This window comes from Streptomyces sp. NPDC000345, from assembly GCF_042898825.1.
Classification (GTDB): domain Bacteria; phylum Actinomycetota; class Actinomycetes; order Streptomycetales; family Streptomycetaceae; genus Streptomyces.
On the sequence record NZ_JBIAZE010000010.1, the window covers coordinates 1 to 55,320 of the forward strand.

General features: G+C 72.0%; 52 protein-coding genes and 6 tRNA genes (1 of these 58 only partly in view). 21 read left to right on the forward strand and 37 right to left on the reverse strand.

The annotated features are described in order from the left end of the window. Positions 1-139 precede the first annotated feature (139 nt). From ACFY30_RS23880 to ACFY30_RS23910, 7 genes are all read right to left on the reverse strand, one after another. Positions 140-2,878: a Tat pathway signal sequence domain protein gene (locus ACFY30_RS23880; RefSeq protein ID WP_390847181.1), complete on the reverse strand. Its 2,739-nt coding sequence runs from the start codon at positions 2,876-2,878 to the stop codon at positions 140-142. A gap of 121 nt (positions 2,879-2,999) precedes the next feature. Next, positions 3,000-3,599 carry a hypothetical protein gene (locus ACFY30_RS23885; RefSeq protein WP_390847182.1) on the reverse strand — a complete coding sequence of 200 codons (600 nt, stop codon included), beginning with the start codon at positions 3,597-3,599 and terminating at the stop codon, positions 3,000-3,002. 11 nt (positions 3,600-3,610) lie between these two features. Further along, positions 3,611-4,486 carry a carbohydrate ABC transporter permease gene (locus tag ACFY30_RS23890; RefSeq protein WP_390847183.1) on the reverse strand — a complete coding sequence of 292 codons (876 nt, stop codon included), beginning with the start codon at positions 4,484-4,486 and terminating at the stop codon, positions 3,611-3,613. Next, positions 4,483-5,439: a carbohydrate ABC transporter permease gene (locus tag ACFY30_RS23895; RefSeq protein ID WP_390847184.1), complete on the reverse strand. Its 957-nt coding sequence runs from the start codon at positions 5,437-5,439 to the stop codon at positions 4,483-4,485. Before ACFY30_RS23895 ends, ACFY30_RS23890 begins: the two co-directional genes overlap by 4 nt. Positions 5,440-5,453: 14 nt before the next feature. After that, a complete protein-coding gene (locus ACFY30_RS23900) occupies positions 5,454-6,740 on the reverse strand; it encodes an ABC transporter substrate-binding protein (protein ID WP_390847185.1) in 1,287 nt (428 codons plus the stop codon). Positions 6,741-7,283: 543 nt separating this feature from the next. Continuing rightward, positions 7,284-7,355 (reverse strand) — tRNA-Val (locus ACFY30_RS23905). A gap of 100 nt (positions 7,356-7,455) precedes the next feature. Next, positions 7,456-7,917 (reverse strand): TIGR02611 family protein, encoded by a 462-nt coding sequence (locus ACFY30_RS23910; RefSeq protein ID WP_390847186.1) that lies wholly within the window; start codon positions 7,915-7,917, stop codon positions 7,456-7,458. Positions 7,918-8,108: 191 nt separating this feature from the next. Between ACFY30_RS23910 and ACFY30_RS23915 the strand changes: the two genes are divergently transcribed. Together ACFY30_RS23915 and ACFY30_RS23920 are read left to right on the forward strand one after the other, a co-directional pair. Then, entirely contained in the window at positions 8,109-8,522 is a 414-nt protein-coding gene (locus ACFY30_RS23915) for an SsgA family sporulation/cell division regulator (RefSeq protein WP_004002642.1), read from the forward strand. A 241-nt stretch (positions 8,523-8,763) separates the two neighbouring features. Next, positions 8,764-9,324, forward strand: coding sequence for a CGNR zinc finger domain-containing protein (locus ACFY30_RS23920; protein ID WP_390847187.1), 561 nt, complete (start codon positions 8,764-8,766; stop codon positions 9,322-9,324). An 85-nt stretch (positions 9,325-9,409) separates the two neighbouring features. Here the strand turns inward: ACFY30_RS23920 and ACFY30_RS23925 are convergent, their stop codons facing one another. Then, positions 9,410-9,562: a hypothetical protein gene (locus ACFY30_RS23925; RefSeq protein ID WP_390660876.1), complete on the reverse strand. Its 153-nt coding sequence runs from the start codon at positions 9,560-9,562 to the stop codon at positions 9,410-9,412. A 231-nt stretch (positions 9,563-9,793) separates the two neighbouring features. Further along, a complete protein-coding gene (locus ACFY30_RS23930) occupies positions 9,794-10,252 on the reverse strand; it encodes a hypothetical protein (RefSeq protein ID WP_390847188.1) in 459 nt (152 codons plus the stop codon). Between the two features lie 312 nt (positions 10,253-10,564). Between ACFY30_RS23930 and ACFY30_RS23935 the strand changes: the two genes are divergently transcribed. Continuing rightward, entirely contained in the window at positions 10,565-11,113 is a 549-nt protein-coding gene (locus ACFY30_RS23935) for a DsbA family protein (RefSeq protein ID WP_390847189.1), read from the forward strand. 10 nt (positions 11,114-11,123) lie between these two features. On the opposite strand, the gene ACFY30_RS23940 is transcribed toward ACFY30_RS23935, so the two are convergent. The 3 genes from ACFY30_RS23940 to ACFY30_RS23950 form a co-directional block, all read right to left on the reverse strand. Next, the gene (locus tag ACFY30_RS23940) at positions 11,124-11,951 is read right to left on the reverse strand and encodes a GNAT family N-acetyltransferase (RefSeq protein ID WP_390847422.1); all 828 of its coding nucleotides are present in this window, start codon (positions 11,949-11,951) and stop codon (positions 11,124-11,126) included. Positions 11,952-12,020: 69 nt separating this feature from the next. Beyond that, positions 12,021-12,842: an aminotransferase class IV gene (locus ACFY30_RS23945; protein ID WP_390824035.1), complete on the reverse strand. Its 822-nt coding sequence runs from the start codon at positions 12,840-12,842 to the stop codon at positions 12,021-12,023. Continuing rightward, complete coding sequence (locus ACFY30_RS23950; RefSeq protein WP_390847190.1) at positions 12,839-13,891, reverse strand: chorismate-binding protein; 1,053 nt, start codon at positions 13,889-13,891, stop codon at positions 12,839-12,841. The genes ACFY30_RS23945 and ACFY30_RS23950 overlap by 4 nt, the downstream gene beginning before the upstream one ends. 221 nt (positions 13,892-14,112) lie before the next feature. Here ACFY30_RS23950 and ACFY30_RS23955 point away from each other — a divergent pair. The 5 genes from ACFY30_RS23955 (at position 14,113) to ACFY30_RS23975 (ending at position 14,584) form a co-directional block, all read left to right on the forward strand. Beyond that, positions 14,113-14,185 (forward strand) — tRNA-Gly (locus ACFY30_RS23955). Between the two features lie 38 nt (positions 14,186-14,223). Continuing rightward, a tRNA-Cys gene (locus tag ACFY30_RS23960) sits at positions 14,224-14,297 on the forward strand. Between the two features lies 1 nt (position 14,298). After that, positions 14,299-14,370: transfer RNA gene (locus tag ACFY30_RS23965), tRNA-Val, on the forward strand. A 36-nt stretch (positions 14,371-14,406) separates the two neighbouring features. Further along, positions 14,407-14,478: transfer RNA gene (locus ACFY30_RS23970), tRNA-Val, on the forward strand. 34 nt (positions 14,479-14,512) lie between these two features. Beyond that, positions 14,513-14,584 (forward strand) — tRNA-Val (locus tag ACFY30_RS23975). Between the two features lie 49 nt (positions 14,585-14,633). Here ACFY30_RS23975 and ACFY30_RS23980 read toward each other — a convergent pair. The 4 genes from ACFY30_RS23980 to ACFY30_RS23995 all read right to left on the reverse strand — a co-directional run bounded on the left by ACFY30_RS23980 (position 14,634) and on the right by ACFY30_RS23995 (position 16,926). After that, positions 14,634-14,933 carry a zf-TFIIB domain-containing protein gene (locus ACFY30_RS23980; RefSeq protein ID WP_390660871.1) on the reverse strand — a complete coding sequence of 100 codons (300 nt, stop codon included), beginning with the start codon at positions 14,931-14,933 and terminating at the stop codon, positions 14,634-14,636. A gap of 81 nt (positions 14,934-15,014) precedes the next feature. After that, the gene (locus tag ACFY30_RS23985; protein WP_390847191.1) at positions 15,015-16,073 is read right to left on the reverse strand and encodes an aminoglycoside phosphotransferase family protein; all 1,059 of its coding nucleotides are present in this window, start codon (positions 16,071-16,073) and stop codon (positions 15,015-15,017) included. Positions 16,074-16,273: 200 nt separating this feature from the next. Continuing rightward, on the reverse strand, positions 16,274-16,453 hold the full coding sequence (locus ACFY30_RS23990) for a hypothetical protein (RefSeq protein WP_358994867.1): 180 nt from the start codon (positions 16,451-16,453) through the stop codon (positions 16,274-16,276). A 197-nt stretch (positions 16,454-16,650) separates the two neighbouring features. After that, positions 16,651-16,926 (reverse strand): hypothetical protein, encoded by a 276-nt coding sequence (locus tag ACFY30_RS23995; protein ID WP_390660944.1) that lies wholly within the window; start codon positions 16,924-16,926, stop codon positions 16,651-16,653. Positions 16,927-17,122: 196 nt separating this feature from the next. Here ACFY30_RS23995 and ACFY30_RS24000 point away from each other — a divergent pair, with 196 nt between their 5' ends. Continuing rightward, a complete protein-coding gene (locus tag ACFY30_RS24000; protein ID WP_390847423.1) occupies positions 17,123-18,529 on the forward strand; it encodes a serine/threonine-protein kinase in 1,407 nt (468 codons plus the stop codon). A 9-nt stretch (positions 18,530-18,538) separates the two neighbouring features. Here ACFY30_RS24000 and ACFY30_RS24005 read toward each other — a convergent pair whose 3' ends face one another. From ACFY30_RS24005 to ACFY30_RS24040, 8 genes are all read right to left on the reverse strand, one after another. Beyond that, on the reverse strand, positions 18,539-19,357 hold the full coding sequence (locus ACFY30_RS24005; protein ID WP_390847192.1) for a TrmH family RNA methyltransferase: 819 nt from the start codon (positions 19,355-19,357) through the stop codon (positions 18,539-18,541). A 64-nt stretch (positions 19,358-19,421) separates the two neighbouring features. Next, positions 19,422-20,654: a uroporphyrinogen-III C-methyltransferase gene (gene cobA / locus ACFY30_RS24010; protein WP_390847193.1), complete on the reverse strand. Its 1,233-nt coding sequence runs from the start codon at positions 20,652-20,654 to the stop codon at positions 19,422-19,424. 282 nt (positions 20,655-20,936) lie between these two features. Beyond that, complete coding sequence (cobT, locus tag ACFY30_RS24015; protein WP_390847194.1) at positions 20,937-25,706, reverse strand: nicotinate-nucleotide--dimethylbenzimidazole phosphoribosyltransferase; 4,770 nt, start codon at positions 25,704-25,706, stop codon at positions 20,937-20,939. 367 nt (positions 25,707-26,073) lie between these two features. Next, on the reverse strand, positions 26,074-27,285 hold the full coding sequence (cbiE, locus tag ACFY30_RS24020) for a precorrin-6y C5,15-methyltransferase (decarboxylating) subunit CbiE (protein ID WP_390847195.1): 1,212 nt from the start codon (positions 27,283-27,285) through the stop codon (positions 26,074-26,076). Positions 27,286-27,370: 85 nt separating this feature from the next. Further along, a complete protein-coding gene (locus tag ACFY30_RS24025) occupies positions 27,371-28,009 on the reverse strand; it encodes a GNAT family N-acetyltransferase (protein ID WP_390847197.1) in 639 nt (212 codons plus the stop codon). Positions 28,010-28,173: 164 nt separating this feature from the next. Beyond that, positions 28,174-29,010, reverse strand: coding sequence for a MetQ/NlpA family ABC transporter substrate-binding protein (locus ACFY30_RS24030; RefSeq protein WP_390847198.1), 837 nt, complete (start codon positions 29,008-29,010; stop codon positions 28,174-28,176). Between the two features lie 63 nt (positions 29,011-29,073). Continuing rightward, the gene (locus ACFY30_RS24035; RefSeq protein ID WP_390847199.1) at positions 29,074-29,820 is read right to left on the reverse strand and encodes a methionine ABC transporter permease; all 747 of its coding nucleotides are present in this window, start codon (positions 29,818-29,820) and stop codon (positions 29,074-29,076) included. Next, positions 29,817-30,848, reverse strand: a complete 1,032-nt coding sequence (locus tag ACFY30_RS24040; protein WP_390847200.1) for a methionine ABC transporter ATP-binding protein — start codon at positions 30,846-30,848, stop codon at positions 29,817-29,819. The genes ACFY30_RS24035 and ACFY30_RS24040 overlap by 4 nt, the downstream gene beginning before the upstream one ends. Positions 30,849-31,270: 422 nt before the next feature. Between ACFY30_RS24040 and ACFY30_RS24045 the strand changes: the two genes are divergently transcribed. Continuing rightward, on the forward strand, positions 31,271-31,630 hold the full coding sequence (locus ACFY30_RS24045; protein ID WP_390660860.1) for a hypothetical protein: 360 nt from the start codon (positions 31,271-31,273) through the stop codon (positions 31,628-31,630). A gap of 1 nt (position 31,631) precedes the next feature. Continuing rightward, complete coding sequence (locus tag ACFY30_RS24050; protein ID WP_390660859.1) at positions 31,632-32,048, forward strand: hypothetical protein; 417 nt, start codon at positions 31,632-31,634, stop codon at positions 32,046-32,048. Here ACFY30_RS24050 and ACFY30_RS24055 read toward each other — a convergent pair. From ACFY30_RS24055 to ACFY30_RS24065, 3 genes are all read right to left on the reverse strand, one after another. Next, complete coding sequence (locus ACFY30_RS24055; protein WP_390847201.1) at positions 32,038-32,535, reverse strand: GNAT family N-acetyltransferase; 498 nt, start codon at positions 32,533-32,535, stop codon at positions 32,038-32,040. The genes ACFY30_RS24050 and ACFY30_RS24055 overlap by 11 nt on opposite strands. 45 nt (positions 32,536-32,580) lie before the next feature. Next, positions 32,581-33,087, reverse strand: coding sequence for a sigma-70 family RNA polymerase sigma factor (locus tag ACFY30_RS24060; RefSeq protein WP_390847202.1), 507 nt, complete (start codon positions 33,085-33,087; stop codon positions 32,581-32,583). 67 nt (positions 33,088-33,154) lie between these two features. Beyond that, entirely contained in the window at positions 33,155-34,336 is a 1,182-nt protein-coding gene (locus ACFY30_RS24065) for a glycerophosphodiester phosphodiesterase (protein WP_390847203.1), read from the reverse strand. A gap of 426 nt (positions 34,337-34,762) precedes the next feature. Here ACFY30_RS24065 and ACFY30_RS24070 point away from each other — a divergent pair, with 426 nt between their 5' ends. Continuing rightward, complete coding sequence (locus tag ACFY30_RS24070) at positions 34,763-35,434, forward strand: lysophospholipid acyltransferase family protein (RefSeq protein WP_390660942.1); 672 nt, start codon at positions 34,763-34,765, stop codon at positions 35,432-35,434. Positions 35,435-35,515: 81 nt separating this feature from the next. Here the strand turns inward: ACFY30_RS24070 and ACFY30_RS24075 are convergent, their stop codons facing one another. The 3 genes from ACFY30_RS24075 to ACFY30_RS24085 all read right to left on the reverse strand — a co-directional run bounded on the left by ACFY30_RS24075 (position 35,516) and on the right by ACFY30_RS24085 (position 38,665). Further along, the gene (locus tag ACFY30_RS24075; RefSeq protein ID WP_390847204.1) at positions 35,516-37,039 is read right to left on the reverse strand and encodes an MFS transporter; all 1,524 of its coding nucleotides are present in this window, start codon (positions 37,037-37,039) and stop codon (positions 35,516-35,518) included. Continuing rightward, positions 37,036-37,602 carry a TetR/AcrR family transcriptional regulator gene (locus ACFY30_RS24080; RefSeq protein WP_390847205.1) on the reverse strand — a complete coding sequence of 189 codons (567 nt, stop codon included), beginning with the start codon at positions 37,600-37,602 and terminating at the stop codon, positions 37,036-37,038. Before ACFY30_RS24080 ends, ACFY30_RS24075 begins: the two co-directional genes overlap by 4 nt. A 91-nt stretch (positions 37,603-37,693) precedes the next feature. Continuing rightward, complete coding sequence (locus tag ACFY30_RS24085) at positions 37,694-38,665, reverse strand: aldo/keto reductase (protein ID WP_390847206.1); 972 nt, start codon at positions 38,663-38,665, stop codon at positions 37,694-37,696. A gap of 579 nt (positions 38,666-39,244) precedes the next feature. Here ACFY30_RS24085 and ACFY30_RS24090 point away from each other — a divergent pair. Then, on the forward strand, positions 39,245-39,589 hold the full coding sequence (locus ACFY30_RS24090) for a MerR family transcriptional regulator (protein WP_390847207.1): 345 nt from the start codon (positions 39,245-39,247) through the stop codon (positions 39,587-39,589). A 175-nt stretch (positions 39,590-39,764) separates the two neighbouring features. After that, positions 39,765-41,000: a PP2C family protein-serine/threonine phosphatase gene (locus ACFY30_RS24095; RefSeq protein ID WP_390847208.1), complete on the forward strand. Its 1,236-nt coding sequence runs from the start codon at positions 39,765-39,767 to the stop codon at positions 40,998-41,000. A 211-nt stretch (positions 41,001-41,211) separates the two neighbouring features. Here ACFY30_RS24095 and argH read toward each other — a convergent pair whose 3' ends face one another. Continuing rightward, the gene (gene argH / locus ACFY30_RS24100; RefSeq protein WP_390847209.1) at positions 41,212-42,642 is read right to left on the reverse strand and encodes an argininosuccinate lyase; all 1,431 of its coding nucleotides are present in this window, start codon (positions 42,640-42,642) and stop codon (positions 41,212-41,214) included. 199 nt (positions 42,643-42,841) lie between these two features. On the opposite strand from argH, the gene ACFY30_RS24105 reads away from it, so the two are divergent. Together ACFY30_RS24105 and ACFY30_RS24110 are read left to right on the forward strand one after the other, a co-directional pair. Further along, on the forward strand, positions 42,842-43,717 hold the full coding sequence (locus ACFY30_RS24105; RefSeq protein WP_390847210.1) for a hypothetical protein: 876 nt from the start codon (positions 42,842-42,844) through the stop codon (positions 43,715-43,717). A gap of 139 nt (positions 43,718-43,856) precedes the next feature. Next, on the forward strand, positions 43,857-44,441 hold the full coding sequence (locus ACFY30_RS24110) for a pyridoxamine 5'-phosphate oxidase family protein (RefSeq protein WP_390847211.1): 585 nt from the start codon (positions 43,857-43,859) through the stop codon (positions 44,439-44,441). Positions 44,442-44,453: 12 nt separating this feature from the next. On the opposite strand, the gene ACFY30_RS24115 is transcribed toward ACFY30_RS24110, so the two are convergent. Beyond that, positions 44,454-45,947, reverse strand: coding sequence for a sensor histidine kinase (locus ACFY30_RS24115; RefSeq protein WP_390847212.1), 1,494 nt, complete (start codon positions 45,945-45,947; stop codon positions 44,454-44,456). Continuing rightward, on the reverse strand, positions 45,944-46,684 hold the full coding sequence (locus ACFY30_RS24120) for a response regulator transcription factor (RefSeq protein ID WP_390847213.1): 741 nt from the start codon (positions 46,682-46,684) through the stop codon (positions 45,944-45,946). The genes ACFY30_RS24115 and ACFY30_RS24120 overlap by 4 nt, the downstream gene beginning before the upstream one ends. A gap of 157 nt (positions 46,685-46,841) precedes the next feature. Between ACFY30_RS24120 and ACFY30_RS24125 the strand changes: the two genes are divergently transcribed. From ACFY30_RS24125 to ACFY30_RS24145, 5 genes are all read left to right on the forward strand, one after another. Beyond that, positions 46,842-48,194, forward strand: coding sequence for a ferric reductase-like transmembrane domain-containing protein (locus tag ACFY30_RS24125; protein WP_390847214.1), 1,353 nt, complete (start codon positions 46,842-46,844; stop codon positions 48,192-48,194). Positions 48,195-48,204: 10 nt separating this feature from the next. Then, a complete protein-coding gene (locus ACFY30_RS24130) occupies positions 48,205-48,660 on the forward strand; it encodes an FMN-binding protein (RefSeq protein ID WP_390847215.1) in 456 nt (151 codons plus the stop codon). Between the two features lie 61 nt (positions 48,661-48,721). Further along, positions 48,722-50,104, forward strand: a complete 1,383-nt coding sequence (locus ACFY30_RS24135; protein ID WP_390847216.1) for a ferric reductase-like transmembrane domain-containing protein — start codon at positions 48,722-48,724, stop codon at positions 50,102-50,104. Positions 50,105-50,162: 58 nt separating this feature from the next. Then, positions 50,163-51,278 (forward strand): FMN-binding protein, encoded by a 1,116-nt coding sequence (locus ACFY30_RS24140; protein WP_390847217.1) that lies wholly within the window; start codon positions 50,163-50,165, stop codon positions 51,276-51,278. Between the two features lie 55 nt (positions 51,279-51,333). Then, positions 51,334-52,074: an FAD:protein FMN transferase gene (locus tag ACFY30_RS24145; protein ID WP_390847424.1), complete on the forward strand. Its 741-nt coding sequence runs from the start codon at positions 51,334-51,336 to the stop codon at positions 52,072-52,074. A gap of 222 nt (positions 52,075-52,296) precedes the next feature. Here ACFY30_RS24145 and ACFY30_RS24150 read toward each other — a convergent pair whose 3' ends face one another. The 4 genes in view from ACFY30_RS24150 to argJ are tightly spaced (at most 7 nt apart) and all read right to left on the reverse strand, a layout consistent with a single transcriptional unit that may run on beyond the window. After that, positions 52,297-52,842 carry an arginine repressor gene (locus ACFY30_RS24150; RefSeq protein WP_390660841.1) on the reverse strand — a complete coding sequence of 182 codons (546 nt, stop codon included), beginning with the start codon at positions 52,840-52,842 and terminating at the stop codon, positions 52,297-52,299. Positions 52,843-52,849: 7 nt separating this feature from the next. Next, positions 52,850-54,055 carry an acetylornithine transaminase gene (locus tag ACFY30_RS24155; RefSeq protein WP_390847218.1) on the reverse strand — a complete coding sequence of 402 codons (1,206 nt, stop codon included), beginning with the start codon at positions 54,053-54,055 and terminating at the stop codon, positions 52,850-52,852. Then, entirely contained in the window at positions 54,052-54,966 is a 915-nt protein-coding gene (gene argB, locus ACFY30_RS24160; RefSeq protein ID WP_390847219.1) for an acetylglutamate kinase, read from the reverse strand. Before argB ends, ACFY30_RS24155 begins: the two co-directional genes overlap by 4 nt. Beyond that, a protein-coding gene (gene argJ / locus ACFY30_RS24165) for a bifunctional glutamate N-acetyltransferase/amino-acid acetyltransferase ArgJ (protein WP_390847220.1) crosses the window boundary here: on the reverse strand, positions 54,963-55,320 show its 3' portion. It continues 821 nt past the right edge of the window; 358 of the gene's 1,179 nt are visible here — the last part of the coding sequence; the start codon falls outside the window, past its right edge — the gene reads right to left on this strand; its stop codon occupies positions 54,963-54,965. Before argJ ends, argB begins: the two co-directional genes overlap by 4 nt.

The window sequence follows — 55,320 nt, forward strand, 5'->3', positions numbered from 1 at the left end:
AACAGGCTCGGCCCTTCAAGTGGACCAAAACCGCAGACCAGATCATCGACCGCATCTGCCGCTACTGCGACCGCATCTCCGGACCGGGACACTAGGGCCGGTCCGGCGGGTCACGCCGGACCGGCTCCGGCCCCTTCGGCTACGACGGCATCCTGTCGCCGAGCAGTGCCAGGTTCTCGATGGCGGCGAGGCCGTAAAGGGCGGTGTCGTTGGTGGACACCCAGGCGGCCTCGCTGCCCGCGACGAGGGTGGCGGGGCCGCTCAGCGGCTCCGTCTTCCACGGCGAGGACTCGGTGTAGCCGTCGGAGCTGTAGAACTTCGTCCACGCGCGCTTGGCGAGCGCCGCGTCACCGGTCTGTACGGCGGCGTAGGCGTCGAGGCGGGAGTGGCCCTGGAAGAGCAGCAGGGTGCCGAAGTTGGTGCCGTAGCGGGCCGCCTGCTCGGCCTTGGTGGCGTTGAAGTAGCGGCAGTAGTCGTAGTACGCCTCGTTGAAGGCCGGCATGTCGACGAGGTGGATGAGCTCGGCGCACAGCTCGTTGAGGCCGAAGACGGCCGACAGGTGGGAGACGCCGACGACCGGGGTCGTGGCGACCGCGAACCTGCCGGTGTCGAGGTCGTACAGGCCGCTGCCCTGCACGAAGCCGTTGGGCTGGGCGGCGATGGTCTCCATCGTCGACAGGACACGCGCCTTGGCCTTCTCCCACTTGGGGCCCTTGCGCTCCCACTCGGTCAGCCACGCCGACACCAGACCGCTCCAGTCGGTGCCGAAGCCGATCGACAGGGCGTGCCGGTCGGGCGTGTAGGGCTCGGTGCGGATCTTGCGCAGGGGGTCCAGGGCGAGGAACGTCTCGTCCGAGTCGACGTTGGCGTGCATGAGGTCGCCGACGCGTTCGTCCGCCGTGAGGAAGTAGTAGTAGCGGCGGTAGGTCGTGTTGGCGATGCGCTGCTGTTTGGCGCTGTCGGCGTAGTGCTGGACGCCGTGCCGGGTGCCGAGGCCCGCCCACTGGCCGATGTGGTAGACGTCGACCTCGCCGGTGTGCCGGGTCATCGCCTCGGCGAAGCGGAAGATGTCCGCCCGGCCGGAGCGGAGGTAGGCGAACCAGAGCCAGAGGTCCGGCGACAGCTCGGAGTTGTCCCAGGCGTAGCCGCCGATGTCGTACCGCCACTGGTGCCGGACGGTGTCGTAGGTGTGCATGATGTCGCCGTAGTCCCAGAAGCCGTACCAGCGGCGCTGCTCCACCTGGTCCTTGTAGTACGTGAAGAGGAAGTCGAGGTGGTCCTCGATCTTCGCCTTGGCGGGGGTGGAGCGGTCCGGCTCGGAGTACAGGCCCGGGCCGAAGACCTTCGCCCGCATGAGCTGCCTGGGCGGGGCGGCCAGCTGCGGCAGCACCCGTACGGCCTCGACCTGTTCGGCGAGCCTGGCGGGGGCGGGGGTCGATTCGTTGGCCCAGAAGAGGAGTTCGGAGGTACGGGCGATCCCGTAGGGGGTGCCGAACCCGGGCTCGTGGTCCTCGTAGGTGATGTTGAGGCCTTCGAGCTGCTCGGGGTAGGTGTCCTGGCCCATGCCGTCGTGGTAGAAGCGCAGGTCCATGGGCTGCGCCTCGGGCGACCAGAGCCAGAGGGTGACCTCGGCCTCTTCGGTGTGGGCGTCGCGGATGTCGAGCTGGGCGGGGTGCTTCTCCCAGAAGTCCCTGAGACCGAAGGAGAATCCGCCGCTGACGCCGCCGACGTACCCGAAGCCGGAGGCCCGCTTGCCGCCGCCGGCGCCGATCCAGCCGTAGCCCTTCTTGGTGCGCTTGCGGAGCGTGAAGCCGTCGGCGGAGAGCTGGGAGAGGGTGTAGTCGCCCCATTCGGGGATGTACTGGAGGCGGGTGGTGACCCGCTGGTCCCAGGTGGACGGGTCGGGCAGCTTCTCGCCCGCGTACTGGGCGGCCTGGACCGCCGCGCCCGGGTCCCGGCGCAGTCCGGTGATGCCCTTGACGGCCTCGCGCAGCAGACCGGTGCCCTCGCCGCCGATGCGGATGTGCCGGTCGTAGGACGCGTCGCGCATCGGGACCGAGAAGCGCACGCCGAGACCGCGGATGAAGTCGCCACTGGCCTTGCCCGGCTCCTGGGTCCCGTCGTACGTGATCGTGTGGACCATCCGGAAGGAGTCGGCGCCCGCGTAGAAGTAGAGCCGGATGGAGAACGGCATCCAGCTGCGGCTGCCCTTGCGGTGCTTGCCGTCGATGCGGACGACCGCGCGGACCGGGCCCTCCTGCTCGACGGTGACCCCGCCGACGGCGCCCTCGAAGCGCTCGGTCCTGACCGTGCCCTGGTCCTCGTCCTCGATCTCGGGCTGGCGGATCAGGACGAGGCGGCCGTTCCTGGCGATCTCGGTGGAGCCGCGCCGGACGGACTTGATGAGCGTGGTGCCGTCCTTGCCGATCCTGACGGTGATGACACCGGTGGAGACGTCGACGGTGCCGCCGCTCTTGTCGACGGTGACCTTCTTGTCGGGAGCGACCGGGTCGCCGGCGGTGAGGGTCAGCTTGCCGGTGCCCGAACTGACCGCGTGGGCGGTCCACTTGAGGGACCCGTCCGGCCAGTACGCGATCGGCCAGGACTGCACGGGCACGGCCTTGCCGTCGGCGTCCGTCAGCGCGAAGGTCTGGTCCTCCTGGTGGACGCCCATCGGCCAGGGCACACCGAGCGTGGAGCCGGGGGCGGCGCCGAGACCGCCGTCCTCCAGCCAGTCCAGGGTCACCGGTTCCGCGTCCGCCGCCTCGGCTCCGGGCGCGGCCTCGGCGTCCTTCGCGCCCAGGGCCCAGGAGAACTGGGCCGCGGCTCCTGCGACGGCCGCCGCCTTGAGGAGGGACCTGCGGGGGATGGGAGACATGAGATGCAGCCTTTCCTTGTCCGTGCGGGATGCGTGTCCGTACACACAGTGGGCTGGTCAGGGGCATGACAGAGTGAGGTGCGGCGCCGGTGGCGCCGGCCTCGGGGCAGGGCGGGGAGGCTCAGCGGTTGCGGTACCGCTCCTCGACGGCCACCGCCGCCGCCGCGACGGCCCCCAGCACGGGGACCGCCAGCGGCGGGACGAACCAGGCGGACAGGGCCACGACCGCCGGCCCGCAGACGACCAGGAAGGACCCGGCGGGATCGCGTACGGTCCGCCGCGCGGAGTCCGCCAGCAGCCTCCGCCAGGCGTCACCCGGGGTCCACACGGCGGCCGCCCGCAGCACGGTCACGACGAGCCCGATCAGCGCGAAGAGGCCGACGGCCCCGGCGAACGGACCTCCGGGAATCCCGGCCCGCGCGGCCAGCACGTCCACCCAGACCGCGCCGGCCGCCGCCCAGCCGGCGAGACCCACGGCCCACCCGCCGCGCAGGGCCGTGCGGAAGTCCGCGACGAACTCCCGCCACCCACCGCTCTCATGGACCGTACGCCGGCGCAGATGGCGGGCGCCGGCGGCGAACGCGGCGGGCCAGGTGACGACCCCGAGACAGGCCACGGCGATCCACACGCCGGTGAGGAGACATTCGGCGAAGACGGCGAACCGCTCGCCGAACACGGACTCCTTGCGCGCGGGACGCGCCTTCCCGTGTGCTTGCGCCATGGGTGACCGCCTCAGCCCTTCAGTCCGGACGTCGCCATACCGTCGATGAGGTAGCGCTGGAAGGCCATGAAGAAGGCGATGACCGGCACCAGCGCCACCAGCGACATCGCGATCATGCTGCCGTAGTTGGAGATGCCCTCCTGGTCGCGGAACATCATCAGGCCGAGCGAGACGGTGTACTTGTCCGGCGTGTTGAGGTAGATCAACGGCCCCATGAAGTCGTTCCACGCGTTGATGAAGGTGAAGATGGCGCTGGTGATCAGGGCGGGACGGCTCAGCGGCAGCACGATGGACCAGTAGGTCCTCAGGTGTCCGCAGCCGTCGAGCTTCGCGGCCTCGTCCAGCTCGCGCGGCAGCCCGCGCATGAACTGCACCATCAGGAAGACGAAGAACGCCTCCGTGGCCAGGAACTTGCCCGCGACCAGCGGCACCAGCGTGTCGACGAGCTCGAGCTTGCGGAACATCACGTACTGCGGGATGAGCAGGACGTGATACGGCAGCAGCAGCGTGCCGATCATCAGCGTGAACAGCAGGTTCCGCCCGGCGAACCCGATCTTGGCGAAGGCGTAGGCGGTCAGCGAGCTGGACAGCACGACACCGGCCACGGCGAGCACCGCGTACATCAGCGAGTTCACGAAGAAGCTGCTGATGGAGATGCCGGAGATGCCGTCCGCGAGCCCGGAGAAGTTCGCCCAGACCGGCTTGGCGGGCAGCAGATCGAGGCTGGCGATGATGTCCTTGCTCGGCTTGAACGCGGCACCCACGACCCAGATCACCGGGTACAGCACGACCGCGAGGACGACGAGGGCACCCACGTGCCAGGCGATCGATCCGGTGCGCCGCCGCTCGTGCGGGGCGCGCACGACGGGGGTGGTGGCACTGGTCACTTGGCGGCCTCCTCGTAGTGCACCCACTTCTTCTGCGACCAGAACAGGACCGCCGTCACGAGCGCCACCGCGACCACCAGCGTCCAGGCCATCGCGGAGGCGAAGCCCATCTGGGCCTCCTTGAAGCCCTTCTGGTAGAGGTAGCAGGTGTAGACGAGCGTGGCGTCGGCCGGCCCGCACCGGGTGTCGGAGACCACGTACGCGGAGCCGAACACCTGGAACGCGTGGATGGACTCCAGCAGCACGTTGAAGAACAGCACCGGGGAGATCATCGGCAGCGTGATGTTCCAGAACCGGCGGAAGGGGCCGGCCCCGTCGACCTCGGCTGCCTCGTACAGCTCCCGCGGAACCTGCTTCAGGCCGGCCAGGAAGATGACCATCGGAGCGCCGAACTGCCAGATGCTCAGGGCCACCAGGGCGTAGATGACGTAGTCCGGGTTGCCGATCCAGCCGCCCACGTCGAGGCCGAAGATCTTCTGCGTACGGTCCACGACGGCGTCGTCGGAGAACAGCGCCCGCCACACGAAGCCCACGGAGACGCTGGCGCCGATGAGCGAGGGCATGTAGAAAGCGGCCCGGTACAGACCCTGTCCCCGCCGCTTCTGCGCGAGCAGCAGGGCGACGCCGAGGGCGAGCAGCAGCTTCAGCGGTGTGGCCACGACGACGTACTTCAGCGTGACCTCGACCGACTTCTGCCAGCGCGGGTCCTGGAACATCGTCGTGAAGTTGTCGAGCCCCACCCACTGGGGCGGCGTGAACAGGTTGTAGCTGGTGAACGCGTAGTACAGCGACGCGATCATCGGCCCCGCCGTGAGCAGCAGGAACCCCGCGATCCACGGCGACATGAAGAGATAGCCGGCGAGATTCTCGCGGCGCCGCCCGCGCCGCCCGGCGGCGGGAGCGGAGGACCGCTTCCCGGCCGGGCGCGCGGGCGCTTCCTTGACGAGCGTCATGGTGGTACGTCCCCTCAGCCCGCGAACGCGGCCTTGGCCTCGCTGAACAGCGCCTTGGCGGCGTCGGCCGGCTTGCTCTTGCCCTGGGCGACCTCACCGCCGATGCGCAGGAACGCCGCCTCGACGACATCGGCGCCGGACGGGTGCGGGGTGATCTTCCCGAGGACGCCGGCCTTGGCGACCTCCTCCTCGTAGGCGGCGACGCCCTTGTTGTTGGGGTCGGTCGGTGTGAAGGCGTCGTACTGCTCGGTGGTGGCGAGGAGGCCGCGGTCGTAGCCCATGATCTTGCCCACCTCGGGGTCGTGGACCATGAAGTCGATGAACTGGGCGGCCTCCTTGGGGTGCTTGGTCCCGGAGAAGGCGCTGAGCATCAGCGAACCGAGGTACTGGCCGGTGTCCTTGCCGTCCGTGGTGGGGATCGGCGCGAGCCCGTAGTCCGACTCGCCCTCGCCCTCGTAGCGGATGGAGAAGTTGTCCCAGGTGAACTCGGACGCGGCGAGCCCGGCCGACAGGCCCGACTTGGGCTTGGCCTGCTCGATCTTCTTCGGGTCGGCGACGAGCCCGGACTTCACGCGCTTGTAGCCGTCCTCCCACCACTGCGTCAGATCGTCCTCGGTGAAGCCGAGATCGGAGTCGGTGAAGAAGGCCTTGCCGTTCTGCCGCAGATACAGGTCGTAGAGATACATGATGCTGAAGTAGCCGGTGTCACCGGCGATCTTCAGCTTGTCCTGGATCGTCTGCAGCGCGTCGAAGTACTCGTCCCAGGTCCAGCCGAACTTCGCCTCCACGCCCGCCTTCTTGAAGGCCTTGAGGTCGATGACGAGGGCCATGGTGTTGGCGCCGACGGGTATGCCGATCTGCTTGCCGTCGACCTGACCGTTCGCCAGAACGCCGTTGCGGAAGTTCTCCAGGCTCAGATTCCCCGCGTCCGCCTGGGACTTGAGATCCATCAGAACACCGCGCTTGTCGTACTTGCGCAGGAAACCGACCGCATTCTGGAAAACGTCCGGCGGATTTCCGCCGGAGGCCTGCGTCTGGAACTTCTCCCAGAACGCCTCGTAGTCGGTGAATTCGGGCTTGATCTTGATCTTCGGGTACTTCTTCTCGAAGAGTGCGATCGTCTTCTTGATGGCGATGGTGCGCGGCTCACCACCCCACCAGGCATAACGGAGCGTCACCGTCCCGTCTCCGGAACCGCTGTCACCCCCGCACCCCGCAGTCGCGGCCAGCCCGAGCGTGGCCGCCGTCGCTCCGGCCGCCTTCAGGATCGTTCGCCTCTCAACATTCCTGCTGGTTCCCACAGTCGGGCCCTCCCCGCAGCGTCATTGCCGCTTGCATGAATCGTTTCAAGAAAGCGCTTGCTGGCACAAGGTACGAGGGGGCTGAGGGAGCGTCAATGATTCGGACAGGAATTTCTTGCGCGGCGACTCGGGGGCGCAGGCAGCACACGGCGGCGGCCCGGGGCGACACGGGCGGCCAAGTCCCAGGTGGGAGGCCTGCGTTCGCCCCGTCGAACCAGCGGGCGGCGCATGGACGGCGGGAGGGAGCGACGGAAATCCGCCGGTGAGGGCGGGGACGGGAAGCGGGCGGGTGGACCCGACGTGGGCAAGGAGGAGGGAGGGATGCGGCGCGCCTGCACGGCGGGGGTGGCGACCGACCGGCGGCGGGCCGGGGTGGCTGAGCCGCGCGGCGAGAGGGCAGGGCGAGACGGTGCGACGACTGCGTACCGTCACGCCTCGTCGGCGGCCGGGTGATCGCGCCGGAGGCGCTGCCGCTCGCCCGTGACCGCGCCACACATGACGGTGGCCCGTCCGCATTCTCGCGGACGGGCCACCGCTTTGAGGTGGGCGATACTGGGTTCGAACCAGTGACCTCTTCGGTGTGAACGAAGCGCTCTCCCACTGAGCTAATCGCCCGGGCGCAGGAAGAACATTACCCCATGTCAGGGGGTGCCTGTGACCAGGTCCGCCCGGACCCCGCGCCTCCGTCGAAGATCAACGGGAGCTCCACCGGAGATCACTGGTCCTTGATGTTCCAGGGCATCTCGAAGCCGAACTTCCACACGTAGACGCCCAGCAGAACGCCGATGATCACCAGGCCGACCGAGGTCAGGATGATGTTGCGGCGGCGCACCTTGGGATCGAGGGCGCGCGCGGCGGCCTCGGTGACCTTGCGTTTGGTCCAGCGCAGCACCAGCTGGGCCCAGACGAACTCGGTCGCCCAGATCGCCATACCGCCGAAGATCACCACCCAGCCGGGTCCGGGCAGCGGCAGCATGACGATGCCGGCGCCCACCACGGCCAGACCGATGACGAAGACGCCGACCTGCCAGCTCAGGTGCAGCGCCCGGCGCGCCTTGACGAACTCGGGGGCCCTGGAGCCGAGCCCTTGGTCCTGCGGCTCGTCCGCCGCTCCACCCGCCTTCGTCCCGTCCGCCGCCATGGCTACCTCGCCAGGCTCGTTACTCCCCGTATTCATACACCCAGACCCTACCTGAGAGATTCCAGTCACCGGAATGGTGGTACTACGCGAACAGTCTCTCGGCCGGAAGAGTTACGTAAAGGCACGCAAAACACTCAGAGGGGTTTACAACGGCACCGTAGGTGGCATGTCGATTTCGCCGACGTGCGAATCCCCGAGCGCACACTGAGCGAAAGGCCCTGGCGCTTATGAACACCACGGTCAGCTGCGAGCTGCACCTGCGCCTCGTTGTGTCGAGCGAGTCCTCCCTGCCTGTCCCCGCAGGCCTGCGGTACGACACGGCCGACCCCTACGCCGTGCACGCCACCTTCCACACCGGAGCCGAGGAGACCGTCGAGTGGGTGTTCGCCCGCGACCTCCTCGCCGAAGGCCTGCACCGACCCACGGGAACCGGCGACGTCCGTGTCTGGCCGTCGCGCAGCCACGGTCAGGGCGTCGTCTGCATCGCCCTGAGCTCCCCTGAGGGCGAGGCTCTGCTCGAGGCCCCGGCGCGGGCCCTGGAGTCCTTCCTGAAGCGGACGGACGCGGCCGTGCCTCCCGGCACGGAACACCGGCACTTCGACCTCGACCAAGAGCTCTCGCACATCCTGGCGGAAAGCTAGGGCGAGGCTCACACCGAGCCGCCCGGCGCCGTCCACTCGGGGAGACGGCTCGGGCCACGACCGACGCACAGGGAACGCGCCGACGCCGCACCACGGCCTGCCGTGGTGCGGCGTCGGCGCGCGCACGCGACCGCGTCGCGGGAAGCCGGGGCCGGGAGCCCCGTGGCTTCCGCGCGCGGGGCGGCTACCATCGGCCAGCATCGGCGGGCGTCCGCCCGACCCTCAGGCCAGGGAGCGAAACGTGCTGATCACCCACGACACCCGGTGTGCGCTTGATGCCGTGGTGGATCTGGTGAACACCGCGCCGGAGGACGAGACCTCCCCGGACGCGCTGGCGGACGTCGCCGCTCTCACGGAGTTCGTACGACGGCACGACATGAGTGACGTCGGCGTGCTCTCCGAGTTCGACCTCTCCGCCGTACGCAAGATCCGCGGGCGGTTCGCCGGGATCTTCGCGGCCCGGGACGCCCGGACCGCCGCCGGTCTGATCAACGAGCTGGTCGCCGCCGCGGGCACCACGCCCCGGCTCACGGACCACGACGGTTACGACTGGCATGTGCACTACTTCGCGCCCGGCGCCTCGGTCGCGGACCATCTGGCGGCCGACTGCGGCATGGCGCTGGCCTTCTTCGTGGTGGCCGGGGAGCAGGAGCGGCTGCGGCGCTGCGAGGCCCCCGACTGCCGGCGCGCCTTCGTCGACCTCTCCCGCAACCGCTCCCGCCGCTACTGCGACAGCCGCACCTGCGGCAACCGTCTCCATGTGGCCGCCTACCGGGCACGGCGCAAGGAAGCTACGGGCTGAGGCGCTCGGCCCCGGTGCGTGCCGAGGGTGGTTCCTCGATGCCGACGCGGCCCCGGCGGGTGGCGCCGGGGACCGCGGGTACGGCTCAGAGCAGCAGCAGATCATGCAGCGAAGCAATGAGCAGCAGACACCCGATCACCGCAAGGAAGATCATCAGCGGTGGCTGGGAAAGGGCGAAGAGGCAGCCGCGCGGCTCTTCCTGAGGCGGCGCGGTGTCGCCTTGTTTCATGTCCAGCATCTCGGGGCGATGATGACGCAGGTCAGGCGTCCGGCGCGATCAACGCGCCCGGGATGAGCGGGTGTTCGCCGTATTCCGCAACGTCGCTTTCAAGCCGTGATCATTTCCGCGCGCCGACGGGCCGACTGTGTCGTTTCAACCGTCGGGCCACCGTCGCAGAGGTGCCGGGGGCGCGGCGGCCGCAGGCCGCACCCTGGCAGGGGCGCGGCGTGGCTCGGACGCTCCCCGGCTTCATATCCCGTGCTTCTTCAGGATCGCCTCGATGTCGCTGAAGTCGTCCGCGTCGCCCTTCGCGCGCGGGGTGGATGCGGGGCGGGACGCCGGGCGGGGCGCTGCCTGGCCCAGGGAGGGCGCCGGGGCGGCCGGGGCCACGGCGTCGGTCCGGGCGGAGCGGGCTGCCGCCCTGCGTTCCTTGCGAGTGCCGCGGGTGCCGCCCCGGCGGCGCTCCACGGCACGGGTGGTCGCGAAGAGGGCCCAGGCGACGCCGAGCACGGCGAAACCGGCCCAGGCGGTGGGACTGAAGGCGGTGTCGGCCAGCCACTCGACGACGCCCGTCATCACGAGCCCGAGGGGCACGAGCGCGTAGGCGGCAATGCGGACGGCGGACAGGAAGCGCTTGCGGTAGGCCGTGACCGCCGCGATGCCCAGGCCGGCCGCGGCGACGGCGGAACAGACGGTCTCGGCGATCATGCGGTCCTCCAGGCGAGGCGCTCTCGGGCAGGGACGGCGACTCAGCGCCTCGACGGACGGGCGCTTCGTCCCTTCCATCCTGCACCTCCTGACCGCTCCCGGGCCATGCTCCGGCCGGACATCAGGGACATCTCCGGGTCGGCTCCTCCGCAGGTCCCGGTCGGGGCCCGCGGGCGGTCCTGCGGGAGGCGCAGGCGGGCCGGGCGAGGGACAGCCCGCACGGAAGAGGGCGGCGGTCAGCGGGGGTGCGGGGGCCGGCCACGACGGTGGTCCGGATTGGGGTGGGTGGGGGCGGGCTGGGAGACTGGTGGCATGAGTGACTCCTCCTCTGCCTCCGCCGCCCCGTCCGCCCCGGCATCCGCCCCTCCCGCCGTCGTCCTGGACGTCTGGTGCGAGCTGCAGTGCCCGGACTGCCGCGGGGCCCTCGACGACCTGCGTGCCCTGCGCGAGCGCTACGGCGACCGCCTGGAGCTGCGGCTGCGGCACTTCCCGCTGGAGAAGCACAAGCACGCCTTCGCCGCCGCGCAGGCCGCCGAGGAGGCCCTGGAGCAGGGCAAGGGCTGGCCGTACGTCGAGGCCGTGCTGGCCCGGGTCGAGGAGCTGGACCGTGCGGGAGAATCCCTCCTGGTCGAGGTCGCCGGTGAACTCGGGCTGGACGCCGAGGAGTTCGACACCGCGCTGATCGACGGACGGCACATCCTGATCGTGGACGCCGACCAGGCCGAGGGCAAGGCGATCGGCGTCACCGGCACCCCGACGTACGTCATCGGCGGCGAGCGCCTCGACGGCGGCAAGAGCCAGGAGGGGCTGCGCGAGCGCATCGAGGAGATCGCGGACCGGCTGCTGGCCGGGGCGGGGTGAACCGGGAGCCTCAGAGCAGGTTCTTGTACATCGAGTAGCCCACGGTCACGTACCCGAGCGACTCGTACAGCCGCTCGGCAGGGGTGTTGCCCGCGAAGACGTTGAGGCCGAGCACCTGCCTGCCGGCGGCCACCGTCCGGTCCTCGGCCAGGAGCATCAGGGAGCGGCCGTGTCCCCGGCCGCGATGCTCCTCGTAGGTCTCGACGTTGAAGACGAACGCCTTGTCGCCGGTGAAGGCCAGCCACAGGTCGCCGACCGGGGTGCCCTCGTGCTCCAGGACGCTGATCAGTGTGTTCTCCGTGGCCAGGCCCCGCGGCAGCGACCGCGCGTAGTCCTGCAGTGCCTTCGTCCGTGCGAGCGCCTCGGGCACGTCGCGGTCGATCCATTCCTGTGCGTACTCCGCGACGCCGCGCTCGTGCCACGGGCCGTACTCGGCCTCGGTCATGGGCCGGCTCCGGCTGCCCTCGGGCAGGAGGGGCGCGGCGGCGCCGAGCTGCTTCTCCATGCCGCGGTTGCGGTGGACGTAGCCGAGCGCCGTGGCGAGGCGCAGCGCGGCCGCGGCGTCGCCCGGCACCCTGATCTCGATCTGCCGGCAGCCCCAGCCCCGCGCCACCTCCTCGGCGGCGAGCGCCGCCACGGCGCCACGGCCCCGGCCCCGGTCCGGCTCCTCGATGCGCAGGTCGTCGATCTGGGCGACGGTGGGCCCGAAACGCGGATCGGTCGAGAGGCGCAAGGCTCCGACGGGGCGGCTGTTCACGCACACCTGGTAGTGGCGGGACAGGGACCCGTCGGTGGCGCGCTGTAGCGGCTCGGTCGGCCGCAGTGTGGTGGTCATCAGGGGGTTTCTACCCGCCGTACGCCCAGGAGTCAGCTCGTTTTTCCGCTGCTTCCGCGTCCCTGCGGCGTCCTAGGGGTCGAGGTCGTCCCCCGCGCGCTCGTCGAAGATCCGCATCGCCTTGGCGGTCACCGGGCCCGGGGCTCCGGGCAGTTCGCGGGTGTCGACACGGTGGACGGCCTGGACGTCGCGCAGGGTGGAGGTGAGGAAGACCTCGTCGGCGCGCTCCAGCACGTCGAGCGGGAGGTCGGTCTCCTTCGCGCCGGTCCACTCGACGGTGAGCCGGCGCGTGATGCCCGCGAGGCAGCCGGAGGCGAGCGGCGGGGTGTGGATCTCGCCGTCCAGGACGACGAAGACGTTCGACCCGGTGCCCTCGCAGAGCTGTCCGACGGTGTTCGCGAACAGGGCCTCCGAGGCGCCGTGCTCGTGGGCGCGGGCCAGCGCGACGACGTTCTCGGCGTACGAGGTCGTCTTGAGGCCGGTCAGCGCGCCGCGCTCGTTGCGGGTCCACGGGACCGTGATCACGGCGGTGGAGTCGGGGCGGCGGGTGGTCTCACCGAGGGCGACGACGAGGGTGGGGCCGCGATCGCCGCGGTCGGAGCCGAGCGGGCCGTGACCGCCGGTGTAGGTGATGCGCAGCCGCCCGAGCGGCATCGGGTTGGCCTCGAGGACGGCGGCGCAGGCGCGGCGGACCTCGTCGTGGTCGGGGTCCGGCAGGCCGAGGCCGCGCGCGGAACGGGTCAGCCGGTCGAGGTGACGGGTGAGCGCGAACGTCCTCCCCTCCGTCGCCTTCACCGTCTCGAAGATGCCGTCGCCCACGGTCAGGCCGTGGTCGAAGACGGAGACACGGGCGGAATCGATGTCCTGCAGCCCGCCGTCGAGCCAGATCTTCACGTCAGGGTCCCTTCACTCACCTCGTACGTTCCCGACGCTACCGCGAGCAGTCGCGCGGCCTTCAGCTCGGTCTCCCGCCATTCCGCCTCGGGGTCGGAGCCCCAGGTGATGCCGGCGCCGGTGCCGAAGCGCAGCACGGCCGTGCCGTCGGGGCTCCGGTCGATCCAGAAGGTGCGGATGCCGACGGCCAGCTCGCCCGTGCCCCGGTCGGCGTCCACCCAGCCGATGCCTCCGCAGTACGGGCCGCGGGGTGCCGTCTCCAGCGCGTCGATGATCCGCAGGGCGCTGGACTTGGGGGCGCCGGTGACGGAGCCGGGCGGGAAGGCGGCGTCGAACAGCTCGGGCCAGCCGGCGTCCTGGCGCAGCTCGCCGCGGACCGTGGACACGAGGTGGACCAGCCCCGGGTGCTTCTCGACCGCGCACAGGTCGGGCACGGTCACGCTGCCGGTGGCGCAGACCCGGCCGATGTCGTTGCGGACCAGGTCCACGATCATCACGTTCTCGGCGTAGTCCTTGTCGAGGAGGTCCGCCTCGGTGCGGCCGGTGCCCTTGATCGGGCCGGACTCGACCGTCCGTCCGTCGCGGCGGAGGAAGAGCTCCGGGGACGCCGTGGCGATCTCGACGCCGTGCGCGGGCAGGCGGATCGTTCCTGCATACGGTGCCGGGTTGCCGCGGGCCAGCAGGGCGGTCAGGGCGTCCACGTCGGCGCCGGGCCCGACCGGCGCGGTCAGGACGCGGCAGAGGTTCGCCTGGTAGACCTCGCCGGCCGCGATGTGCTCCCGGATCCGGCGCACGCCGCCGGTGTACGCGGCGCGGTCGAGCGAGGACGTCCAGTCACCGGCCGCGGGGCCCCGCCACTCCCCCGGCACGGGCGCGGGCACCGGTTCGTCCCGTACGTCGGCGAAGCGGGCGCAGACCAGACGGCCTTCGAAGCCGGCGCAGACGGCCCAGAAACCGGCGGAGTCGAGGGCGGCGGGGTCGCTGGTGACGTCGAGGAGACCGGTGGCGACACGGCCGCCGAAGCGGGCGAGAGGAGCGAGGTCGAGCACGGTGTCGAGTCTAGGGCGGGTGTCAGGGGGCGGTCCGGGGACGTCCCCGGCGGGGCCCTGAGCAGGTCCGCTGCACGACGCCGGGCCGGCCGCCACGTGTCCGCCGCAGGTCCGGGCGGGGCGGCAGCGGCGCACGCTGCACAAACGCGTTTTTGTACTGGCCCAGGAATCCGCTAGAGTTCAACTCGTCGCCGGGACGCGAGAGCCGACCGAAACGACAAGCGGACGTAGCTCAGTTGGTAGAGCGCAACCTTGCCAAGGTTGAGGTCGCGAGTTCGAGCCTCGTCGTCCGCTCGAAGGAAGAAGGGGTCATCCCGATCCCCTACACTCCTGGTGGAGTGGCCGAGAGGCGAGGCAACGGCCTGCAAAGCCGTCTACACGGGTTCAAATCCCGTCTCCACCTCCAAGGACGATTAGCTCAGCGGGAGAGCGCTTCCCTGACACGGAAGAGGTCACTGGTTCAATCCCAGTATCGTCCACTGGATCTTCCAGCACGTACGGCAAGATCCGCACCCGCGCGATTAGCTCAGCGGGAGAGCGCTTCCCTGACACGGAAGAGGTCACTGGTTCAATCCCAGTATCGCGCACGCAGTGTTCGTGGTCTGCGGATCACGGTCCCGAGGACGATTAGCTCAGCGGGAGAGCGCTTCCCTGACACGGAAGAGGTCACTGGTTCAATCCCAGTATCGTCCACCCACCGAAGCCCCCGGCCGTCTCGTACGGCCGGGGGTTTTCGCTTGGGTCAGCTGGAGAACAGCATGTGGCCGAAGCTCTTGTGGCGGTGGTGACCGCCGTAGTGCCCGCCCTGGTGGCTGCCGTGGCCACCGTGCGGGGCGCCCCAGGCCGGGGCGGCGGGAGCGGCCGGGTACGCCTGCGGGGCGGGCGGCGGGGGCGCCGGCTGGGACCACTGGGACTCCAGACGGGTCAGCGCCTCCAGCTCGCCGTAGTCCAGGAAGATCCCCCTGCAGTTGTTGCACTGTTCGATCTGGACACCATTGCGGTTGTATGTGTGCATCTGGCCGTGACACTTCGGGCACTGCATGATTCGGCTCAACTCCTCGCCGGTCGGTCCTGTTTCGCGTACCGCCAGGACAGACTCTGTCCGGCTGCGGTCGGTTGCACCCTACTTCGCCGAACTTGACGCCAACTGCGCAGGGACGGAACCCATCCGGGCACAGGCATCGACCAGGGACTGTTCGACCTCGTCGAGCGGGCGGTGCTGTGCGATCGCCTTGGTCACCGCCCGGGCGGCCGTCTGGACGGTGAGGGCGCGGGCGGGGACGTCGAGCGCGGGCCAGGGGTCGCCGTCCGCGGGGACGGCCGGGCCGCCGGCGGCGCGGTAGGCGTTCAGGAAGCGGGCCCACTCGTCGGGCGGGAGCAGGCCGCAGGCGTACCAGGCGGCCGGGCGGGCGAGGTCCCAGGCGGGGACGCCGACGCCGAGATCGTCCACGTCGATCAGGCGCCAGGGGCCGTCGGGGGCGGGGTGGCGGACGAGTTGGCCGAGGTGCAGGTCGCCGTGGCAGAGGGTGGTGTCGGGCATGGGGGCTTCGGCGCGGGCCCAGGCGGGGAGGGTGGTCCAGGCGCGGAGGAGGGGGGCGGTGGCGGGGTGCGGGCGGGCCGCCCGGAGGCGGGCGACGGCCTGGGCGGCTTTGGCGGGGCCTCGCATGAGGGGGAGGGCGGGGGTGGGGGTGGGGGTCGGGTGGGGGGTGGAGGTGGGGGTGCGGGTCAGGTCGGGGGTGGAGGCGGAGAGGGAAATGGGGATGCGGTGGAGACGGGCGAGGAGGGTGGCGGCTTCTTCCCAGGGGGCCGCGTCCGGGTCGTCCGGGTCCACGGGGGTGCCGTACGGCCAGAACGTGATGAGGCGGCCGTGGAGGGCCGTGGGGGTGGGTGTGAGGGGAGGGAGGAGGACGTCGGGGTGGCGGGTGGCTGCGGCGAGGCGGGGGGTGAGGTCGGTGGGGGTGGTGGTCGGGGGGTGGGCCTTGGCGACGGTGTCCGCGTGGCGTACGACGGTGGCGTCGGGGCGGTGGGCGAGGGTGGCGGTGGGGCAGGGGCAGGTGGAGGTGGGGGCGCCGGTGCCGGTGTCGGGGACGGTGTTCGTGTCGGGGGCGAGGGAGGGCGCGGGGGCGTGGGCCTTGGCCTTGGCTCGGGCGGTGAGGGCGGAGAGCAAGGGGGTGGCGGTCACGGGGCTCCCTGGGGTGGTGCGGGGTCTGGTGGTGAGGGTACGAGGTGACCTGTCGTGGCGGGTGGGCGCGGGGAATGGCAATGCCGGCGCAGCTCCCCAGCTGCGCCGGCATTTTTGCCGTCCGCCGTACCCCCGTCCCCACGGGGTTTCATGGGTGGATGTCCCCGCCCGGACCGCTCTTCCGGGCCTGGGGTCGCCGCTCAGCGCCCCAGCATCACGCCCACGGACGACGCCTGAGTGGCCACTGTCTCCCAGCCGTCGAAGACGAGGAGGAGCAGGGCCGCCAGGGGAAGGGCCATGAGTGTCGCCACCAGGGGGTGGCGGCGGCCCGTGCGGCGAGTTCGGGTGCGGAACTGAGTCCGCGGTGCCGTGTGGGCCATGGTCCCTCTCCTGACCGTCTCGTTTGTCGTTGGCAGCGGCGGGTGCCTGACCTCGGGGGACGAGTGCTGCACCCGCCGCTTGACCTCAAATCTAGGCGTGGGGCGGGCGCAGGGCGTCATGCCTTCGTATCGATTGCCGGGCCTCCCGGAGGATGAGCCATGACCTGCGGAGTACTCCCCTGGGTGGAGACGGGGTCCTAGGTCTCGGGGTCTTCCCGGAGGGGGTGTCCGGTGCGGGTCGTTTTTTCCGACCGGTCCTCACGCGGGACGGGCTGTTCGACCAGGGCGAGGACCCTGTTCGCCATGAAGCGGGCGGTGCGCACCACCGTACCGTTCCGAGTGACTTCGCTCACTTCCACCACCCCTCGCCGGACCGCCGTCTCCACCCTGCGGCCCGCTCTGCCGGCGACCACCTCATAGGTCCGCGTCGTGTCACCGGCGTCCACGACTATCTCGACTCGATCACCCTTCACCGATTCAATCCCCCTTCTGCGAGAGGTGGTTGAGGTCACAGGCTCAGCAAAGTCCGCCTGTTCCCAGGCTCTCTGACCACTCTTCAAGTCTCCCACCCGGCACTGACAATCGATCGGGAGCAGAGGGCGCGGCCTCTGCGCGCGAACGGCCGTGGAAACGTAAGCTGTGGCACGTCACACGGACCGGGCAGCGGGGATGAACATGGCGATGATGCGCCTGAGGCGCGAGGACCCGCGCGTCGTCGGCTCGTTCAGGCTTCACCGACGGCTCGGCGCGGGCGGAATGGGCGTCGTCTATCTGGGCTCGGACAAGAAGGGGCAGCGCGTCGCGCTGAAGGTGATCCGGCCCGATCTGGCGGAGGACCAGGAGTTCCGGTCGCGGTTCGCCCGTGAGGTGTCCGCCGCCCGGCGGATCCGGGGCGGGTGCACGGCGCGGCTGGTCGCGGCCGATCTCGACGCCGACCGGCCCTGGTTCGCCACGCAGTACGTGCCCGGGCCCTCCCTCCACGACAAGGTCAACGACGAGGGCCCGCTCGGCGCGGCCGAGCTCGCCTCGATCGGGGCCGCGCTGTCGGAGGGGCTCGTCGCCGTCCACGAGGCCGGGGTCGTCCACCGGGACCTGAAGCCGTCCAACATCCTGTTGTCCCCGAAGGGCCCGCGGATCATCGACTTCGGTATCGCCTGGGCGACCGGAGCCTCGACGCTCACGCACGTCGGCACGGCCGTCGGCTCCCCCGGCTTCCTCGCGCCCGAGCAGGTGCGGGGCGCCGCGGTCACGCCGGCCACGGACGTGTTCTCGCTCGGTGCCACGCTCGCGTACGCCTCCACGGCCGACTCGCCCTTCGGGCACGGCAGTTCCGAGGTGATGCTGTACCGCGTGGTGCACGAGGAGCCCCATCTGAACGGCGTGCCCGACGCACTGGCCCCGCTGATCCGGGCCTGTCTGGCGAAGGACCCCGACGAACGGCCCAGCACTCTCGATCTCTCGCTGCGGCTGAAGGAGATCGCCGCCCGCGAGGCGCAGGGGACCGGCGATGCCCGGCCGCCCGTGCCACGGGCCGCGGAGGCGGACCGGCCCACCGGGCGTCTCGCCGGCTCCAGCTACCCGGAGCGCACGCTGCGCCGGCCGGGCGGACCGAACACGGGCTCGGGTTCTGGCTCGCGCACGGGCTCCGGATCGGGGCCGGGTACTCCCCCGCCCCGGGGTGGCGTCCCGTCCTCCCGGGGGGCGGTCCCCTCTCGGGGCGGGGTTCCGTCGCGGGGAGGCGGTGCCTCACGCGGTGGCGGTGCCTCGTCGTCGCGGTCCGGGAGCCGTCCTGCACCCGCCTCGCGCAACAGCCGTCCCGGCGGCAGTGGCAGCAGGCCGGCGCCCCGCAGCGGGGCCGGGCGGCCCGGGCCGAGGAACACGGGGACCGGCCGACGGCCCGCCAACCCGCGGCTGCTGCGCCAGCGCCTGTTCGTCTTCGTCGTCGTGACGCTGCTCGTGGCGCTGGGCATCGGCATCGTCCAGGGCTGCCAGGGCCCGGACCGTGGACTCGGCGGCGGGGACGGTGTCGTACGGCAGCAGCATTCGCAGCCGGACGTGCTGCCCGGCCGGGCATAGGTCCTCCCCCTAGCTCCGGGGGCGGCCCGTGGCCACGGCGTAGAAGGCGACCGCCGCGGCCGCGCCGACGTTGAGCGAGTCGACGCCGTGGGACATGGGGATGCGGACCCATTCGTCCGCGGCGACCAGGGCCTGGGTGGAGAGTCCGTCGCCCTCGGCGCCGAGCATCAGGGCGACACGGTCCATCCGGTGGGGGGCCGCCTCGTCGAGGGAGCGGGCCTTCTCGTCCGGGGTGAGGGCGAGCAGGGTGAGGCCGGCCTCGCGGACCGAGTCCAGGCCCTTGGGCCAGGTGTCCAGTCGGGCGTACGGCACCGAGAAGACCGCGCCCATCGAGACCTTCACGCTGCGGCGGTAGAGGGGGTCGGCGCAGTCCGGGGAGAGCAGGACCGCGTCCATGCCGAGGGCTGCGGCGGACCGGAAGATCGCGCCGATGTTCGTGTGGTCGTTGACCGATTCCATGATGACGACCCGGCGTGCGGTCTGCAGGAGTTCGGCGGCCGTCGGGAGCGGCTTGCGCTGCATGGAGGCGAGGGCGCCCCGGTGCACGTGGTAGCCGGTGACGCGTTCGGCGAGCTCCGGGCTGACGGCGTAGACCGGGGCCGGGAGCTCGTCGATGACGTCGCGCATGACGTCGACCCACTTGGCGGAGAGCAGCATCGAGCGCATCTCGTACCCGGCGTCCTTGGCCCGTCTGATGACCTTCTCGCCCTCCGCGATGAACAGGCCCTCGGCGGGCTCGCGCTTGCGGCGCAGCTCGACGTCGGTCAGGCCGGTGTAGTCGCGCAGGCGCGGGTCGTCGGGGTCCTCAACGGTGATGAGATCGGCCACAGGGTGATACTGCCTTGTCCTGGGTGCGGTGCCAACGGCTGGGAACGGGTTGTGTTACCCGGGGTTACGCAGACGTCCGGGGGCCGACGGTGACGACCTCGCCGATGACGATCACCGCAGGGGGTTTGACCTCCTGCGTCCGCACGGTCTCGGCGACCGTCTCCAGCGTCGCGTCGACCCGGCGCTGGGCGGCCGTCGTGCCCTCCTGGACGAGTGCGACGGGGGTGCCGGCCGGTTTGCCGTGCGCGACCAGCGTCTCGGCGATCTTTCCGATCTTGTCGACGCCCATGAGGATCACGAGGGTGCCGGTGAGCTTGGCGAGGGACGCCCAGTCGACCAGGGAGCGCTCGTCGTCGGGGGCCACATGGCCGCTGACGACCGTGAACTCGTGGGCGACGCCCCGATGGGTGACCGGGATGCCGGCCGCGCCCGGGACCGAGATGGAGCTGGAGATGCCGGGGACGACGGTGCAGGGGATGCCGGCCTCGGCGAGGGCGTGCAGCTCCTCCATCCCGCGGCCGAACACGTACGGGTCGCCGCCCTTGAGACGTACCACCGACTTGCCCTGCTTGGCGTGCTCGATCAGCGCGTTGTTGATGGCCTCCTGGGCCATGTAACGGCCGTACGGGATCTTCGCCGCGTCGATCACCTCGACGTGCGGGGGGAGTTCGGCGAGGAGGTCGCGGGGCCCGAGGCGGTCGGCGATGACCACGTCGGCTTCGGCGAGGAGTCGGCGCCCGCGGACCGTGATCAGGTCGGGGTCGCCGGGGCCGCCGCCGACGAGGGCGACGCCGGGGGTGCGGGTGCGGTGGTGCGGGGCGACGAGCGTGCCGTCGCGGAGGCCCTCGACCACCGCGTCGCGGATGGCGGCGGTGCGGCGGGGGTCGCGGCCCCGGGCGTCCGTGGTGAGGACGGCGACCGTGACGCCCTCGCTGGTGCCGGTGGCCGGGGTCCAGGCGGTCGCCCGGTCGGCGTCGTCGGAGCGGACGCACCAGACGCGGTGCGCTTCCGCCTCGGCGGAGGCCCGGGTGTTGGCCTCGGCGTCGCTCGTGGCGATGAGGGCGTACCAGGCGTCCGCGAGGTCGCCCTCGGCGTACGGGCGCCGGTGCCAGGTGAGTTCGCCCGCGTCCGCCATGGCCTCGACGGAGGGGGTCGCGTCCGGGGACACCAGGTGTATGTCGGCCCCGGCCGCGATCAGCGCGGGGAGGCGGCGCTGGGCGACCTGGCCGCCGCCGAGGACGACGACCCTGCGGCCGGTGAGGCGGAGGCCTACGGGGTAGGCGGGGTGTTCGGCCATGAGGGGCGGCTCCTCTTTACGGCGTGCGGGGCCCTGACGTGCGGATTTTACGGCGCGGGCGGGGCGGACGGGTTCGGTGTCCGATGGCTGGGCAGCGTTGCCCGGTGCGGGGGTGGCGCGGTGGTGCCCATCCCTTCCGCCCGGGGACATCTCCCAGGCTCTGGGGGCACCGGGGGAGGAACACCGGGCGCCTGCCCCCGACCGCGACCCGTCAGCCGTGGCCGTCGGGCATCTCACCCCGGCAGGGCACCCGGAACCGGTCTCCCGGGTGCCCCTCGCGTCCTACTTCTCGGTGACGCCCGCCGAATCGAAGGTCGCCACCTCGTGCATCGCCCGGGCCGTGCTCTGGACCAGCGGGAGCGCCAGGAGGGCGCCGGTGCCCTCGCCGAGGCGGAGGTCGAGGTCGACCAGGGGGCGCAGGCCCAGCTTGTTGAGGGCCGCCACGTGGCCGGGCTCCGCGCTGCGGTGGCCGGCGATGCAGGCCGCGAGGACCTCGGGGGCGATGGCCCGGGCGACCAGGGCGGCGGCACCGGCGCTGACGCCGTCCAGGATCACCGGCGTCCGCAGGGACGCGCCGCCGAGGAGGAGGCCGACCATCGACGCGTGTTCGAAGCCGCCGATCGCGGCCAGGACGCCGATGGGGTCGGCGGGGTCCGGCTGGTGCAGTTCGAGGGCGCGGCGGACGACCTCGGTCTTGCGGGCGAGGGTCTCGTCGTTGATACCGGTGCCCCGGCCCGTCACCTCCGCCGGGTCCGCGCCGGTGAAGACGGAGATCAGGGCCGCGGACGCCGTCGTGTTCGCGATGCCCATCTCGCCCGTCAGCAGGGCCTTGTTGCCGGCCGCCACCAGGTCACGGGCCGTCTCGATGCCGACCTCGATGGCCTGCTTGGCCTCCTCGCGGGTCATCGCGGGGCCGGTGGTCATGTCGGACGTGCCCGCGCGGATCTTGCGGGGCAGGAGGCCGGGAGTCGCCGGGAGGTCGGCGGCCACACCCACGTCCACCACGCACACCTCCGCGCCCACCTGGGCCGCGAAGGCGTTGCAGACCGCGCCGCCGCCGAGGAAGTTGGCGACCATCTGGGCCGTCACCTCCTGCGGCCAGGGGGTGACCCCCTGGGCGTGCACACCGTGGTCGCCGGCGAAGATCGCGACGGCCGCGGGCTCCGGGATCGGCGGCGGGCACTGCCGGGACAGGCCGGACAGCTGCGCGGAGATGATCTCCAGCATGCCGAGCGCGCCGGCCGGCTTGGTCATGCGCTTCTGGCGCTCCCACGCCTCGCCGAGCGCCTTGGCGTCCAGTGGGCGGATCCCCGCGACCGTCTCGGCGAGCAGGTCGTGCGGGTCCTCGCCGGGCAGCGCGCGACGGCCGTACGTCTCCTCGTGGACGACCCAGGACAGCGGGCGGCGCTTGGCCCAGCCGGCCTGCATCAGCTCGGGCTCGTCCGGGAACTCGTCGACGTAGCCGACGCACAGGTAGGCGACCACTTCGAGGTGTTCGGGCAGGCCCAGCGCGCGGACCATCTCGCGCTCGTCGAAGAAGCTGACCCAGCCGACGCCGAGGCCCTCGGCGCGGGCGGCGAGCCAGAGGTTCTCGACCGCGAGCGCGGAGGAGTACGGCGCCATCTGCGGCTGCGTGTGGCGGCCCAGGGTGTGCCGGCCGCCACGGGTCGGGTCGGCGGTGACGACGATGTTCACCGGGGTGTCGAGGATGGCCTCGATCTTCAGTTCCTTGAACTGCTTCGCCCGGCCCTTGGGCAGGGACTTGGCGTACGCGTCGCGCTGACGCATCGCCAGTTCGTGCATGGCGCGCCGCGTGTCGGCGGAGCGGATGACGACGAAGTCCCACGGCTGCGAGTGGCCGACGGAGGGCGCGGTGTGGGCGGCCTCCAGCACGCGCAGCAGCACCTCGTGCGGGATCGGGTCGCTCCGGAAGCCGTTGCGGATGTCCCGGCGCTCGCGCATGACCTTCAGAACGGCCTCACGCTCGGCGTCGTCGTACGCGGGCGCGGCAGGGCCGGTGGACTCTGTGGCTTCTTCCACGGGGGCCGTGCTCTCTTCCTGGTCGGCGGCCCTGGTGTGCAGGTCCTCCGGGCTCTGGGCGACCTCGGGGTCGGGGTCGGCATGGGCGTCGACCGCAGGCTCCGCGTCCGGGGTCGCCGGGGCGGGAGCGGCGTCGGCCGCGCGGGGGGCGGGGACGGTGGGAGCGGGAGCGGCGGGGGCCTGTGCCGGGATCCCCGGCTGGGCCGACGCGTCCTGCGCGGGCCGCTGGTCCTCCGGCGGAACCGCCGGGGCGGGCTGCGGGGTGGGGGCGAGGTGCGGGGTGGTCGGCACGCTGCCCTCGACCGGCACGAACGCGCCCAGCGGCTGGTCCGGGTGGGGAGCGGGGGGCATCGTGCCGAGGGCCGCGGCCGGGGCCGGGGCCTCTGCGGGTACCCCGCCGGGCACCTCGACCGGGGCGGCTGCGGGGATGTCGACGGGAGCCTCGGCGCAGACCTCGGCCGGCGTCTCCGCCGACGGGGTCGCGGACACGGGGGCGGGGGTGGCGGCCGGGGCGGGCTCGTCCAGGGACTGAGACGCCGGATCCGCCTGGTGGGCGGCGGGGGCGGCGGGCTCGCTCGCGGGCTGCGCCTCCGGCTCCGGCTCCGGCTGGGCGGCCGGGGCCGGCTGGGCCGCCTGCTCCGGTGCCGGGTGCGTCTGGGAGACCGGCTCGGGCTGCGGCTGGGCGACGCCCGGCGCGACGGGCTGGGCCGTGGCGGTCTGCGCGGGCGGCACGGCTGCCGCGGCCTCGGCGGGTCCGGCGGAAGTCGCTTCGGCAGGTACGGCGGAGGCCTCGGCGGGCTGCGGGACCTCGGGAGCCGCGGCGGCTTCCGCGGGCTGCGGGGGCTCGGCGGCGACGGCGGGTTCCCCGGGAGCGGTGGCGCCCTCGGCGAGCTGCGCCGCGTCGTCGGCGACGGGTACGGGAGGCTCGGCGGCGGGGTTCTCCTGGGCGGGAACGGGAGCCGCGGGCGCCTCTTGCACGGACACGGCTGTCTCCGGCGCGGGCTGTCCGGCTGCCTCGGCGGTCACGGTCGTCTCCGGTTCGGGGGCCTGGCCGGCGGTGTCGGGTGCGGGCACGGGCTCGGTGACCTGCGCCGCGTCCTGGGCCGGGGTCGCGTCCGGGACCGGGGACTCGGCCGCGGGCTCGGGGACCGGCGCCTCGGCGGCCTGAACCGGCTCGGAGAGCCGGGCGGCCTCGACAGGGACCGGCCCGCCGTCCTGGGCTGCGTCGGGAGCGGGCGCCTCGGCTGCGGGGACCGGGTCGGGACCGGGTACCTCGGCCGCCTGGGCCGCCGCGGGTGCGGTCGGCTCGGACACCGGAGCCGCCTCGCCCCCGGGCTCGGTGCCCGGGACCGCCTCGGCAGCGGGCACCTCGGCACCCTGGACCGCCACGGCGGGAGCCGCCTCCGCAACCTGCGCCACCTCGGCAGCGGGCACGTCGGCGCGCTGGACGGTCTCCCCGTCGGTCGCCTCGGGAACCGGGACCGCCTCGGCGCCCTGGACCGTCTCACCGGCGCTCTCCCCGGGAACCGGGACCGCCTCGGCAGCGGGCGCCTCGACCACCTGCGGCACGTCGTCGGCGGACGTCTCGGCACCCTGGACCGCGTCGGCCCCGGCCGCCTCCACGGCCTGGGCCGCTTCCGCAACCTGCGCAGCCTCGGCAGCGGCGGCCTCGGACGTCTGCGTCTCCTCGGCCGCGCCCGGCGCGGCCTGCGCCACCGGCACCGGGCCCTCGGCGGCCTCCTGCGCCACCTCGGCCGGACTCACCTGATCCGTCTGGTTCACGTGGGCGGGACTCGCCTCGGCCGCCTGCGCCGCGTCGGCGTGTGTCTCCTGCTCGGCAGTGCCCGCCTGCGCGGCCTGGGCCGCCTCGACGGAACCCGCCTCGGGAACCCCGGCGGCCCCGGCCGCGGCCTCGGTCACGGCCGTCGGCTCCTCCGCCCGCACGCCGTCCGCCGCGGGCGCGGGCTGCTCCCCGTGCCCGGCCTCGGTGACCGCAGGCGCCTCCGGCACCACGACGGCCTGTTCCGACGCATCGGGCCCGTCGGCCTGGTCGCCCCCGGAAGAGGCGCCGGCCCCCGTGTCCGGCGCCGCCTCCGTCACCTCGTCGGCGACGTCCTGCTCGGCCTCGGCGATCAGAGCCGCTCCGAGCAACTGGCCGGGATCGACGAACCCGGTGGCGGTGGCGGCGAACCGCGCGGGCTCGGCCGTCGCCGCCGGCCCGGGAGCCTGGGCGGGCTCTCCGGTGAGGGTGCCGGGAACCTGCGGCGCCGTGGCCGGACCGCCCTCGCTCCCGGCGTACGCCGCCTCGGTGCTCTCCGCCTCCTGCTGGGCGGTCGCGGCGATCGCCTCGGTGGCCACGCGGGCCACGACGGCCTCGGCGGCGCCCACCTGGCCGGGCTCGGGAGCCACGGGACCGGTCGCCGGAACGGGAACCACCGTTTCCGCGGCCGTCGCCCCGGGCGCGGACGGCCCCTGGGCCGGAACGGCGGCGGGAGCGGTGGCCTGGGCAGCGGCCTGGGCCCCCCAGGGTGCCGCGCCCTGCGGGGGCGTGTCGCGCAGCGGCGGGACGTCGAGGTATTCGGGTCCGGAGGCGGGCGGGCCGGCGTGACGCACGGGAGCGCCGGCGGGGCCGCGGTCCGCGAGGGAGCGGACCGGGCTGGAGGAGGTGTCGGGAATCGGCGGGCCCAGGTGGAGAGGGCGGCGCGGGGACGGCTGCGGCGGCGCGGCGGGGCCCGGCAGGCGTACGGCGCTGAGGTCCACCGAGCCGCTGTCGCGGCCGGAGAGCTCGTGCGGGCCGGGCTCGTGCACCGCCTCGACGACCGGCTCGGGCGCGGGCGGAGCCACTTCGTTGCCCCACGCGCTCTGGGCGCCCGGCAGCAGCAACAGGTCTTCGTCCTCGGCGGTGGTCTCGGAGAGGTAGGTGTACGCGCCGTGCGCGGGGGCGCCCGGCTGTTCCACCATGCCTGCGTTCTCCGGCAGCCCCTCGCCCGGGACCTGGCCGGTGTCGGTCATGCGTACCCCTCGCCCATCGGTTAGTGCTCCTACGACCAGCTCATCCGGAACGGCGCACCGACCGCCCCGTAGTGAAGAACGAGCGTCCGTGCCCAGCGGCACGAACGACCCGCCCGAAAAAGCGACAAAGCCATTCAGTGGCATTGTCCCGGCCGTGGCCGCGTCGCGACAGGTTGATCTCCGTCGTGCCGCTGTGGACTGCGCCACGTTGCGCGCCCCCCGGTTCTGCCGTACCACGCCCCACCCCAAAAGGGATGTGTTTTCCGGACATTGACCGACGAAGTGCCGGGTGAACGGAAGCGGTACGACGATCGGCCAGCCTACCGCGAGCGGTACGACAACAGGATCACGGGGAGGGCGGACGGGGTCATGGCCGGCGGTCCGGCAGAACCCCGCTGAGCAGGAACGCGACACTCCGCTCGGTCTCCGTCCAGACCCGCGTGTCGAGTTGGACGGACTGCAGGAGGGCGCACTCGACGAGGTAGCCGTGCTCGGTCAGGTCGCGGCCGACGAGTTCGGCGGCGTCGCGGGTCGCCGCATGGGTGACGATGCGCTGCGGGCGGCGGTCGGCGACGGCGGAGACCACCGCCGCTCCCCCGCCGCCGACCCGGACGACGTCCGGTTCGGGCAGGTTCTCCAGGACGTGCGGGGCGGTGCCGCGGACGATCTGGAGCTGGACGCCGTGGCGGCGGGCGGCGGCGTCCGTGCGGGCGCAGGCGTCCAGGTCGCGGTCGACGGCGAGGACGGCCGCGCCGGCCCGCGCGGCCTCGGTCGCGAACGCGCCGCTGCCGCAGCCGATGTCCCAGACGAGGTCGCCCACGCGCGGTCCGAGCCGGGCGAGTTGGGCCGCGCGCAGCAGGTCCGTCTCCCCTTCGCCGAGGCCGCCGCCGTACGCCTCGGCGGGCAGGGCCCAGCCGCGGGGGCCGGCGCCCGGGTCGCGCCCGGCGATCCAGCCGCCGCCGTCCCCGGCGGTCACCGGGCCGCCGATGACGATGACGACGTTGGGATCGCGCCAGGTGTGGTCGACCGCCTTGTCGGAGCTGAGGACGCTGACCCGTTCACGGTCGGTGCCGAGCTCCTCGCAGACCACGAAGGTGCGGTGCACGCCCTCCAGGAGCAGACCGAGCTCGGCGGGCCCGGCGCCGGGCGAGGTGAGCACGGCGACCTTGGTGTGGGCGCGGCAGACGTTGACCGCGCGGCGCAGCGTGCGCCGGTGGGCGACGACGACCTGGGCGTCGTCCCAGGGCATCCCGGCGCGGGCGAAGGCGGTGGCGACGGAGGAGACGGCCGGGACGACCTCGACCTCGAGACCGAACTCGGGTGCGCGCAGGGTCCGTACGACGCCGAAGAAGCCCGGGTCGCCGTCGGCGAGGACGACCGCCGTGCCGCGGTGGCCGGCGATGCGGCGGGCGGCGAGGGAGACGCTGCCCAGCCGGATGCGTTCGGCGGCGGGCGGTATCTCGGGCAGCGTCAGATGGTGGGCGGCGCCGGCCACCAGGGTGGCGGCACCCAGCGCCGAGCGGGCCGCGGCGGTCAGCGGCGAGCCGTCCCAGCCGATCACCGTGACGCGGTCGGCCATCGTCGTCAGTCTCCCCGGGGTTTACGCAGGTAGCGGGCTCCGTGAGGGTACCTGGTCGACGGGGCCGGACGACGGGGGCTCGCGTTCAGTTCCAGTCGGTGTACGACGTGAATCCGCCGCTCTCCGCGAGCTGCTCCCCGGCGCCCTCCAGGTCCTCGGGCAGCAGGCTCCACACGATGAAGTCGGTGCGCACCTCGGTCCAGGTGCCGTCCTCGGCGCGGGCCCGGGCTATGCAGGCGTTGCGCAGCACGCCTTCGCTGATGCAGCCGATCTTCTGCGCGACCTGCTGGGAGGCGGTGTTGTCGGCGGCCGTGCGCAGCTCGATGCGTTCGATTTTCTGGTCGGTGAAGAGCCATTGGGCGGTGGCGAGGGCGGCCTCGGAGGCATAGCCCTCGCCGCGGGCCCAGGAGGCGACGATGTACGACAGTTCGGTGGAGCGGACGTGCCAGTTGGTCTTGCCGAGCTGGATGACGCCGACGAGCCGCTGGGTGAGGAACTCGGTGACGGCGAGGTCGAGGCCGCGGCCGGCCGTGCGTTCGGCGGGCGCGTACTCGGTGATCCAGGTGCGGGCGTCGCTCTCGGTGAACGGCTGGGGTACGGCCGTCCACGCCGCGATCTGCTCGTCGTTCATCATCTCGGCCAGGGCCGGCACGTCGTCCTCGTCGAGGGGACGCAGCACCAACCGCTCCGTGCTGATGGAGATGGTGGGGAAGGTGCTCGTCATGCGCCGCTCCGTAACCTTCGAAACCTCGGGGCCCCGCCTACCGGACCGTCAGGACCCGCTGAACTGCCCAGCATGCAGCATGAAAGCACCGGACCGCACCACGGGGTCCGCCCCCGGTGAGGGGTGAACCCCGTGGTGTGCGGCGCCTGTCGGCGCAAGCCGGTTCAGAACGCGGCGACGACGGCTCCGTCGTACTTGTCCTCGATGAACTTCTTCACCGCGGCCGAGGTGAGCAGCTTGGCGAGCTTCTCGACCCGGGGGTCGTCCTCGTCGCCCTTCTTGACGGCGAGGAAGTTGGCGTACGGGTTGTCCTTGGCGGACTCGGCGACCAGAGCGTCCTCGGCGGGGCTGAGGCCGGCCTCCAGCGCGTAGTTGCCGTTGATCACCGCGGCGTCGACGTCGGCGAGGGAGCGCGGCAGCTGGGCCGCCTCCAGCTCCTTGAACTTCAGGTTCCTGGGGTTGGACGTCACGTCCTTGGGGGTCGCCGCGAAGCCGACGCCGGACTTCAGCCCGATCAGCCCGTTGGCCTCCAGGAGCTTGAGCGCGCGGGCCTCGTTGGTGGTGTCGTTCGGCAGGGCTACGGTGGCGCCCTTCTTGAGGTCGTCGAGCTTCTTGACGTCCTGGGAGTACAGGCCGAGCGGCTCCAGGTGCACCGTGGCGTTCGGCACGGCGACGATGTCGGTGCCGTTCTTCTTGTTGAAGTCGTCCAGGTACGGCTGGTGCTGGAAGTAGTTGGCGTCGACCTCGCCCTGCTGGACCGCGGTGTTGGGGGTCACGTAGTCCGTGAACTCCTTGACCTCCAGCTTGAGGCCGGCCTTCTCCGCGAGGTTGTCCTTGATGTAGGTGAGGATCTCGCCCTGCGGGGTGGGCGTGGCGGCGACGGTCAGCGTGGCGTTCGCGTCGCTGCCGGCGGAGTCCTTGTCCGAGCCGCAGGCGCTGAGTCCGAGGGTGAGGGCTCCGGCGGCGAGGACGGCGGTGGTGATCTTGGCGGTGTTACGCACGAAAAGTGCCTTTCCTGTGGGTGGTGCTGCCCCGCGGTGGGTGGGCGGGGGGATCTGGGGGGCTCAGGCGGCCTTGCCGACCTTGGCGGCGTCGGCCGCCGCCGGCTCCTTGGCCTTCAGCAGCCGCAGTGCCGGCGCCGGGCCGGAGCGGCCGCCGCGGCGGTGCAGGGCGCGGGCGGCCGAGTCGCCGGCGAACTGGATGAGGGCGATCACGACGGCGAGGACCGCGACGGTGATCCACATCAGGTCGGTCTCGAAGCGCTGGTAGCCGTAGCGGACGGCGATGTCGCCGAGGCCGCCGGCGCCGACCGTGCCCGCCATGGCGGAGTAGCCGATGAGGGCGACGATCGTGGTGGTCGTGGAGGAGATCAGCGAGGGCAGCGACTCGGGGACGAGGACCTTGCGTACGACGGTCCAGGTGTTGCCGCCCATCGCCTGCACGGCCTCGACGAGTCCGCCGTCCACTTCGCGGACAGCCGTCTCGACGAGGCGGGCGAAGAACGGGATGGCGCCGATGGCCAGCGGCACGATGGCGGCCTCGCGGCCGATGGTGGTGCCGGTGATCGAGCGGGTGAAGCCCATCAGCGCGACCATCAGGATGATGAACGGCATCGAGCGGGCGATGTTCACGGCCTGCCCGATGACCTTGTTGGCGACGACGTTCTGCAGCAGGCCGCCCCGGTCGGTGAGGACCAGCAGGACGCCGAGCGGGAGGCCGCCCGCGACCGCGACGAGCGTGGACCAGCCGACCATGTAGAGGGTGTCCCAACAGGCCTGCTCCAGCAGGGGCCGCATCTCGGTCCAGGTCACTTGGCACCTTCCTTCACCAGCAGGGGCTCACCCACGACGTCGATCTGCAGGCCCTGTTCGCGCAGGAAGCCGATCGGTACGACGTTGTCCTCGTAGCGGCCGGGCAGTTCGATGCGCATCCGGCCGACCTGGAGGCCACCGACGGTGTCGATGGCGGCGCCGAGGATGGAGATGTCGATGTTGTAGGTGCGCGACAGCTGGGAGATGACCGGCTGGGTGGCGGCCTCGCCGTGGAAGGTGACGTCCACGACGGTGCGGTCCTCGCCGGTGGCCTCGCCGCCGACGGGGAAGAGCGCGGCGGCCAGTTCGGAGCCGGGGGTGGCGAGCAGCTCGCTGACCGTGCCGGACTCCACGATCCGGCCCCGCTCCATGAGCGCGGCGGAGTCGCAGATGGACTTGACCACGTCCATCTCGTGGGTGATGAGCAGGACGGTCAGGCCCAGCTGCCGGTTCAGGTCGCGCAGCAGCTGGAGGATGGAGCGGGTGGTCTCCGGGTCGAGGGCGCTGGTCGCCTCGTCGGACAGGAGCACCTTGGGGTCGCCGGCGAGGGCGCGGGCGATGCCGACGCGCTGCTTCTGGCCGCCGGAGAGCTGGGCCGGGTAGGACCGCGCCTTGTCGGCGAGTCCGACCAGGTCGAGCAGCCCCAGGGCCCTGCGGGAACGTTCCTTCCCGGAGATGCCGAGGATTTCGAGGGGCAGTTCGACGTTGTCCTGCACGGTCCGCGAGGACAGCAGGTTGAAGTGCTGGAAGACCATGCCGATACGGCTGCGCGCCTGCCGCAGTTCCCGGCCGGCCCGGGGTCCGCGGCCGGCGAGGGCGGTGAGGTCCCGTCCGGCGACGGTGACCGTGCCGGCGGTGGGGCGCTCCAGCAGGTTGACGCAGCGGATCAGCGAGGACTTGCCGGCGCCGGACTGGCCGATGACGCCGTACACCTCGCCTTCGCGGACGTGCAGGTCGACGCCGTCGAGGGCGGTGACCTCACGGCCGCGCGAGCGGTAGACCTTGGTAAGGCCCGTGGTGGTGATCACTGGGATTTCCGTCACTGTCGAGTGCGCGGGCGTGGGTGTGCCCGGACGCACGGGTGCAAGCTGTCAGGGACGCGACACGGTTCTCACGGTGATGGCGGGATCCGGGGAAGAACGGGTGCGCGGGGCGGCCATGTCACACAGCGCACGGCGTATGGACATGCCACGGCGTCTCGCTTCGGGGCGCGAGCTCAGGGGTGGTGCAGGGGCCCTCTAGAAGGCGCACATTCGACACAGACAACGAGCACCGGGCGTCATGGTCGCCTCGGTCGCGGTGCGGCTGCTCGTCGTGGTCATGGGCATCAGTAAACCAGACGTACGGTCCTGACCGGGCCAGACTGTCCGGATACTGGACAGTCGTGGACAGCCCTCCCGGGTGCGGGGGCGGACGCCGGGGGCCGATTACGGCGTAATAGGGTCACTGCATGCTTGATGCCCTGACGCTGGTGACCGGCGTCGCCGCGTTGCTGCTCGCCGCCTGGTGCGGCTGGGCGGCCTACCGCGACCAGCCGACGAAGGACTGGCACTTCATCGGGATGGCCGTGGTCTCGGTGCTGGCCCTGGTCCAGCTGGTGATCGGAATCGTGCAGCTGGCGCGGGGCGAGAAGCCGGAACAGGGCACGACGATCTTCGTGGCGTATCTGCTGGGCGCGTTCGCGTGCATCCCGGCGGCCGGGTTCATGTCCCTGGCCGAGCGGACGCGCTGGGGTTCGGTCACGGTCGCCGCCGGCGCGGTCGTGCTCGCCGTCCTCGAGGTACGGCTCTACGACATCTGGGGAGGCTGAGATGACGGCCGTTCAGGACAAGCCGGCCCGGCTGATCGGCGGGCCCGGCCTGGTGCTGGTGTGGTTCTACGGCGTGATGGTCGTCGGGGCCGTGTCGCGCTCGGCGTACCAGATCGCCACGGAGTTCGACCGGGCGCCGCTGGCGTACACGCTGTCGGCGGTGGCGGGGCTCGTGTACGGGTTCATCACGTACTCGCTGGTGCGCGGCGGCGAGACGGCGCGCAGGGCGGCCCAGGTGTGCTGTGCCGCCGAACTCGCGGGCGTGCTGATCGTCGGCACGTGGACCCTGATCGAGCCGTCGGCCTTCCCGGACGCGACGGTCTGGTCCGACTACGGCATGGGGTACGTGTTCATCCCCGTGCTGCTGCCGCTGTCGGCCCTGTACTGGCTGCGGAAGTCCCGTACGGCTAAGCCGTAGCCGCGTACTCCCCCGCCTGCTTCTCCAGGACGATCATGGGGACCCCGTCCGTGCCCTGGGACGTGCCCACCGTCTCGTAGCCGACGCGGCGGTACAGGCGGAGGTTGCCCTCGCTGCGGTGACCGGTGTGGAGGCGGAACTTCTTGGCGCCGCGCTCCCCGGCCAGGGCGGCCTCGGCGGCGCGGAGCAGCCGGGCACCGATCCCGTGGCCCTGGAGGCGGGGGTGGACGCACAGCTTGCCGATCGAGGCGGCGCCGTCCTCGGTGATGTGGCCGCGGACCGAGCCGACCACCTCGTCGCCCAGCCGGGCCACGATGACGCAGTCGGAGACGAGTTCCTCCTTGACGGAGTCCAGGCTCTGGACGAGCGGGGCGATGCGGTAGTTGCCGTACAGCGCGGCCTCGCTCTGGAAACACAGGTACTGCAGCCTGAAGATCTGCTCGGCATCCTGCTCGGTCGCCACCGAGATGGTCACGCTCATGCCCATGTGCGCACGCCTCCCGCTCACCTGATCGCCTGTGGTCCTTCACTCCTATCCCCGCACTTCGCGGGCCGCAACCTCCGGTGTGAGCAAACGACGCAGACATCCCAGACATCTGGAGCGTTCCGGTCCGAGACTTCCCTGTGAGATACCCAACTCCCCCGCGATCTCCCGGTAGGTGGGGTCCTCGGACGAGAGGAACGCCTGAAGGAGACGGGGGCAGCGGCCGGGGAGGCGGCGCACGGCCTCGCGCAGGGAGCGGCGGCGGGCGGCGGCGAGGGCGAGGTGCTCGGGGCCGCGGTCGCGGTCGTCGGCCGGCTCGGTCTCGTACGGTCGCTCGAGGTGGGTCGTGCGGCGGGCACGGCGGGCCTCCGCGCGCACGGCCCGGCGCAGCCAGTCCGCGGGATCGCGCGGCGGGCCGTCGGCGGCGAGGTGCTCCAGGAGGCGGAGCCAGACCTCCTGTTCCAGGTCGCCGGGTTCGGTGCCGGTGGCGTGCGCCTCGGCCGAGGCCTCGGCGGCGAGGAGCGGGCGCAGATCGGTGAGCAGGTCGTGCGTCATGGGGCACACGATGCGGCCGCCCGGGCGGCTGGTTGCGCGGGCGGCCGTATGTCACCCCAACGGGGAGTCAGCCGTTGACGAAGTCCTGGCGGGCGAGGAGTCCGGTGTCCGGGTTGTCGGTGAAGACCCCGTCGATGCCGGTCGCGAAGTACGTGCGGCAGGCGCCGAAGACGTCGCCGTACGCGTCCGCGTCGGTGCCCTTGCGGAAGTCGGCGGGCAGGAACGGGTTCTCGTTGCGCAGGGTGTACGGGTGCAGGACCAGGCCGACCGCGTGGGCGTCCCGGACCAGGGTGGTGGGGGTGGTGAGGCGGCCGCTCGCGTCCTTCGGGATGACCAGGTCGAGGGTGGGGCCGATGCCCTGGGCGTAGCCGGCGATCTCCCGGAGGCCGGCCCGGGTGATCAGGTCGGCCACCGTGCGCGGGTCGCCCGCCTCGACGAAGTCCCAGGGGCGGGTGTTCGCGGCGGACAGCAGCACCACGAGGGGGTTGTCGACCAGCTTGTTCAGGCGCTGGATGCTGCTCGGCTCGAAGGACTGCAGGATGACCGGCGAGTTCTTCCTGTCCTTGCCGTACTTGTGCAGCAGCTTGGCGACCCGCTCCTCCAGGCCGAGGCCCAGCTTGCGGAAGTAGGTGGGGTGCTTGGTCTCGGGGTAGATCCAGACCTGCTTGCCGCGCCTGCGGGTCTGCTCGTCCTGCCACCGGAGGACTTCCTCGAAGGTGGGGATCTCCCAGCGGCCGTTGTAGAGGGTGTTGTGCGGGCGGTTGGCCGGGATGCGCTCGACGGCGCGCAGGGTCTTCAGCTCGGCGAGCGTGAAGTCCTCGGTGAACCAGCCGGTGGTGGAGACGCCGTCGAGGACCTTCGTGGTCCTGCGGTCGGCGAACTCGGGATGGTCGGCGACGTCCGTCGTGCCGCCGATCTCCGGCTCGTGGCGGCAGACGAGGTGCCCGTCCCTGGTGGGGACGAGGTCACCGGCCTCCACGATGTCGGCGCCCAGGTCGAGGGCGAGCTGGTAGGAGCCGAAGGTGTGCTCGGGGCGGTAGCCGCTGGCGCCGCGGTGACCGATGACCGTCGGGACGGGGAGGCTCTTCAGGCCGCCTCCGCCGTGCCGCGCGTCGGCCGCTCTCGCGGTTCCCGACAGGCCGAGGACACCTCCGGTGGCGCCGAGCACCGCCGCGCCGAGGAGCGCCCGGCGCCCGGTTCCGCCCCCGCTCGCCCTCTCGTTCGACTCCCGCGCGTCCTGCGATCCCATGAGGCCCTCCTGCCCTTCGGCTCGTCCGTGCGGGCCGATCGTAGGGGCGTGGACATGACCGCCGGGAGACCGTGGTCCCAACACGCGGGTGACGGCGGATGGCGTGTGCCGTACGAGTGTCGTAGGGGCCTCGCCGCCGAGGTGGTACGCGTGCGGTAGTGCTGCCTACGGCGATGTGACGGGGCGTAGGACACCGCGGATTCGACCGGCCGAGGCCGGGTACGCGCCCGGGGTCGGGCCGTCCGCGGTATCTCTCGCCCGTGTTCCGTCCGCATGACGGGCCCGCGACGGTGCGGCCATCCAGGTATACGTACGTCAACAGTGCGTAAGGCCTCGGTGAACCCGATGTGCGTCACCCGGGGGGCCGCGAGTATCGTCCTCACCTGCACAGACTCATACCGTTTTCCCTTGGCATCGGAGGGCTCGTTGTCCCGCTTCGCGCTCATCAAGGCAGTGCTCGGCCCGGTCATGCGCCTGATGTTCCGTCCCCGGGTCGAGGGCGCGGAGCACATCCCCGGCGATGGTCCCGTCATCCTGGCCGGCAACCACCTCACGTTCATCGACTCGATGATCCTGCCGCTCGTGTGCGACCGGCAGGTCTTCTTCATCGGCAAGGACGAGTACGTCACCGGCAAGAGCCTCAAGGGCCGGCTGATGGCCTGGTTCTTCACCGGCGTCGGCATGATCCCGGTGGACCGGGACGGCGGACGCGGGGGCGTGGCCGCGCTGATGACCGGACGGCGGGTCCTGGAGGAGGGGAAGGTCTTCGGGATCTACCCCGAGGGGACCCGCTCCCCCGACGGCCGCCTCTACCGGGGGCGGACCGGGATCGCACGGCTCACCCTGATGACGGGCGCGCCCGTGGTTCCCTTCGCGATGATCGGCACGGACAAGCTGCAGCCGGGCGGTGCGGGGATGCCCCGCCCCGGCCGGGTCACCGTCCGGTTCGGCGAGGCTATGGAGTTCTCCCGGTACGAGGGGATGGACCGGGACCGCTATGTGCTGCGGGCCGTGACGGACTCCGTGATGGCCGAGGTCATGCGGCTGTCGGGGCAGGAGTACGTGGACATGTACGCGACCAAGGCCAAGGCCGCGTAAGGGTTCACACAGGCGTTCACCGACGGGTGCGGGTCGTGCGTGGAGGGTCGCGCAGCTCCCCGCGCCCCTGAGGTCCGCCCCTCACCCGGTGTGGTCAAGGCGCTGTCCCCGCAGCAGGAACCACGCCGCCACCGCGGTCGCGAGCAGGACCGCCGCGCCCACCCCCGACGCAACGCCGAGACCGTCGACGAAGGCCTCGCGGGCCGATGCCAGCATGGGCGTGGCCGTGGACGCCGGCATGTGCGACGCCGCCTCCACCGCGCCGCCCAGGGACTCGTGCGCTCCTTCGGGAGTTCCCGTCGGGGACGGGAAGCCGCGGTAGACGCCGGTCACGATCGAGCCGAGTACGGCGATGCCGAGGGCCGCGCCCAGTTCGTACGCCGTCTCGGAGACCGCGGACGCCGCTCCCGCCCGTTCCCTGGGGACGCAGGACAGGATGACGTCGGCGGTCACCGTGAAGGAGAAGCCGGCGCCCACGCCCACCACCAGCAGGGCGGCCCCCAGGACCGGGTAGCCGGTGGTCCCGGTGAGCGCCGTCAGCGCGGCCAGTGCCAGGCCGATCGCCGCGAGGCCGCCGCAGACCACGGCGCGTACCGAGAAGCGGCGGGCCGCGCGGCCGGCGACCAGACCGGCCGCCACCGCGCCCACGGCCGCGGGCAGTTCGGCCAGGCCCGCCTCCAGCGGACTCCTGCCCTGCACCAACTGCAGGTACTGGGAGAGGAAGAACACCAGGCCGGACATGCCGAGGACGGACAGGAGATCGGCCAGGACGGCGCCGCTGAAACCGCGCCGGCGGAACAGCCGCATGTCCAGCAGCGGGGCGGGGAGCGTGAGCTGGCGGCGTACGAACCCGTGGAGCGCGGCCGCGCCCAGCAGACCGGCGGTGAGCGGCTGCCAGGTGAGGCCGTGACCGGCGGCCTCCTTCACCGCGTAGACGACGGCGATCATCCCGGTCAGGGAGAGCAGCACGCTGGGCAGGTCCCAGGGGCCGGGGTCGGGGTTCCTCGACTCCGGCAGGGTCCTCACGCCGACGAGGACGAGCACCACCATCACGGGCAGGTTGATGAGGAAGACCGAGCCCCACCAGAAGTGTTCCAGGAGGAAGCCGCCCGCGACGGGGCCGACCGCGGTGCCCGCCGAGGCCGTCGCACCCCAGATGCCCACCGCCAGGCTGCGTTCGCGCGGGTCGTGGAAGAGGTTGCGGATCAGGGCGAGCGTGGCGGGCATGAGGGTCGCGCCGGCCACGCCGAGCAGGGCGCGGGCCGCGATCATCGTCTCCGGTGTCGTCGCGTAGGCGTTGAGGACGGAGATCAGTCCGAACGCGGTGGCACCGGCGAGCAGGATCCGCTTGCGGCCGATCCGGTCGCCGAGGCTGCCCATGGAGACCAGCAGACCGGCGATGACGAAGGAGTAGACGTCGCCGATCCAGAGCAGCTGGGTGCCGGTGGGGTTGAGATCCTCGCTGATGTAGGGGGTCGCGAGACCGAGGACGGTCGCGTCGACGGCCACCAGCAGCACGGCGAGCACGAGGACGGAGAGCGCGAGCCAGCGGTCGGGGCGCTTCACCGCCTCCGTCGTCGTCGCCGGCTGCAGGGTGCTGGTCATGGTTCCTCTCTCCGTGCGGTGTCGTGTCTCAGCGCGCCGCCGAGCAGCAGCTCGACGACCATGTGCGTGAAGTCGTTGCGGGCGACCCTGCCCTCCGAGACGGCCCAGGCGCCGGATGCCAGCAGGCCGTAGAGCGCCTCGGTGAGCCAGGCCGGGGTGAGGTCGATGCGGAACTCGCCGCCCGCCTGGCCCCGGCGGAACAGGGCCGCGATGCGGTCGTCGATCCGGGTCCAGCCCTGGTTCTGCCCCTCGCCCTCGAACAGCTGGTTCTCGGAGTAGAGGAAGGCGAGGAGACCGGCGGACGGTTCGATGGCCCGCACCAGACGGCGTACGGCGTCGCTCGCGGGGCCGTCGTCCAGGCGGGCGGTGTCCAGGGCGGTCTCGCACTCCGCGATGCCGAGCGCCTCCAGGGCGCGGACGAGGGCGTCGCGGCCGGCGAAGTGCCGGTGCAGCGTGGCGCGGCTGATCCCGGCGGCCCTGGCGACCTCGTCCATGGTCGCGGTGGATTTGCGGGTCAGCAGGGCGGCGGCGCTGCGGAGTACGTGATCACGATCGACGGCCATGAGACAACGATAGACCATGTGAGACACAGTTGTCTCACCCTGGGCATACGCGACTCACCGAGGGCCTTCCGGGGTCCGGGTCGGGGTCCGATCAGTGCCAGGGCAGGGCGGCGCGCCGCTCCCAGTACTCCCGCGGGTGCTCGGCGAGGGCGGTCAGTACGGCCAGCTGCTCCTCGTCCAGGTCGACGACCGCCGCGTGCAGATTGGAGGCGAGCTGGGCGGCGGTCGCGGCGCCGGAGAGGACCACCCCGGCCCAGGGCCGGCGCAGGACGAACGCCAGGGCCACCGCGTCGCAGCCCAGGGAGACCTCCGCGGCCACGTCCTTCAGGGCCTGCGGCGCGTACGGGTCGGCGAGCCGGCCGTTGGCCATGCCCTCCTTCACGATCACCGTGAGACCGGCGTCGTGGGCCTCGGCGAGGGCGGGGGCGGCCGAGGTCTCCAGGACGTTGTACGTCGACTGGACGGTACGGAAGAGGGGTTCGCCGTCGACCGTCACGGCGAGGGCGGCACGGATGGCGTCGGCCTGGGCGGGTCCGCTGGTGGAGAAGCCGACGGTGACGCCGCGCGCGGCGGCTTCCGCGAGCTTGGCGTGGAGTTCCTTGTCGGTGAGCGCGGGACTGTCCGGGGTCACCGAGTGGATCTGGTAGAGGTCGAGCCGGTCGCCGAGCAGTCCGGCGGTCTCGGCGCGCTGACGCTCGTACGTCTGGACGCTGTGGTCCTTGACCTCGTGCTCCTCCGCGTCGGTGGTCCAGCCGGCGGTGTAGGTGTACCCCCATTTGCTGCCCACGACGACGTCGTCGGCCTCGGGCCTCGCCCGCAGCCAGTCGGCGAGGAACTCCTCGGAGCGGCCGTAGGAGCGGGCCACGTCGAAGTAGCGGACGCCCTGGGCGTAGGCGGCGTCGAGGAGTTCGCGGGTACGGGTGCGCAGCGTCTCGACGCCGCGGTCCGCTCCCAGGTCCCGGTCCCGGCCGAGGTTGATGTAGCCGGGGCGGCCGACGGCGGCGAGTCCCAGTCCGATGTGACAGGTCGGGGTGGTCGCTGCGGCCAGTCGGGCGAAAGGCATCGCGGACTCCGTTCGGTCGGCTCCGGTACGGCTCCCGACCAACCTAACGGCACGCGTGCGGTTCCCCGCGCCCCCGAAGGGCCCGGGGCCCTCGACACGGCCCGGGACATCACTCTTCCAGGCGCGTGCGCGGCAGAAGTCCAGGCAGCGGCCCCGCAGAAAACCTGTCACGGCCACAGTAGACATGGGTTCATCGCGGGGGTACTGTTTCTCTCGTACTCAGGAAGTCGATGAGGCGCGGCAGAGATGAACTGCCGTGCATGCAGGTCCAGCAGGACGCGGCCGGACGGGCCGCGAGCAGTACCCGCGGTATCCAGCAGTACAACCGAGTAACCGAAGGTAAAGGAGCAGACGCCATCAGGATCGCCCGGGCGAGGAAGAGTCCGCCCGGGTACCGCAGGCCCCGGATTGGAAGGTGGTCCCCGGTCACGCATCCGCGATCCCCGCAGCCCCGCCTACCGGGCGGAACCTGCGGACAAAGAAGGCCGGCTCAGTTCGCCGGCAGATGGTGTTGAAAGCTCGGGGCCCGGGTGCCGTACGGCACCCGGGCCCCCCGACGCGTCCCGAAAGAAGAGGTCTATGCCCGCTGCCACACCCCGTCCCGCCGACAATCTCGACGACGACGACTACCCCGCCTACACCATGGGGCGGGCCGCCGACATGCTCGGCACCACTCCCGCCTTCCTCCGCACCCTCGGCGAACACCGCCTGATCACCCCCTTGCGCTCCGAAGGCGGCCACCGCCGCTACTCCCGCTACCAGCTGCGCATCGCCGCCCGCGCCCGCGAACTCGTCGACCAGGGCACCCCCATCGAGGCCGCCTGCCGCATCGTCATCCTCGAAGACCAGCTAGAGGAAGCCCGGCGTATCAACGAGCAGCTGCGCGCCCAGGGCCGCGAGTCGCAGCCGAGGACCTCGGCCTGACGCCCGGAATCGGGGCGGGCTGCCGACGCGGCCGGCCTCGTCGTCCGGGCCGTGTTCTCCCTCCTGTGACCGCACGCACCACGCGACCGCTCCGCTTCCCGCGTCCGTTCACGGGTTGACGCTCGGCGCCGCGGTTCCCAAGCTGGTAGGTGGGGCTGGTGAAGGGACCGCGGTCGTGCGTGGTGGGCAGAGTGGGATTCCCGGGCTGCTGACGGCTGCGGAGACGGCGGCGCCGGTGGACGCCGTCGACGTGGTCGCCCAGGACCTGCGGCGGCGTTTCGAGGCGACGGAGGTCTCCTTCCTCATCGTGGACCTGACGGGGAAGTCGGTGGCCCGGCTGTCCACCGCCACCGCGGAGGGCGGGCGGGAGGCGGAGCGGATCCCGATGTTCGGCAGCGTCTACGAGGAGGTCATCCGCACCCAGCGGCTGTACCAGGAGGCGACCGGGCAAGGACAGCGGGTGATCGTGCCGGTCACCAACCGCGGGGACGCGATCGGGCTGCTGGAACTGATCCTGCCGACCGACCCCGGCGAGGACGTGCTCGACCAGGTCGGGGAGGCCGCCCACCTCCTGGCCTACATCGTGATCGCCAACGGGCGCTTCACCGACCTCTACACCTGGGGCAAGCGCTCCCGGCCCCCCACCCTGGCAGCGGAGATCCAGTACCAGCTGCTGCCCCCGTCCCTGTCGTGCGAGGCCGCGCAGTTCACACTGAGCGGGAACCTGGAGCCCTCCGAGGACCTCAGCGGCGACACGTTCGACTACACCCTGGACCGCGACACCCTGCATGTGTCGGTGACCGACCCCATGGGCCACGACATCGACTCCGCCCTGACTGCCACGCTCCTGGTCAGCGCCCTGCGCGGCGCCCGCCGCGCGGGAGCCGACCTGGCCGAGCAGGCGCACCGGGCCGACCGGGCACTGATCGACCACGGTCACGGTCACGCCACCGGGCAGCTGCTGCGCGTCCATCTGCGCACCGGCCGGGCCCAGCTCGTCAACGCCGGTCACCCCTGGCCGCTGCGCATGCGCGAGGGGGACGTGGAGACGATCACCTGCGAGGTGGACCATCCCTTCGGCATGTCCGAGTTCACGCCCCACCCCTACCGCGTCCAGGACCTCGATCTGCGCCCCGGTGACCGCCTGCTCATGTTGACCGACGGCATGCTCGAACGTCATGGGGAGACGGTCGACCTGCCCGCCCTGCTGAAGGGCACCAGGGACCTGCACCCGCGGGAAACCGCGCTCGCGCTGACGTCCGCGGTCCGGGAGGCAGCCGACGGCCGGCTCGCGGACGACGCCACCGTCATGTGCCTGGACTGGCACGGCCCCCAGGAGACCCAGCGCCACGTCAGCTCCGGCGCGGACGCCCGGCAGGCCTCGGCCGCCCGCCCCAGGCAGCAGCCATGACCAGGACGCTCCCGGCCACGGACGCACGACCGGGGCGCTCCGGGTCACCGGCGCACGACCAGGACCCTCCCGGCCACGGACGCACGACCGGGGCGCACCGGGGCACCGCGCACGGGCCCAGGTGCTCCGGGGCACCACCGCACGGTCCGGAGAGCTCCCCGGTCGCCGGCGGGCGGTGTCATCGCCCACCGGCCTGACCGCGACGTTCGGCCTACCGCTTCTTGGCGTCGGCCCACGCGTGCTGGGCCGCCACGTCCGCCTTCACCTCGGCCAGCTGGACGGCCACCGCGCTCGGGGCGGTGCCGCCGCGGCCGTCACGGGAGGCCAGGGCGCCGGGGACGTTGAGGACGGTGCGGACCTCGGGGGTGAGGTGGGCGGAGATCTTCGCGAACTGTTCGTCCGTCAGCTCGTCCAGTTCCTTGCCCTCGGCCTCGGCGACCTTGACGCACTCCCCCGCGACCTCGTGCGCGACCCGGAAGGGCACGCCCTGCTTGACCAGCCACTCGGCGATGTCGGTGGCGAGGGAGAAGCCGGCCGGGGCCAGTTCCTCCATGCGCTCGCGGTTGACCGTGAGGGTGGCGATCATGCCGGTGAAGGCCGGGAGGAGCACCTCGAGCTGGTCGCAGGAGTCGAAGACCGGCTCCTTGTCCTCCTGCAGGTCGCGGTTGTAGGCGAGGGGCAGGGCCTTGAGGGTCGCCATCAGGCCGGTGAGGTTGCCGATGAGGCGGCCGCTCTTGCCGCGCGCCAGCTCCGCGATGTCCGGGTTCTTCTTCTGCGGCATGATCGAGGAGCCCGTGGAGAACGCGTCGTGCAGCGTCACGAAGGAGAACTCCTTCGTGTTCCAGATGATGATCTCCTCGGCGATCCGGGAGAGGTTGACCCCGATCATCGCGGTGATGAAGGCGAACTCGGCGACGAAGTCGCGGGAGGCCGTACCGTCGATGGAGTTGCCGACGCTGCCGTGCTCGAAGCCGAGGTCCGCGGCGACCGCCTCCGGGTCCAGGCCGAGGGAGGAGCCGGCCAGGGCGCCGGAGCCGTAGGGCGAGACGGCGGTGCGCTCGTCCCACTGGCGCAGTCGCTCGGCGTCCCGGGACAGGGACTGCGCATGGGCGAGGACGTGGTGGGCGAAGAGCACGGGCTGGGCGTGCTGGAGGTGGGTGCGGCCGGGCATGGCGACGTCCGGGTGGGCCTCCGCCAGGCCGATCAGGGCGTCCTGGAGCTCGGCGATCAGGCCGCCGACGATCCGGGCGTGGTCGCGCAGGTACATCCGGAACAGGGTGGCCACCTGGTCGTTGCGGGAGCGGCCCGCGCGCAGCTTGCCGCCCAGGTCGGGGCCGAGGCGCTCCAGGAGCCCGCGCTCCAGGGCGGTGTGCACGTCCTCGTCGGCGATCGTGCCGACGAAGGAGCCGTCGGCGACGTCCGCCTCGAGCCGGTCGAGTCCGGCGATCATCCGGGTGAGCTCGTCCTCGGTGAGCAGGCCCGCCTTGTGCAGCACGCGTGCGTGGGCGCGCGAACCGGCGATGTCGTAGGGCGCGAGCCGCCAGTCGAAGTGGACGGACGCGGACAGCTTGGCCAGGGCCTCGGCGGGGCCGTCGGCGAAACGGCCGCCCCAGAGCCGGACGTCACCGCTGTTGCTGCTCACTTGCGTTGCTCCTCACGCCACAGTCAAGGTCATGCATGATTATGCAGCCCTCTGCATGATTCGTCAATTCTACGGGTTCCGCGGAGATCTTCAGAGATTTTGAAGTCACCTTGAACAACGGCAACCGCTTACCCGTACTCACACCCGAACGCCGGCGCCGCGTTCGTCAACCCACTCCTGACCCAAGTGAGGCATCCGCATGTCCAGGGCTCTTCCGAAGTACAACAAGCGTCGTGTGGCGATCATCGGCGGCGCCGCCGCTCTGGCCCTGACCGGCGCTGTGGTCGTGAACTCCGCCCTCGCGGGGGAGTCCAAGAGCGGCTCGACCAACGCCCAGACGCTCGCGGCCGGTCCCGGCACGATCGTGTGCCCGGACGTCGCCTCGAAGCTCCCGGCCGTCCCCGCCTCCGCCAAGGCCGAGGTCGACCGCAACCTCGCCCTGCTCCAGACCCAGATCCAGGAGGCCAACACCCGCCTCCAGAACACCGTCGGCCAGGGCGGCCCCAACTTCGTGCAGAACGCCATCCTCGGCCCCCTGAAGGACAAGCGGGTGGCGACCGTGAACCGCATCGCCACGGCGATCGGCCGCACCGCCGCCAAGCCGACCGGCCTGGACGCGCTCGCGCCCTGCGCCCTCAACGCGGGCGGCGCGGCCAACACCGGCGGCGCGGCGGCCGCCACCCCGAGCGCGTCGGCGACCCAGGCCGCCGGGAACACGGGCAACGGCAACGGCAACGGCAACGGCAACGCGGGCAACGGGAACACCGGCAACGCCGGCGCGGCCGGCACCATCACCTGCCCGGACGTCGCCTCGAAGCTCCCGGCCGTCCCCGCCTCCGCCAAGGCCGAGGTCGACCGCAACCTCGCCCTGCTCCAGACCCAGATCCAGGAGGCCAACACCCGCCTCCAGAACACCGTCGGCCAGGGCGGCCCCAACTTCGTGCAGAACGCCATCCTCGGCCCCCTGCAGGGCAAGCGCGCCTCCACGATCGACCGCATCGCGATCTCCATCGGCCGCACCGCCGCCAAGCCCACCGGCCTCGACTCCCTGGCCGCCTGCACGTTGAACAAGTGACGTGACAGGCGCGGTGGCCGCCCCGAGGAAGCGCCGGCCGGGGCGGCCGCTGCGACAGGTCCGCACACCAGGCGCACCCACCGAGGGAATCTCCTGTTCCCTCGGACGCGCGAGCGGCTTTCCCCGATAATCGTTAGACATGGGAAAGACCTATGAGCGCATCGACGGCAGGCTCCGTACGTTCATCGAGGAGCAGCCCCTCTTCTTCACCGCCACCGCGCCGCTGGCCGCGGACGGCACGATCAATCTCTCCCCCAAGGGCCTGAAGGGTTCGTTCGCGGTTCTCGACGAACACACCGTGGCCTACCTCGACTTCGCCGGGTCCAACGCGGAGACCGTCGCGCATCTGCGGGAGAACGGGCGGATCACCCTGATGTGGTGCGCGTTCCAGGGCCCGCCGAACATCGTGCGGGTGCACGGACGGGGAGAGCCGGTCTTCCGGGACGACCCCCGCTTCAAGGACCTCCTGAGCCGCTTCCCCGGCATCGACCCGGCTCCGCACGGGCTGCGCGCGATCGTCGTCGTGCACGCCGACCTCGTGCGGGACACCTGCGGATACGCGGTGCCCTTCATGTCGTACGACGCGGACCGGGACCTGCACGCGAAGCGGTTCGCGCGGGAGGACGACGAGTCCCTCGACGCGTACTTCGGGAAGAAGGAGCACATCGCCACGAGCATCGACGGTCTCCCGGGCCTTCCGCTCCCTCTCCCGCCGACCCCTTGAGCGGCCGCTCGCCTAGGACCGGCTCGCCGGCAGTTCGACCGTGAACGTCGTGGAGCCCGGGTGGCTCTTCAGGCTCACACTTCCCTCGTGTGCCTCCACCACCGCCGCCACGATCGACAGGCCCAGGCCCGCTCCGGCGCCGCCGGGATCCGTGGAGCGGCGGCGGTCGGCCCGGGTGAAGCGTTCGAAGACGCCGGGCTGGATGTCGGCGGGGACGCCGGGGCCGTCGTCGTGGACCCTGAGCACGGCCGTGCCACCGTCCGTCTCCAGGGTCACCGTGACCTGTGTGCCCGCGGGCGTGTGCTGACGGGCGTTGGCCAGGAGGTTGGCGAGCACCTGGTGCAGGCGGTGTTCGTCGCCGGTGACGGTGACCGGTTCCTCCGGGAGGTCGAGGGTCCAGCGGTGGTCCGGGCCCGCGGCCCTGGCGTCGGTCACCGCGTCGAGGACCAGGTGGGTGAGGTCCACGGGAAGGCTCTCCAGGGGGCGGCCGGCGTCCAGGCGGGCCAGCAGCAGCAGGTCGTCGACCATCTCGCCCATCCGGGAGGATTCCGCCGCGATGCGTTCCAGGGCCCGGGTCACCTCCGGGGGGACCGGGCCCGGGTGGAGCAGGGCCAGTTCGGCGTGGCCGCGCACCGAGGCGACCGGGGTGCGCAGTTCGTGGCTGGCGTCGGCGGCGAAGCTGCGCAGGCGTTCCTCGCTGGCGTGCCGCTTGGTGAGGGCGTCCTCGACGTGGCCCAGCATGCGGTTGAAGGCCCCCGCCATCCGGCCCACCTCGCTGTGCGGGTCCGCCGCGGGGGCCCGCGGCGGCAGGGCCACCTCCCCGCTCGCCAACGGCAGTTCGCTCACCCGCGTGGCCGTCGCCGCCACCCGGCTCAGCGGACGCAGGGACCAGCGCACCCAGAGGGCTCCGAGCACGCCCGCGACCGCCAGGGCCACGCCGAAGACGATCGCGGCGACGAGTTCGAGGCGGTGGACCGTCGCCTCCACCGGCTCCAGCGGGAGACCGGTGACCAGTACGTCTCCGTCCAGTCCCGCGGTCGCCCTGACCCGGTACTCGTCAAGGGCGGAGAGGTGCACGGTGTGGGCCCGGCCGTCGGCCGGCAGCGCGGCGAGCGCGTTCTGGTCGGCCTCGCTCAGGTCGACCGTCAGGTCCGTCGTCTCGGCGCCCGCCGAGGGGACCACGGCGGCGTTGGTCACGGTGCCGTTCACCAGCCGCGCGCCGAAGGTGCCCACCGCCTGCCGCCGGGTGTCGCCGCGCTCGTCCCCGTCGTGGTCGTCCGGCAGCAGGCCGCCGTGCTCCAGGCTGGCCGGGAAGCGGACGCCGACCTCGCTCAGTTGCTCGTCGAGACGGCTGGTGAGGAAGCCGTTCAGCCCCACCACCGCGGCCACCCCCACCGCCGCGCAGCTGACCGCGAGCAGCACCAGCAGGCCGGCGGTCAGACGGGCCCGCAGGGTGCGGGGCAACAGGGTGCGCGGCAGCGGGGTGCGGGGCAGCCGGATCCTCATGACGCCGCCGGCTTCAGCACGTACCCCGCCCCGCGTACGGTGTGGATCATCGGCTCCCGGCCCGCGTCCACCTTCTTGCGCAGGTAGGAGATGTACAGCTCGACGACATGGGCGCGGCCGCCGAAGTCGTACGACCACACCCGGTCGAGGATCTGTGTCTTGCTCAGCACCCTGCGCGGGTTGCGCATGAGGAAGCGAAGGAGTTCGAACTCGGTCGGGGAGAGTTCGATCAGCTCGCCCGCACGGGTCACCTCCCGGGCCTCCTCGTCCATCACCAGGTCGCCGACCACCATCCGCGGGCCCTCCTCCTGCTGGCGGGCCATGCCCGCGCGGCGCAGCAGTCCGCGCAGCCGGGCGACGACCTCCTCCAGGCTGAAGGGCTTGGTGACGTAGTCGTCGCCGCCCGCCGTGATGCCGGCGATCCGGTCCTCCACCGCGTCCCGCGCGGTGAGGAAGAGCACGCAGACGTCCGGTTTCACCGTGTGCAGGGAGCGCAGGACGGCGAAGCCGTCGGTGTCGGGGAGCATCACGTCCAGCACGACGGCGTCCGGCATCAGCTCCCGGGCCGCCGCCACCGCGGACGCGCCGTCGCCGGCGGTGCGGATCTGCCAGCCCTCGTAGCGCAGCGCGCCCGAGAGCACCTCCGCGAGGTCGGGGTCGTCGTCGACGACCAGGACGCGCAGCGGGGTGCCGTCGGGACGGGTGAGGGCGGGGCGCCCGGAGCGGGTGGTGTTCATGGCTGTACCAGGATCACCCCTGACCGGCCCGGCCGGGGTCCGCGCACGCTCTGAGTTTCCTCTGAGTCCGCCGTGCGGAGCGGCTGCTCAGAGCGATCTCAGAGGTTCGCCGCGCACAGTTGCGTCGTCCCGGCACCGCTTCGGAAGGACCCGCGACATGACCACCCTGTACGAGCGACGGACCGCACCCGCCCTGGTGCCGGCGCGCCGGCGCTCCCCCGCGGGCCCCGTGCTCGCCGTGCTCTGGGCGGGGGCCGCGGCCGTGCTCGCCCTGTGGTGGTCCGACACGGGGTCCGTGGTCGGTGCGGCGGGCTGGCTGACCGGGGCCGGGCGGATCGCCGGGCTGCTGAGCGGTTACGCCTGCGCGGTGCTCGTCGGTCTGATGGCGCGCGTGCCGGTTCTCGAACGGGGGATCGGATCCGACCGGGTGGCCCGATGGCACGCGATGGCCGGCCGCTACACGATCTGTCTGCTGCTCGCGCACGTCGTGCTGATCCTCGCCGGGTACGCCGCCCAGGACCGCCGGTCGCTCGTCGACGAGTCCCTGTCCGTCATCCTCGACTACCCCGAGATGCTGAAGGCCACCGCCGGCACGGTGATCCTCCTCGCGGTCGGCGTCACCTCCGCGCGGGCCGTGCGCCGCCGTACCGGTTACGAGTTCTGGTACTACGTCCACCTCCTCACCTACGCCGCCGTGTTCCTCGCCTTCGGCCACCAGCTGGCCCTGGGCAACGACTTCAACGGTCATCCGGTGGCCACGGCCGCCTGGTACGCCCTGTACCTAGGGGTCGCGGGGCTGGTGCTCTGGTTCCGGGTCCTGGTTCCCGTACGGCTGAACCTGCGGCACCGGCTGCGGGTGGAATCCGTGCATCGGGAGGCGCCGGAGGTGTACTCCGTCGTCGTACGCGGCGAGCGGCTGGACGAACTCGGGGCGCGGGCCGGGCAGTTCTTCCGCTGGCGGTTCCTCGGGGCGGGTCTGGCCCGGACCTCGACGCCGTACTCGCTGTCGGCGCCGCCCCGCCCGGACCTGATGCGGATCACCGTCAAGGCGCTCGGTGAGCACAGTGCGCGCGTCGCCCTGCTGCGGCCCGGCACGCGCGTGTGGGCGGAGGGGCCGTACGGCGCGATGACCGCGGACCGGCGCACCGCGCCCAAGTCGCTGCTGATCGGGGCGGGTGTCGGCATCACCCCGCTGCGGGCGCTGTTCGAGACGCTGCCCGGCGAGGTGACCCTGCTGTACCGCGCGCACTCGGCCGAGGATCTCGCGCTCGGCGCGGAGCTGGAGGCGATCGCGCAGTGGCGGGGTGCGCGGGTGCTGTACGCGCTCAACGGGCCGCAGGGACAGCGGCCCGACCTGAGCGCCGCGTCGCTGCGCGCGGCGGTGCCGGACCTGGCCGGCCACGACGTCTACATCTGCGGTCCGCACGGCTTCGCCCGCGGCGTGTACGAGGCGCTGCACGCGGCCGGGGTCCCGGACCGGCGTATCCACCACGAGTCGTTCGAGCTGTGAGGTCATCCCCGTGCACGCGCTGAAGAAGAACCGGCCCTTCCGCAGGATCATGCTGGCCAGTGCCGCCACCGTGTCCGGCGTGGTGATGCTGCTCACGCTGAAACCGCACACGGCGCCCGAGTCGGTGTCGGTCACGGCACCGGCGCCGTCCAGCAGTTCGAGCGCGTCCGGCTCGGGCACCGTCAAGGGCAGCAAGACCGTCACCGGTGAGTCGGTGCAGACCCGCTGGGGCCCGGTTCAGGTGCGGATCACCGTCGTCGACGGCAAGATCACGGACGTCACCGCGGTGACGTACCCCCAGGAGAACCCGCGCGACCAGCAGATCAACGCGTACGCCATCCCCCAGCTGCGGAGCGAGGCGCTGGCGGCGCAGAGCGCGGAGATCGACACCGTTTCGGGAGCGACGTACACGAGCGACGGTTACCGGCAGTCACTCCAGTCCGCGCTGGACTCCGCGGGGCTCTGAACACAAAGCGGTCGAGGCACGTATCTGTGGGCGCCAAGGGTCAAGTCCCCACGGAGGAACCGTGACCACCACGATCGCAGGCGGACGTGCCGCCCGCCGCCAGACGATGCGCCGCATCCGCCCGCGCCGATCCCCGGCCGTCCCGTTGCTGCTCGCCGTATGGGCGGGCGCGGCGGGCGTGCTGTGGCTGTGGTGGGCCAACACGCCGAACATCGCCGACGACAACAGCAAGATCCTCAACGCGGGACGGATCACCGGTCTGCTCGCCGGCTACATGATGGCGCTCGTCGTGCTGCAGATGGCCCGGGTGCCGGCTCTGGAGCGGCGGGTGGGCTCGGACCGGGTGGCGCGCTGGCACGCGATGAGCGGCCGCTACACCCTCAGCCTGACCTTCGCGCACGTGTTCCTCATCATGTGGGGGTACGCGCTGCAGGCCGGCAAGTCGCTCGGCGACATCGTCCAGCAGACGATCGACTCCATCAACCAGCTGCCCGACATGGGCAAGGCGGCGATCGGCACCGGTCTGCTGCTGATCATCGGGCTGGTGTCGATCGGCGGGGTGCGCAAGCGGATGCCGTACGACACCTGGTACCACATCCACCTGATGACGTACGCCGCGGTGTTCCTGACCTTCTGGCACCAGATCACCACCGGCAACGACTTCGCGATCGAGCCCGCCGCCAAGACCGTCTGGTACGGGCTGTACGGCTCGGTCACCGCGCTGGTCGTCTGGTACCGGATCCTCACCCCGATCCGGCTGAACCTCCGTCACCGCATGTACGTCGAGGCGGTCATCGAGGAGACGCCCGGCATCGTGTCGGTGCTGATCGGCGGACGCAAGCTGCACCGGATCGGCGCGGAGGCCGGGCAGTTCTTCCGGTGGCGGTTCCTGGCCCCGGGGATGCGGTTCAGCTCCCACCCGTACTCGCTCTCGGCGAACCCTCGCCCCGAGCTGCTGCGGATCACGGTCAAGGCGATCGGCGACCACAGCGCGGCGCTGCGCGAGCTGCGGCCCGGCACGAAGGTGTGGGCCGAGGGCCCCTACGGCGCGATGACCGCGTCCCGCCGCAGCCGCGGCAAGGTGCTGCTGGTGGCCGGCGGTGTGGGCATCACGCCGATGCGGACGCTGTTCGAGACGCTGCCGGGCGCGCCCGGTGACATCACGCTCCTCTACCGGGCCAACAGCACCCAGGACCTGGCGCTGTGGGACGAACTGGCGAAGATCGCCGACGAGCGCGGGGCCCGGCTGATGTACGCGGTCAACAGCCCCGACGGGGCGCGGCCCGACATCTCGGCGGAGTCCCTGCAGCGCAAGATCCCCGACATCGACGACCACGACGTCTTCATGTGCGGGCCCAACGGCTTCGCCCAGGGGGTGTACGAGGCACTGCGCGGCGCCGGGGTCCCGGCCCGCCGTATTCATCACGAGTCGTTCGAGATGTGAGCGACGAACCCTCCGCAGGACCCTCGGCATTCGACGTGAATCAGGAGCTCAGGAACAGATGAGGAAGAGCCACCCTCTTCGGCGGGTCGTGCTGGCCAGTGCCGCCACCGTGTCCGGGATCGTGCTGCTGCTGTCGCTGAAGCCGTCGACCGACCCGACGTCCACCCAGGCGGCGGGCTCGGGCGCGGCGGCGCAGGAAGCGGCGCAGGGCGGATCCGGCGCGGTCGTCTCCGGCACCATGACCGGTGACGCGGTCAAGACGCAGTACGGCAACGTCCAGGTGCGCATCACCGTCGTCAACAACAAGATCACCAAGGCGGAGGCCGTCCAGGCGCCCGAGGGCGGGACCAGCACCCAGAAGACCGAGCTGGCCATCCCCAAGCTCAACGCCGCGGTGCTCGCCCAGCAGACCTCGGAGATCGACACCGTCTCCGGGGCGACCTACACGAGCGAGGGCTACAAGAAGTCCCTGCAGTCGGCCATCGACAAGGCGAACGCGAGCGCGGGGTCCTCCCAGGGGTCCGGATCGGGCAGCGCGCAGGCCTCCGGCACCTTCACCGGTGACGCGGTCAAGACGCAGTACGGCAACGTCCAGGTCCGTATCACCGTCGCCGACGGCAAGATCACCAAGGCCGAGGCCGTCCAGGCTCCCTCCGGCGGAACCAGCTCGCAGAAGACCGAGCTCTCCGTCCCCAAGCTCAACCAGGCGGCGGTGGCCGCCAGCAGCGCCGACATCGACACCGTCTCCGGGGCCACCTACACCAGCGAGGGCTACAAGAAGTCCCTGCAGTCCGCGCTGGACCAGGCGAAGGAGAAGGCCGGGTCGTCGTCCGACGCCGGGTCCGACGCCGGGTCCGACGCCGGGTCCGGCTCGGGGGCCTCTTCGGGCGCCGCCCAGGCCTCCGGCACCTTCACCGGCAGCGTGGCGCAGACGCAGTACGGGCCGGTGCAGGTCCGTATCACCGTCGCCGACGGCAAGATCACCAAGGCCGAGGCCGTCCAGGCTCCCTCCGGCGGAACCAGCTCGCAGAAGACCGAGCTCTCCGTCCCCAAGCTCAACCAGGCGGCGGTGGCCGCCGGCAGCGCCGACATCGACACCGTCTCCGGGGCCACCTACACCAGCGAGGGCTACAAGAAGTCCCTGCAGTCCGCGCTGGACCAGGCCGGTGACTGACACGGTGGCCGAGTCGGCAGCGGCTCCCGCCGCGGTACGTCTGGCGGAGGAGGTCATGGGGACCGTCTTCTCCTTCGACGTCCGCGGCGGGGATCCCGGCGCGGTGCGTGCGGCGCTCGACGAGGCGGTGGCCTCGCTGCACCGGGTGAACGAGGTGTTCAGCACCTACCGCGAGGAGAGCCAGGTCTCCCGGCTGGCCCGCGGTGAGCTGGCGCTCGCGGACTGCGACCCCGAGGTGGCCGAGGTGCTGGAGCTGGGCGCCGAGGCGGAGCGGGCGAGCGAGGGCTGGTTCAGCATGCGCTACGAGGGCCGGCTCGACCCGACCGGGATCGTCAAGGGCTGGGCCGCCGAGCGGGCGGCTCGGCTGGTCGCCGGGGTGGCCGGGGTGAGCGGCGTCAGCGTCAACGGCGGCGGGGACGTGCAGCTCCTGGGCGTTCCCGGGCCGGAGCGGCCGTGGCGGGTGGGGGTGTCCGATCCGCTGCGCCCCGGCGGGCTCGCGGCGGTGGTGTCGGCGGCGGGGGCGGACGAGCTGGCGGTGGCGACGTCCGGTACGGCGGAGCGGGGCGCGCACATCGTCGACCCGCGCACGGGCCGGTCCGCGGTGACCGATCTCGTCGCCGTGACGGTGGTGGCGCCCCGGCTGACGTGGGCGGACTGCTGGGCCACGGCCGCCTTCGCGATGGGGTCGCGGGAGGCGCTGGCCTGGCTGGAGTCGCTGCCGGACGTCGAGGCGCTGCTGATCACGGCGGGCGACGAGGTGCGGTGCACGGGGGGACTGGCCCGGCGCCTGGGCTGACCGGGGGTGGGTCGCGCGGCCCGGCGCTGACGGATGCCGCCCGCGCCCACCCGTGCCGCCCCGGGGTACCTCCCAGGCCTTCAAGGCGTGAGGGAGGCACGCATGCCCGCGGCTCACGAGCGGTAGCCGGGCAGCGCGCGTGACCGCGACTCCCCAGGGGCGCGGGGAACTGCGCGACCAGCCGCGCGCCGCCCGCAGCCGGCCGACCCCGCGGCCACCCCCTCAGTGGCCGTTCTGAGCCAACCGCAGCAAGTGGTCGGCCAGGGCCTGACCCCCCGTCGGCTCGCGGCTGATCAGCAGCAGCGTGTCGTCACCGGCGATCGTCCCGAGGATGTCGTGCAGCTCCGCCTGGTCGATCGCCGAGGCGAGGAACTGGGCCGCCCCCGGCGGGGTGCGCAGCACCACGAGGTTGGCAGAGGCCTCCGCGGAGATCAGCAGCTCCTGCGACAGCCGCCGCATCCGCTCCTCCTTGGCCGACTCCCCCAGCGGCGCCCGAGGGGTGCGAAAACCCCCCTCGCTCGGGACCGCGTAGATCAGGTCGCCCTCGTTGTTGCGGATCTTCACCGCGTTCAGCTCGTCCAGGTCCCGCGACAGCGTCGCCTGCGTCACGCTCAGCCCGTCGTCGGCGAGCAGCTTCGCCAACTGGCTCTGCGAACGCACGGGTTGCCGGTTGAGGATGTCCACGATCCGGCGGTGGCGGGCGGTGCGGGTCTGCGGCACGGCGGGCCCGTTGGCCCCCGGCTGCTCGTGGTCCTGCGCCTGGCTCATCGTCGTCTCATTCTCCGGATCCGTCCCCGTTCGCTGTGTCGAGGATGCCGGGCAGCGCCCCGAGGAACGCCTCCACCGCGTCGTCACCGAGGTTCAGCGGCGGCATCAGCCGGACGACGTCGGGGGCGGGCGCGTTCACGAGGAATCCGGCCTCCTGAGCCGCCTGCTGCACCTGGGGCGCGAGCGGCTCGGAGAGCACGATACCCAGGAGCAGGCCCGCGCCCCGGACATAATCGATCAACGGGTGGCCCAGACCCTCGATTCCGCCGCGCAACTTCTCGCTCTGCCGCTTGACGTTCTCCAGCAATCCCTCGTTCTCGATGGTGTCGAGGACGGCGAGGCCGGCCGCGCAGGCGACCGGGTTGCCGCCGAAGGTCGTACCGTGCTGGCCCGGCTGGAGCAGGTCCGCGGCCCGCCCGAAGGCGACGGTCGCGCCGAGCGGCAGCCCGCCGCCGAGCCCCTTGGCCAGCGTCACGACGTCCGGCAGGACGCCCTCGTGGGCCTGGTACTCGAACCACTGCCCGGTCCGCCCGATGCCGGTCTGCACCTCGTCGAGGACCAGCAGCGATCCCGTGGCGGCGGTGATCGCCCGAGCCGCCTTCAGATAGCCGGCCGGGGGCACCACCACGCCGTTCTCGCCCTGGACCGGCTCGATGATCACGAGAGCGGTGTCCTCGGTCACCGCGGCGGCCAGCGCCTGCGCGTCGCCGTACGGGACGTGCGTGACGTCGCCGGGCAGCGGCAGGAACGGCGCCTGTTTGCCGGGCTGGCCGGTGAGCGCGAGGGCGCCCATCGTCCGGCCGTGGAAGCCGCCGTGGGTGGCGACCATGTGCGGCCGCCCGGTGAGCCGGCCGATCTTGAAGGCGCCTTCGTTGGCCTCGGCGCCGGAGTTGCAGAAGAAGACCTTGCCGTCCCGGCCGAAGTGGCGCAGGAGCCGTTCGGCGAGGGCGACGGGGGGCTCGGCGACGAAGAGGTTGGAGACATGGCCGAGGGAGGCGATCTGCCGGCTGACCGCCTCGACGACCGCCGGGTGGGCGTGGCCGAGGGCGTTGACCGCGATGCCGCCGACGAAGTCGAGGTACTCCTTGCCGTCGGCGTCCCACAGCCGGGCGCCCTCACCGCGGACGAGCGGGATCCTGGGGGTGCCGTAGTTGTTCATGAGCGCGCCCTGCCACCGCTGGGTCAGCTGCTCGTTGGCGGAGTTCGCGGTCATTCGGCATCCCCCTGCCGCTCGTCGGCCACGACCATCGTGCCGATGCCCTCGTCGGTGAAGATCTCCAGCAGGATCGAGTGCTGGACCCGCCCGTCGATGACCCGGGCCGTGGTGACGCCGTTGCGCACGGCGTGCAGACAGCCCTCCATCTTCGGGACCATGCCGGAGCTCAACTCCGGCAGCAGCTTCTCCAGCTGGGAAGCGGTGAGCCGGCTGATCACCTCGTCGGAGTGGGGCCAGTCCTCGTAGAGTCCCTCGACGTCCGTGAGGACCATGAGGGTTTCGGCGTCCAGTGCCGCAGCGAGTGCCGCAGCCGCCGTATCAGCATTGACGTTGTAGACATGTCCGTCGTCCTGGGAGCGGGCGATCGAGGAGACGACCGGGATACGGCCGTCGGCGAGCAGGGCCTCGATCGCGCCCGTGTCGATCGCGGTGATCTCGCCCACCCGCCCGATGTCGACCAACTCCCCGTCGATCTCGGGCTGGTGCTTGGTGGCGGTGATGGTGTGCGCGTCCTCGCCGGTGAGGCCGACCGCGAGCGGGCCGTGCTGGTTGAGCAGCCCGACCAGCTCGCGCTGGACCTGCCCGGCGAGCACCATCCGTACGACGTCCATGGCGTCCTCGGTGGTGACGCGCAGGCCCGCCTTGAACTCGCTGACGATGCCGTGCCGGTCGAGGGCGGCGCTGATCTGCGGGCCGCCGCCGTGCACGACGACGACGTTGAGGCCGGCGTGCCGCAGGAAGACGACGTCCTGGGCGAAGGCGGCCTTCAGCTCCTCGTTCACCATGGCGTTGCCGCCGAACTTGATGACGACGGTCTTGCCGTTGTGCCGGGTCAGCCAGGGCAGTGCCTCGATGAGGATCTGGGCCTTGGGGAGCGCGGTGTGCTTCCGCGTGGGTGCGTTGCTCATGAGGAGTAGGCGCTGTTCTCGTGGACGTAGTCCGCGGTCAGGTCGTTGGTCCAGATGGTGGCCGTCTCCGAGCCGGCGGCCAGGTCGGCGACGATGTGCACCTCGCGGTAGCGCATGTCGACCTTGTCGCGGTCCTCACCGACGCCGCCGTTCTTGCACACCCAGACGCCGTTGATGGCGACGTTCAGCCGGTCGGGCTCGAAGGCGGCCCCGGTGGTGCCGATCGCGGAGAGGACACGGCCCCAGTTGGGGTCCTCGCCGTGGATCGCGCACTTCAGGAGGTTGTTGCGGGCGATGGAGCGGCCCACCTCGACGGCGTCCTCCTCGGTCGCGGCGTTGACCACCTCGACCTTG

What these genes read in the sequence shown, in the direction of transcription:
- ACFY30_RS23990 (WP_358994867.1), bottom strand. Translation starts at nt 16,453, where the DNA reads ATGGCCCACACGGCACCGCGGACTCAGTTCCGCACCCGAACTCGCCGC.
- ACFY30_RS24050 (WP_390660859.1), top strand. Translation starts at nt 31,632, where the DNA reads ATGACGGCCGTTCAGGACAAGCCGGCCCGGCTGATCGGCGGGCCCGGC.
- ACFY30_RS23895 (WP_390847184.1), bottom strand. Translation starts at nt 5,439, where the DNA reads ATGACGCTCGTCAAGGAAGCGCCCGCGCGCCCGGCCGGGAAGCGGTCC.
- ACFY30_RS23980 (WP_390660871.1), bottom strand. Translation starts at nt 14,933, where the DNA reads ATGCAGTGCCCGAAGTGTCACGGCCAGATGCACACATACAACCGCAAT.
- ACFY30_RS24140 (WP_390847217.1), top strand. Translation starts at nt 50,163, where the DNA reads ATGAGGAAGAGCCACCCTCTTCGGCGGGTCGTGCTGGCCAGTGCCGCC.
- ACFY30_RS24105 (WP_390847210.1), top strand. Translation starts at nt 42,842, where the DNA reads ATGTCCAGGGCTCTTCCGAAGTACAACAAGCGTCGTGTGGCGATCATC.
- ACFY30_RS23915 (WP_004002642.1), top strand. Translation starts at nt 8,109, where the DNA reads ATGAACACCACGGTCAGCTGCGAGCTGCACCTGCGCCTCGTTGTGTCG.
- cbiE (WP_390847195.1), bottom strand. Translation starts at nt 27,285, where the DNA reads ATGGCCGACCGCGTCACGGTGATCGGCTGGGACGGCTCGCCGCTGACC.
- ACFY30_RS24120 (WP_390847213.1), bottom strand. Translation starts at nt 46,684, where the DNA reads ATGAACACCACCCGCTCCGGGCGCCCCGCCCTCACCCGTCCCGACGGC.
- ACFY30_RS24150 (WP_390660841.1), bottom strand. Translation starts at nt 52,842, where the DNA reads ATGAGCCAGGCGCAGGACCACGAGCAGCCGGGGGCCAACGGGCCCGCC.
- ACFY30_RS24065 (WP_390847203.1), bottom strand. Translation starts at nt 34,336, where the DNA reads ATGGGATCGCAGGACGCGCGGGAGTCGAACGAGAGGGCGAGCGGGGGC.
- ACFY30_RS23880 (WP_390847181.1), bottom strand. Translation starts at nt 2,878, where the DNA reads ATGTCTCCCATCCCCCGCAGGTCCCTCCTCAAGGCGGCGGCCGTCGCA.
- ACFY30_RS24055 (WP_390847201.1), bottom strand. Translation starts at nt 32,535, where the DNA reads ATGGGCATGAGCGTGACCATCTCGGTGGCGACCGAGCAGGATGCCGAG.
- ACFY30_RS24045 (WP_390660860.1), top strand. Translation starts at nt 31,271, where the DNA reads ATGCTTGATGCCCTGACGCTGGTGACCGGCGTCGCCGCGTTGCTGCTC.
- ACFY30_RS24000 (WP_390847423.1), top strand. Translation starts at nt 17,123, where the DNA reads ATGAACATGGCGATGATGCGCCTGAGGCGCGAGGACCCGCGCGTCGTC.
- cobT (WP_390847194.1), bottom strand. Translation starts at nt 25,706, where the DNA reads ATGACCGACACCGGCCAGGTCCCGGGCGAGGGGCTGCCGGAGAACGCA.
- ACFY30_RS24080 (WP_390847205.1), bottom strand. Translation starts at nt 37,602, where the DNA reads ATGGCCGTCGATCGTGATCACGTACTCCGCAGCGCCGCCGCCCTGCTG.
- ACFY30_RS24145 (WP_390847424.1), top strand. Translation starts at nt 51,334, where the DNA reads ATGGGGACCGTCTTCTCCTTCGACGTCCGCGGCGGGGATCCCGGCGCG.
- ACFY30_RS24110 (WP_390847211.1), top strand. Translation starts at nt 43,857, where the DNA reads ATGGGAAAGACCTATGAGCGCATCGACGGCAGGCTCCGTACGTTCATC.
- ACFY30_RS23885 (WP_390847182.1), bottom strand. Translation starts at nt 3,599, where the DNA reads ATGGCGCAAGCACACGGGAAGGCGCGTCCCGCGCGCAAGGAGTCCGTG.
- ACFY30_RS24025 (WP_390847197.1), bottom strand. Translation starts at nt 28,009, where the DNA reads ATGACGAGCACCTTCCCCACCATCTCCATCAGCACGGAGCGGTTGGTG.
- ACFY30_RS23925 (WP_390660876.1), bottom strand. Translation starts at nt 9,562, where the DNA reads ATGCTGGACATGAAACAAGGCGACACCGCGCCGCCTCAGGAAGAGCCG.
- ACFY30_RS23910 (WP_390847186.1), bottom strand. Translation starts at nt 7,917, where the DNA reads ATGAATACGGGGAGTAACGAGCCTGGCGAGGTAGCCATGGCGGCGGAC.
- ACFY30_RS24075 (WP_390847204.1), bottom strand. Translation starts at nt 37,039, where the DNA reads ATGACCAGCACCCTGCAGCCGGCGACGACGACGGAGGCGGTGAAGCGC.
- cobA (WP_390847193.1), bottom strand. Translation starts at nt 20,654, where the DNA reads ATGGCCGAACACCCCGCCTACCCCGTAGGCCTCCGCCTCACCGGCCGC.
- ACFY30_RS24115 (WP_390847212.1), bottom strand. Translation starts at nt 45,947, where the DNA reads ATGAGGATCCGGCTGCCCCGCACCCCGCTGCCGCGCACCCTGTTGCCC.
- ACFY30_RS24090 (WP_390847207.1), top strand. Translation starts at nt 39,245, where the DNA reads ATGCCCGCTGCCACACCCCGTCCCGCCGACAATCTCGACGACGACGAC.
- ACFY30_RS23935 (WP_390847189.1), top strand. Translation starts at nt 10,565, where the DNA reads ATGAGTGACTCCTCCTCTGCCTCCGCCGCCCCGTCCGCCCCGGCATCC.
- ACFY30_RS24085 (WP_390847206.1), bottom strand. Translation starts at nt 38,665, where the DNA reads ATGCCTTTCGCCCGACTGGCCGCAGCGACCACCCCGACCTGTCACATC.
- ACFY30_RS24060 (WP_390847202.1), bottom strand. Translation starts at nt 33,087, where the DNA reads ATGACGCACGACCTGCTCACCGATCTGCGCCCGCTCCTCGCCGCCGAG.
- ACFY30_RS23930 (WP_390847188.1), bottom strand. Translation starts at nt 10,252, where the DNA reads ATGATCGCCGAGACCGTCTGTTCCGCCGTCGCCGCGGCCGGCCTGGGC.
- ACFY30_RS24125 (WP_390847214.1), top strand. Translation starts at nt 46,842, where the DNA reads ATGACCACCCTGTACGAGCGACGGACCGCACCCGCCCTGGTGCCGGCG.
- ACFY30_RS24155 (WP_390847218.1), bottom strand. Translation starts at nt 54,055, where the DNA reads ATGACCGCGAACTCCGCCAACGAGCAGCTGACCCAGCGGTGGCAGGGC.
- argB (WP_390847219.1), bottom strand. Translation starts at nt 54,966, where the DNA reads ATGAGCAACGCACCCACGCGGAAGCACACCGCGCTCCCCAAGGCCCAG.